The following is a 56983-nucleotide window of genomic DNA, read 5'->3' as shown; positions in this document are numbered from 1 at the left end:
CGCGCAGGAGCAGGGCAACGCTGCACAGGCCGCTTCCTTTGCATCGGAAAAAACTGCGGATGCGTCGGCGGACGGCACGTCTTCTGCCATCGGAGAGGAAAAAGCATCCCGTCCGTAAAGGGAGGAGGCGGTCACGCTTTGCACTGCCTCTTGCCGTGAACCTGTTTTTCAGCCGGGAAAATATCACAAAAGGCCGGAGCCTGGGAAAGGCTCCGGCCTTTTGTGATGAAAGGGTATCCGGCTGGGGGAAGGAGGATTCTTCCGCAATGCTGCCCAGTTTCAGTCGCTGCGGGTGCGTTTTGTTTTCTGCAGAAGTTCCAGAGCCTTGGCAAAGGCTTCTTCCGGCGTTACGCACAGCAGGCACTGGGGATCGTCGCACTCCGTCCGGGAGCAGGGTTGACAGGGCAGGTCTGGCCGCAGCTCCTCATGAAGAGGGGAGGGGTAGCGCCATGCCGTGCCCGAGGCTCCGGGAATGACGAGACTCGGTACGTTCAGCGCCGCCGCCATGTGGCGAGGGGAAGAGCAGTTGCCCACAAGCAGGTCGGCCTCAGCCAGACAGGCGGCGGAAAGGCGTATATCGGGCAGCGGTTCCGGCACAAGCAGCGTTTCGGGGGCAAGGCCCGCATCGAGGCAGAGCTTTTTCAGAGCGGCGATATCGGAGTCCTCTCCCGGGCCGCGCAGCAGCAGAAAACTCATGGAGTCGTCGTGCCGGGCAAGCAGACTCATGAGGGCCGCAAAGCGTTGCGCAGGCCAGCGCTTGGAGGCGCGGCGGTGCGTGGAGTCCACGGCAATGAGGCGTCGGCCTTCCCGGAATCCGCAGGCCTTCAAAAGTTCCCGGGCAGTGCGGCGTTCCTCTTCCTGCAGGAAGATACGAGGGCCTTCTCCCTGCCAGTGTATGCCGAGCGGAGCGAGCAGAGATACCTTGGTTTGCGAGGCATAGCCTTCCTGCGGCTGTACGAGGCAGTTGTAGCGCAGGCGGGAAAACACGGAAGCAGGGAAGGAAAGGCGCACGGGGGCGCGGCTTATGAGGGTCATCATACGGCAGCGCGGAAGCTGCTGCAGGTCGACGACAAGGTCGAAGCCGCACGCGGCCACGTTGCGGTAGAAGGCGAGCTGGCGGAAGAAGCCGCCTTTCTTATCAATGAGGTGAAAGGCGTCGATGAAGGGATTGTACCGCAGCAGCGGTTCGCATTTTTTTTCCGTGAAGAGATGCACTTCCGCTTCCGGGAAGCGCCGTTTCAGAAGTTCGAACACGGGCGAGGCCAGCAGTACGTCGCCTATCTGCCGCTGCTGGCAGACGAGAATGCGTTTCGGACGGAAGGTGGAAAGGTCGTTCATGGAACATCCTCTGCGCCCCTGCGTCGGGGGATGGTGTGTCGATCGCTCAGGGACGGGGGCCTTTTTTCCAGTAGGCGAGAAATTCCTGATTGCCCTTCGGGCCGCGGATGGCAGCAGGGGTGACGCCGAGGCACTGGAGTCCTTCTCCTTCCATGAAGCGCAGCACCCTTTGCACGGCTTCGTCGCGCAGCGCTTCATCGCGCACCACACCCTTCACGGTCTGGCCCGGGCCCACTTCAAACTGCGGCTTGATGAGCCCCACGGCAATGCCGCCTTCCTTCAGCCAGCGCAGGCAGTGGGGCAGCACCATGGTGAGGGAAATGAAGGACACGTCGGCCACGATCATGTCCACCGGTTCGGGGATAAGTTCCGGCGGAGCGGTACGCAGGTTCACGCCTTCGCGGGAAATGACGCGGGAGTCGGCGCGCAGGCGTTCGTGAAGCTGGGCATGGCCCACGTCCACCGCATACACGCGGGAAGCGCCGTACTGAAGCAGGCAGTCGGTGAAGCCGCCGGTGGAAGCGCCCGCATCCAGGCATACGAAACCGGTGACGTCGATATGATACTCTTCCAGCGCGGTGAGCAGCTTGTAGGCTCCTCTGCTTACGAAGCGTTCCACGCCCACAAGCTGAAAGCGCGTGGTGATTTTGTAGGGATGACCGGGCTTCTGCACCGGTTCGGGGTTCCGTTCGGGGTGTTCTTCATCGGGGGCGAGGGTCACTTTGCCCGCCATGATGAGGCGGCGGGCCTGTTCCTTGCTTTCGGCAAGCCCCTGTTCGAAAACGAGCTGATCGGCGCGGGCCTTGGCTATCATGTGTATGCTCCTTTGGACTCTGGTTGTAGCGGCAAGAGGGGGCGCATGGCAAGAAGGAAGTGTTTCCTCCCATCCCCCGGAAGGAGGGCATAAAAAAAGGCCGCCCTTTCCGGCGGCCTTTTTTTATGCTGCGGAGCGGATTATTCGCCTTCTTCTTCGGCGAAGCGGGCCCCGGCTTCGGGGCTGAGATCGCCTTCCCAGCGGGAGACGACGATGGCGCCGGTGGCGTCGCCGAGCACGTTCACGGAGGTGCGGGCCATGTCCATCACACGGTCGATGCCCGCGATGATGGCGATGCCTTCCAGCGGAATGCCCACCTGGGTGAACACGATGGAGCTCATGAGAAGACCGGCGCCGGGCACGCCCACGGTGCCGATGGAGGCGAGCACACCCACGAGGATGACTTCAAACTGCTTGTCGAAGGGCATGGGGATGCCGTACAGCTCGGCCACGAAAATGGCCACCACGCCCATGTACACGGCCGTACCGTCCATGTTGATGGTATTGCCGAGAGGAATGGAGAAGGAGGCCACAGGCTTGGAGGCGCCGAGCTTCTGCACCTGAATGAGGTTGGTGGACAGCGCGGCGGCGCTGGAGCAGGTGGTGAAGGAAATGATCATGGGCGCGGCGAGCATCTGGAAGAACAGAGGAATGCTGAGACCGCAGGCCTTCACCAGAGGAATGTAGCAGAACAGCACATGGCAGAGGCAGGCCAGATACATGACGCCGATGACCTTGAGCAGCGGCAGCAGCACGGCCGCGCCGTGGCTGGCCACGGTGAAGGCGATGAGGCCGAATACGCCGATGGGGGCGTAGATCATGACCATGTTGGTCACCTTGATCATGACCTCGGCGCAGCCTTCGAAGAAGGAAAGGACGGTCTTGCCCTTTTCGCCCACGGCGCTCAGGCCGAAGCCGAAGATCATGGCGAAGAAGATGACCTGCAGCATGTTGCCCTTGCTCATGGAGTCGATGGGGTTCAGGGGCACGATGTTGAGGAACACATCCATCATCTTGGGCGCCTGCACGGCCTGCGCCTTCAGTCCTTCGGTGGAAAGGTTGAGCCCTTCGCCGGGGTTCAGAATGTTGGCGAAGACAAGGCCGATGAACACGGCCACGGCGGTGGTGCAGAAATAGTAGATGAGAGTCTTGGAAGCCAGGCGGCCGAGCTTGCTCAGATCGCCCACGCTGGCAGCGCCCGCTACGATGGTGGTCAGTACCAGAGGCACAACGACCATGCGGATGAGGTTGATGAAGAGCTGGCCGATGGGCTTGAACCAGGCGGTGTCGAACCCCATGGAGGGCGCGGCAAGGCCGGCTGCCACACCGAGGGCCATGCCTATGGCCATCTGTGCAGGCAGGCTGATGCGGGTTTTCATGGAACTCCTCCAGTACGCGAGTCGCCGCAGAATGGCGGCGGGAAAAATGGCAGGGGCGTCCGGTCGCCTGCTGCTCCTGCGGCGTCCGGCCGTGTAAGGGAGTCCTCTCTTTTACAAAATCGGAAAAAGAACAGGACGCCAGACATCTTTTCCATGAAAGATTCCATCTGTCAAGGCGGAGGTGCGGATGCGCCGAAGGGGAAAAATGTAACTCTTTTGTAGAATTACGGGGAAACAGCTTTTTCCGCAGAGGCCCCTTTTGTAAGGCGGAAGGAGGCATTTGCGTTGACGCGCGCTTTAGGGCATAGTCGCTCCGGGTTCGGAAACGCCGGACACGAGCGCAGAGAAAGGAGGAGATTGCGCCTTTGCCCCACGGGGCCGTTGCCGTGCCCGATGCTCTTTTCATTCACCTTTTTCACCGTGTGCTTGAGAACCACGTTAAAAACAAGCTATGAAACAGTATTCCTTTTCTGCGACGTTCATGACCCTCGGCATCGTGTTCTGCACCTGCCTCATTCTTTCCAACCTTCTGGCCGCCAAGATCTTCATGCTGGGTTCCTTCGCTCTGCCTGCGGCCGTCATCATTTTTCCCGTTTCCTACATCATCAACGACTGCATCGCCGAAGTATGGGGCTTCCGCCGGGCGCGCTTCATCATCTGGACAGGCTTTGCCATGAACTTTTTCGTGGCGGCGCTCGGCCAGCTTGCCGTGCTGCTTCCTCCCGCGCCGTTCTGGGACGGAGCCGAACATTTCAATTATCTTTTCGGCCTTGCTCCGCGTATTGCGGGCGCGAGTTTCCTTGCCTTTCTGGCGGGTTCGTTCCTGAATGCCTATGTCATGAGCAGGATGAAGGTCGTCTCCCGCGGGCGTTATTTTTCGGCCCGCGCCATCCTTTCCACGCTGATCGGCGAGGGCGTGGATTCGCTCATCTTCTTCCCCTTCGCCTTTGCGGGCATCATTCCCTTTTCCGACATGATACCCATGATGCTGGCGCAGACTTCGCTGAAGACGCTTTATGAAATTCTCGTTCTGCCCGTGACCATCCGCGTGGTGAACTTCATCAAGCGCACGGAACAGACCGACGTGTACGACGAGGGTATTTCCTACAACATTCTGAAAGTGCGCGAGATGGCCTGATGGGCGGCGCGCTTGTCGTTTTCAGCGGCGGTCAGGATTCCACCACCTGCCTGTTCTGGGCGCGTGAACGTTTTGAACAGGTGCGGGCCGTAAGCTTTTTCTACGGTCAGAGGCACAGGCTGGAACTGGACATGGCCCGGGCCATTGCCGAAGAGGCGAAGGTTCCCTGGGAACTGCAGGATGTGAGCTTCATTTTCCGCATAGGAAAAAGTTCGCTGACGGATACGGAAACCGCCATGGACACGGATGTGCCGGAAGGGGGATTCCCCAATACCTTCGTTCCCGGGCGAAACCTGTTCTTCCTCAGCATCGCCGCCGTCTGTGCAAGGGAACACGGCATGAGGGACATCGTCACCGGCGTTTCCCAGACGGATTTTTCCGGCTATCCCGACTGCCGCGACACGTTCATCCGCTCGTTGAACGTGTCCCTCAATCTGGCCATGGAGGAGCAGTTCGTCATACATACGCCGCTCATGTGGCTCGACAAATCCCAGACCTGGGAACTGGCGGACCGGCTCGGTATTTTCGATCTGGTGCGCCGCCGCACGCTTACCTGCTACAACGGCATCCCCGGCGACGGCTGCGGCGAATGCCCCTCGTGCAGGCTGCGCCGCCGCGGGCTGGAGCGGTATCTTGAACGCAGAAAACGTTCCGGCGAGGGGCGCGTCCCTTCCCCGGAGGGAGAAAACACCCATGCATGACAGAAGTGAAGACAATCTCACGCAGCTCGGTTCCCCCACGCGCTACCGGCAGGACTATGCACCGGAAGTCTTGGAAACCTTTGAGAACAGGCACCCGGAAAACGACTACTGGGTGCGCTTCAACTGCCCGGAGTTCACCAGCCTCTGCCCCATTACCGGGCAGCCGGATTTTGCGGAAATCCGTATCGAATACATTCCCGATGTGAGAATGGTGGAAAGCAAGAGCCTCAAGCTCTACCTTTTCAGTTTCCGCAATCACGGTGATTTTCATGAAGACTGCGTGAACATCATCATGAAGGATCTCATCCGCCTCATGGACCCCAGATATATTGAAGTGACGGGCATATTCACGCCCCGCGGCGGTATTTCCATCTATCCGTACTGCAACTACGGCCGTCCGGGGACGAAATACGAGGAAATGGCGCATTACCGCATGATGCATCACGATATCTGAACAAAAGGGGCTTCAGGGCCCCTTTTTCGCGCCCCGGCGTTTGACAGAAACCGGGCGCGATGAAATAGAGGAGCCGACGGCCCCTCGGGGCGGAGTTGCCGGGTACGGCAACAAGGAGAATTCATGCTGCATCCTTCCCTTTCCCTGAACGAGCTTGAAGCCGCGGACGCTCGCACGGTGCTTTCCGTCGTGCGTTTTACGGAGCGGGAACTCAACGTGCCGCTTCAGGGCGCTCGGCTTCTTGTCGCCCTTTCCGGCGGAGCGGATTCCACGGCTCTTCTGGTCATGTTCTGTGCGCTGCGCGGGCGCTTCCATCTCAGTGTCGCCGCCGCGCATCTTGACCACGGCCTCAGGGCGGAGAGCGGGGAAGAGGCGGAGGCGGCCCGTGCCCTTTGCCGGGAACTGGGAGTTCCTTTTTTCTCCCGGCGGGAAGACGTGGGAGAGATGGCCCGCACATGGCGCTGCGGTGTGGAGGAGGCCGGGCGCAGGGTGCGGTATGCCTTTCTGGAGGAATGCCGCGTACTCTTCGGCGCTGCATGGGTGCTTACGGCGCATCATGTGGGCGATCTGGCCGAAGACATGCTCATGCGCCTTACGCGCGGAGCGGCCTGGCCCGGACTCGGAGGAATGGAGGCCGTGGTGGAGGAAGAAAAGCGGCGCGTGCTCAGGCCGTTGCTCATGCTGGAGAAAAAAGATCTTGCCGGTATGCTGCTTCGTCTCGGCGTGCCGTGGAAGGAAGATGCCTCCAACCAGAGCCGTGCCTGGAAGCGCAACCGTGTGCGGCACGACATGATTCCCCTTTTTCTTGCCGAGAACCCGCAGTTTTATGAAAGCGTACGCCGCGTATGGCGCTGTGCGCAGCGGGACAGACGGGCCTGGAAGGCGAAGGCGGAACGTGTGCTGGAAGAAGCGGAAGGCGGCATCCGCCTTGCGGACGGCGTGCTGAAGACGCTTGATATGGCGGAGAGAATGCGAGCCATGGCCGAGGCGCTCGGCCGCCTGGGCGGGCAGGCAAGGGCGGATACGCTGGAAAGGATGGAGGAGGCATGGAAAAAACGGCTTTTTCCCCGGCGTTTTTCCTTTGCCGGAGGCGTGAAGGCCGAACTTTCCGGTGAGGGGCTGTTTTTTTACCATGCTCCGGGCCGGTGAGTTTTGCGCAGCCTTTTTCCTTCCTTGCAAAGTGTTCACACTCCGGCGGGGGTACTCTGCCGCGCTGCCGCTTCCGCGAGGCGCGTTTCCCGCCCTGTCCCACGGCGTTATGCCGGTTTTCCTTTCGGAGGGGGCCGACGCTTTTTCTGCAGGAAAAGTGCATCCGTCACAGGGCGTTGTGTAACACTATGCAAGAATTAGCCCGGGAAGGCGCGTTTCTGCGGAAACTCTGATAAGAAAAAATATAACTTTTCGATATTCTTCATAAAAAATTCTTACCTAATCTTTCCGAACCCCTTTTTATAGGCCAAAAAGGCTTTTGCCTTAACCTTGCCAGCTGGTGTAGGGTGCTTACTTAGCAGCAGGGAGGGGGCGCAGGCAAAGACGCCGCCTTCCATTTTTCTCGCGAGGAGTTTTGCCATGCCGCTGTATGATTTTGAATGTAAGGCCTGCCGGCACACGTTTGAGGAGCTGGCTTTTGATGACGACGATGTGGTCCGCTGCCCGAAATGCGGCTCCGAAGATACGGCCCGCCTGGTTTCCGCGCCCAGCCCGCTGAAGACGGGGGCTTTCCCCTTCAAGATAGGGCCGAGGCCGGCATGGATGAACGACAAGAGGCTGAACCGCAACAGCCCCTGTCACGGCAACTGTTCCTCATGCGGGAGTTCCACCGGCGGCGGAGCTGAGTAGCCGGGCGGGCCGCGCGCCCGTTTTTACAATGGCGCAATCTGTCTGCCGGCATTAGCATGACAGGCAGGCAACGCCTTCATCCGCCCACATTTTTGATTTTACAAGGAGTTCCTATGAACGGCATCCTTAAAAAAACGGCCCTCGCCGTTACCGGTTTTGTTTTTCTGGCTTCGTCCGCCTCGGCGGCGCCCGTACTCCCCGATTTCGTGCCCCTGGCCAAGAATGCAGGCCCCGCGGTGGTGAACATCAGTACCGAGCGCGAAGTGGAAAGCCCCGTGATGGACATGTTCAATTTCCCCGGCATGGAACGCTTCTTTGAGCAGTTCGGCGGCCCCTTCGGCAATATGCGCCCCGGCCAGCCCGCCCCCAAGCGCAAGAGCAGCGCCCTCGGTTCCGGCTTCATCATTTCCGCCGACGGCTACATCGTCACCAACAACCATGTGGTGGAAGGCGCCGATAAGGTGACCGTGAAGCTCAACGGCGACAAGTCCGCCGGGCTCCCCGCGAAGATCGTGGGTACCGATGAGGAAACCGACCTTGCGCTGCTCAAGGTGGAAAGCTCCGAAAAGCTTCCCGTCCTGAAGTTCGGCGATTCCGACGCCATGGAAGTGGGCGACTGGGTTGTGGCCATCGGCAACCCCTTCGGCCTGAGCAACACCGTGACGGCCGGTATTCTGAGCGCCAAGGGCCGCGATATTCATTCCGGTCCCTTCGACAACTTCCTGCAGACCGATGCCTCCATCAACCCCGGCAACAGCGGCGGCCCGCTCATCAATATGGAAGGTGAGGTCATCGGCATCAATACGGCCATTTCCGCCAACGGTCAGGGCATAGGCTTCGCCATTCCGAGCAACCTTGCCTCCAAGGTCATCAACGATCTGCGCGAAGGCAAGAAGGTAAGCCGCGGCTGGCTCGGTGTGACCATTCAGGATCTTGATGAGAACATGGCCAAGGCTCTGGGCCTCAAGAAGGTCGGCGGCGCGCTCATCGGCTCCGTCCTTCCCGACGAACCCGCCGACAAGGCCGGTCTGCGTGCGGGCGACGTGATCATCCGTGTGGGCGATCGTGATATCGACAGCGCCTCCGCCCTTACCCGCAGCGTGGCGAATCTCAAGCCCGATACCAAGGTCGACGTGGTCGCCCTGCGCGACGGCAAGGAAGTGAAGGTGACGGTGAAGCTCGGCGAACGCGCTTCCCACAGCACGGTTGCCAAGGATTCCGGCCAGAGCGAAGGCACGGAGCTCGGCGTGAGCGTGCAGCCCCTTACCCCCGATGACGCCCGTGCGCTCCAGCTTTCCGGCGATGTGAAGGGCCTTCTCGTGGTGGACGTGAAGAACGGAAGCGCCGCTGCCGAAGGCGGCCTGCGCCCCGGCGACGTGATTCTTTCCGCCAACCTCAAGCCCGTGACCCGCGTGGATGAGCTTTCCTCCATCGTCCGCAAGGAGGGCAAGGAACGCGGAGCCGTCATGCTTCAGATCAACCGTCGCGGCGATTCCTTCTTCGTCACGGTGACGCTGGACAAGAAATAACCACCCATAAAGGCGGAGAATGCTCCGCCTTCCTTCCGAAGCTCCCGGTTTTTTCCTCAGAGAAAGGCCGGGAGCTTTTTCGTGCCTTTCGGCACTGGACGAAATTCCTTTTCTTCTCTATTTTTCCTGAACCTTCGTCTTGGAGGGCGGGGGTGAGCTGTGCCGAGCCATAATCGGTTCCTTTCGTCCTATGGAGTGTTTATGTCTGTTTCACCCTTTAAAAGCACCGGGGCCCGCCTCTTCATGGCGGCGATTCTCGGTTTCCTCGCCGCCATGGGCCCCCTTTGTACGGATCTGTACCTGCCCGCACTGCCCAACATGGCGGCGGAACTTTCCAGCAGCGCTTCGCAGATGCAGCTCAGCATCACCGCCTGCCTGCTGGGGCTTTCCCTCGGGCAGATCGTGCTCGGACCTCTGAGCGATGCCCGGGGCCGCAGACTTCCGCTGCTTTTCTCCCTCGGCGTGTTCATCGCAGCTTCCTTTTTCTGTTCACGCGCCTCAAGCGTGGGGGAACTCGTTGCTCTGAGGTTCCTTCAGGGACTTGCGGGGAGCGGGGGCGTCGTGCTTTCGCGCGCCATAGCCTGCGACCTGTTCCGGGGGACGGAATTGACGAAGTTCTTTTCCCTGCTCATGCTCATCAACGGCGTGGCCCCCATTTTCGGCCCCGTCATCGGCGGGCAGATCATGAACTTTTTTGACTGGCCCGCCATTTTTCTTTTCCTCTCGCTCTGCGGGGCGGCGCAGTTTTCCCTGGTCTTTTTCGGCTGTCGTGAAACTCTGCCCCGGGAAAAGCGCGTACAGGGCGGTATGCTGCAGTCCATCCGGGCCATGTTCCGCCTTTTCGGCAACCGTGTCTTCCTTGCCTACATGCTGATACAGGGCTTCGTCATGGCGGGCTTTTTCGGGTATATTTCCGCCTCGCCCTTCGTGCTGCAGAATCTCTATGGCCTTTCGGCGCAGCAGTATGCCCTGTGCTTCGGCTGCAACGGGTTCGGCATCATGATTTTCGCCCAGATCACGGGGCGGCTCTGCGCCGCCTACGGCGACAGAACGCTGCTTTGTGCGGGGGCCTGCCTTTCCCTCGTCGCTGCCGTGTGCATTGCCGTGGTCGCGGTGCTGCACCTGCCCGTAGCTTTCATGACAGGAGCGCTTTTCGTGTTCGTGTCGTGCATAGGCATTACCACAACCACCAGTTTTTCCCTGGCCATCGCTTCGCAGCAGGGCGGAGCGGGCAGCGCTTCCGGGCTGCTGGGGGTGACGTCCTTCGTCTTCGGGGCGCTTTCCTCCCCGCTGGTGGGACTGGGCGGTTCCAGCAGCGCCGTGCCCATGGCCGTGGTGGCGGTTGTTTCCGGCTTGTGCGTGCTCTTTTTCTTCCGCATGGCGCTGAAAAACGGAAGAAGAGGCTGATGCTGTCATAAGGGGCAATCCGTTCCGGGCATGACCGGACGGCCTTCCCTGTAAATAAAGGAAGCGGGCACGCATCGGCCGTGCCCGCTTCCTTCGTATCATGTTGCCTTACGCTTCGTTTTTTCCGTGCATCACGTGCACGGCGCAGCCCAGTCACGGATCGAAGGCGCGTACCAGTCTTCCGGCATTCACCGGATTCTGGTCGTCGGGAACGGGCAGCCCCACCAGCGCTTCCTCCATGGGGCCGCGCAGCCCCGCATCGTCGCGGGGAGAGGCGTTCCACAAGGTGGCGGGCAGTATCTGGTAGAAACTCAGACGGCCGTTTTCCACTTTGAGGCAGTGCATGAGCGAACCGCGCGGAGCTTCGGTAAGGCTGTATCCTTCCCCGTTCTGCATGTCGGGCAGGGGAACAAGGGGACTGGGCCCCGGCGTGAGGGCATTCAGCCAGCGTTCCATGGCTTCGGCCACGAACCAGGTTTCCTCGGCCCGGGCCAGATGACGCCCCATGATGGAGAAGACGAAGTTTTCTCCGAGATCACGGAAGCGCACGGCGCGTATGCCGAGATACTTCGGGGCCAGTTCCCTTCCCATGGGGGAAAGTTCCCCGTTGTTGATCCACAGCCGCGCATGGGGGCCTACTTCCATGGGCATACCGTTGTAGCGCGCAGCCTTGGAAAAGCTGTAGGCTCCGGGTTTGTCCAGCTCGACGGAGGGGGGCGGCGCGTTGAAGGGACTGCCGCCGGACTGTGCGGAAAACCATGAGTAACGTACGTTTTCCATAACCTTGTCCGGCTCGAAGGCGTATTCCCTGCCGCCGGCCCATACGCCCGCGCGCAGGGCGGGGCTTCCCGCATCGGGCTGGGGGAAAGCCCCCATGCACAACGCCGTGGCCCATCCTTTGCCCGTTTTACCAAGGTCGGCATAGCGTTCCGCAAGCAGGTAGAGCAGGGGGACATAGCGTTTTTCGATGAAGGCACGCACCGTTTTCAGCCGGGAGCGGAAGGCTTCGATGTTTTCCGTGGTGACGGCGGAGGAGGCTCCGCCCGGCACGATACCGTGCACATGGGGCATTCTGCCGCCGAAAACGGCCGCCATTTCATGACACAGGGCGCGGATGTCGAGAGATTCCAGATACTGTTCGAGCATCATGGCCGTGGCCGCTTCGCCGAGGCGAAGGTCCGCTTTTTTCCGGCGGGGGAAAAACGGCGGCTCGTCCGGTCCCTGAAAAAAATCCTGACTGGAAAGCTGATAAAAGCTCAGCAGATGTGATTGAAGGTAGTTTGCGGCCTGCATGAGATTTCTTAAAAGTACGCCTTCGCGCGGGCAGGCGATATGGAAGGCGTCTTCCAGCGCCATGCAGGAAGCGAGGGCGTGGGAAACCGGGCATACGCCGCAGATGCGCTGCACGATCTGCGGGGCGTCCGCAGGCACGCGCCCCATGAGTATGGTTTCAAAGCCGCGGAACATGCCCCCGGTAAGCCATGCGTCGCGCACAAGCCCTCCGTCGATGTCCAGTTTCGCCTTGAGGTGCCCTTCAATACGGGTAATGGGATCGATGGCAAGAGAAACGGCCATGGGTCATCCTTGTGTTTTCCGGCGCTCCGGCCAGAACGGCTGTTCTGCCGGAAGCGGAAGCGTTGCGGCAAAAGCGGAAAGCCCCGGAACCGGGCCTTTCCGCGCTACCAGAGGTTTTTCTGATAGAAGGGCGACTGCCCGTCGGGAAAGTCCGGCTGCACGCAGCCTATGCACAGGGCGTTTTCCACGCACCAGTTCACACGGCCGTTCCAGCGGCGCAGGGGAGAATCGCACCAGGCTCCCGGTCCCCTGCAGCCGATGCCGTAGCGGCAGCCTGCCTTGTCAGCGAGACTTTTGGCCATGCGGCCTTCATCAAACAGATAGAGATAGGGGCATTGTTCATGGGTGCTGTTTCCGTAAAAGGCAAGAGGCCTGCCCCAGGCGTCCAGTCCTGCGGCCATTTCCGCCGCCCCTCCGGCAATCCCTTTTTCCTCTGCGGCAGCCAGAAAAAGAAGCAGCGTTCCCACCATCCAGTCGGGGTGGGGAGGGCAGCCGGGAATATTGATGACGGGCGTCCTGATTCCTTTTTTACTGAAAAAATCGCCCACGCCGGAAGCTCCGGTTATGCAGCCGCGGGCTGCGCTCACGCCGCCGTAGGACGCGCAGCCTCCCACGGCGAGCACGGCGGCCGCGTGCGGGGCCAGCTTTTCCAGCGTGGCGGAAAGGGGGAACTCCTCGTGCCCCGCCTCACCGATGACGCAGTACCGTCCTCCTTCCTTTTCGGATACCGCGCCTTCCACCACCAGCAGATAGCTCCCGGCATGTTCCTCTGCTGTACGCAGCATGAAGTGCATGGCTCCTTCCCCTTCTTCCGCCATGAGCGTGGGGTGAAAATCCATGCGGATGACATGCAGAAGCACGTCGGCAATGGTGGGATGAAGACTGTTCAGGAGCGAAACGGAACAGCCCGTGCAGCCCATGCCCTGCAGCCAGAACACCGGGGGCCTCACGGCGGTCAGCGTTTCGGCAAGCGCCCGGGCAACACCCGGATCGAGAGCGCGCGTTACGCCGTAAAGTGCCGCAGCCCTGAGGGAAGAGCGCAGAAATCCTCGCCGCGAAAGCGGGCGCAACGCGCCCTGTCTGCCCTTGTTCATGTGGCCTCCCGGAAAAGTGAAGGAAATGCAGCTCAAACGTGGCGCAGTCTTCATGATTCGGCCATGATTTTTCGTCGATTTCTTTTGTCGCCGGGGCACGGCTGAGAGCGGCCGGCGCGGCATGATTTTTCTTTTTCTTCTTATTGACAATCATTCTTATTATTGTTATCTCTTTTTTCAGACAAGAGATCAGTGATTTTGAGGAGCGAACATGCCCAAGACAAGGATGACGAACCAGCGCCGGATCATTCTTGAGGAGTTGCGCAAGGTGGACACTCATCCTACCGTTGATGAGCTTTACACCATCGTCAAGGCCCGTATGCCGCACATCAGCCTGGGGACGGTATATCGCAACCTCGATCTTCTGGCTGACATGGGTGAAGTTTTGAAGATTGATTCCGCCGGAAGTATGCGGCGTTTCGACGGAAGAGTGGAACCGCACCGCCATGTGCGCTGCCATGTGTGCGGAAAAGTGGCCGACGTGTTTACCGACGGTACGGATGAACCGGGCATAGGGACGCTTCGTGTCCCCGGATTTCGGATCACCACCGTGCGGGTGGAATACGACGGTATTTGTGAAGAATGTGAGCGTAAGGCCGCCGACATGGCGGACGAGATGCAGGCGGCGAACCAGAGGCGCGCCTGCTGATATCCTCTTTCTCTGCCACCAGGAGTTTTTGCCATGAAATCTTTGAAGGGTACTCAGACCGAAAAGAACCTCCTCACCGCTTTCGCCGGTGAATCCCAGGCCCGCAACCGCTACACCTACTTCGCCTCTCAGGCCAAGAAGGACGGCTATGTGGAAATGCAGAGGGCTTTTGAGGAAATCGCCAACCAGGAAAAGGAACACGCCAAGCGTCTGTTCAAGTTCCTCGAAGGCGGCAATGTGGAAATCACCGCCTGCTTCCCCGCCGGTGTGATCGGGTCCACTCTGGACAACCTGAAGGCCGCCGCTGCCGGTGAAAACGAGGAACATTCCGATATGTATCCCACCTTCGCCAGAATTGCGGATGAAGAAGGCTTCCCCGCCATCGCCGCCGTGATGCGCAACATCGCCGTGGCCGAGCAGCATCACGAACAGCGCTTCCTCGCCTTTGCCGCCGCCATCGAAGCCGGCACCGTGTTCAAGTCCGACAAGCCCCGCGTGTGGCGCTGCCAGAACTGCGGCTATGTGCACGAAGGCCTTGAGGCTCCCGAATCCTGCCCGGCCTGTGCTCATCCCCGCGAATACTTTCAGGCTCTCTAATCCCTCCGGGACAGGCTTCTGAAAACATGCCCCCTTCCGCACCATGCGGGAGGGGGCTTTCCTGTGCCCGCGAGGATGAGCCTTTCCGCCGCACAGATATGGGAGCGCGGAGCTTGAAATTCGTCCGCCCCCACGCGAGGAGCTTCCCGACAGAGCGCGGGTGTATGTCCTGCAAGGGAAGAGCGCCATGTTGCACGCTGCGGAAGGCTCTTGAACTTCGAGAAAGGGAAAGGTATTTTCCCTCTCCGGCATGGCGGGTCGCCCGGGGAAAAGTACGGCGTTTTTCTGCCGCATCCTTTTTCGGACTTCTGCCGTTCATGCGGGAAAAGCTGTTTTCATGCGAAGGGGAATACATGACGGAAGATCTTGCCAGACAGCGTTCGCTGATGTTTCTTTCCCTGCTCTGTTTTGCACTTGCGGACGTGCGCGACGGACTGGGACCTTTTCTCGGCGTGTACTTTCAGCAACGGGGCTGGGCTCCCGATGAAATAGGTTTCGTCATGACGGCCGGAGGTCTGGCGGAACTTTTCTGCAACACGCCTCTCGGCGCGCTGGCCGACCATACCCGTTTTAAACGGGGGCTGATTGCGCTGAGCGTCGTTCTTATCGTTGCAGGGTGCGGCATGGTGTTCTGGTGGGACGGCGCGCTTGTGGCGGGATCTTCCAAAATTCTTCAGAGCGTTGCGGCCGCGGCCATCATGCCCGCGCTTACCGGCATCACCCTCGGCATGGTGGAGGGGGCTTCCTGCCCGCCTCGGCGTCAATGAGGCGTGGAGCCATGGCGGCAATGCGGCAACGGCGGCGCTCAGCGGCTTTGTCGGCTACTTTTTCGGCATTGTCGGCGTGTTTTTCGTCATGGGCGTCATGGGTGCTCTTGCGCTGTTCAGTCTTTCCCGCATCAGCCCTTCCCACATCGACTACAATGCTGCCCGGGGACTGGAAGCCGGCGAGGCGGCGTCAACGTCGCGACATTCGCGCGACATACGGCTGCTTTTCGGCGACAGGGCGCTTCTGGCCGTAGCGCTGACGCTGTTTTTCTTTCATCTCGGCAATGCGGCGCTTCTGCCTCTTCTCGGGCAGTCGGCCGTGGCCCGTTTCGAGGTGAACGGCGCGGCCTATACGGCGGGTACCGTCATTCTGGCGCAGGCCACCATGATAGCGGTTGCCCTCTGGGGGGCCCGCGTGGCACGGAAAAAAGGGTACGGCTGGCTTTTCCTCATGGCGCTTCTGGCGCTGCCGTTGCGCGGAGCCATCGCAGGATTGTGGGCGAGTCCCTGGAACATTCTTCCCGTCCAGGTGCTGGACGGCGTGGGGGCCGGGCTTCTCGGCGTGGCCACGCCGGGCATTGTGGCCCGACTTCTTCAGGGCAGCGGGCACATCAACATGGGCCTCGGTCTGGTGTTGACCATTCAGGGGGCAGGGGCTTCGTTCAGCAATACCTACGGCGGGCTTTTCGCACACCATGCAAGCTACAGCGCGGCCTTTCTGGCGCTGGCTGCCGCCCCCTGCGTGGGACTCGTCATCTTTCTTGCCGCCATACGCGCCCTTCCCGTGTTGGCGGGCACGCTGAGGCCGGTGGAGGAGAGAGCGGCCTGACCGCCCCATCTCCACGCGGGGAGCTCAGTAATACCATTCCGCCGCCGTGGGAGATGCTTCCTCGTCCATCTGTTCGACCTTGAAACTTACGGGGCGGATCCCGTCGTTGCAGCTGACGATGGCCGTTTTTTCTGGACTTACCCAGGTTCCGTCGTCATCAAAAATGCGGGGAGCGCCGCAGGAAAGGGCAAAGACGTAATGTTCTATGGCTTTCCAAGCTTCTCCGCAGAATCCTTTGGGTTCGCGGAAGGTGGTGATGAACCGCTGCCCCGGCCGGAAGCGGGGGCAGGGGCCTATGTCTTTCTTGCAGAATCGTTCGATCAGCTCCTTGTGGCAGGCGCATTTCAGTACCGTAATACATACTTTTTTCATGAGGTGATCCTTCGAGGCCAGAAGCCGTGAAGGCTTCCACCGGCGTTTCATACATAGAAGGCAGGGCCTTTCGTACCCTGCCTTACGCAGGTGCGGCCCTGCTCTGCGGAAAGGGCCGCGTTTGTTTTTCACACCTTACTCGCCCCATGACACCTTATGCAGCGCAAAGGCCTTTTTCTTCATATCGTCGGAAAGCAGGTCGTAAGCGACCTTGCTCTTCTCTATCCAGCGCTGCTTTTCTTCTTTGGAAGGAACGGTGAGCTTGCAGCCGTGCTGTTGCGTCATCTCGTCCATGGCCTTTCTGCAGTAGTCGACGTACATTTTCGAGCTCGCGTCGTACCAGAGCTTGATGCCTTCTTCCACAATGGCGCGGTCTTCTGGGGAGAGCTTCTTGAGAAAACGGGTACTTGCCACGAGAATGTAGCATACGGGAATATGGTCGGAGGCAAAGAAATACGGGCCGACTTCATAGAACTTGTGGGAATAGATGCTGGGAATGTCGCAATCCATGCCCTTGACCACGCCCTGCTGCATGCCGGTGAGCATTTCCGAACCGGCCATGGGGGTGGCCGCCATGCCTAGGGATGTGATGGCGTTGATGTGCGATTTGCTGGGCGTGGTGCGTAGGCTCAGGACTCATTACTTGCCAAAAGGATAAGAAGTTCTTATTGTCGGCATAGGGAGGATGCCATGAAGGAACTTTTTTATCTTTCTCATGAACAGATTGCTCGTATCAAACGCTACTTTCCACGTTCCCATGGCATTCCGAGAGTCGATGACAGACGTGTCATCAGCGGCATTATCTATGTCATCAAGCACGGCCTGCAATGGAAAGATGCTCCGCGCGAGTATGGACCATACAAAACTCTCTACAATCGTTTTATCCGCTGGAGCCGATTGGGTGTCTTTAACAGGATTTTNAAGGAACTTTTTTATCTTTCTCATGAACAGATTGCTCGTATCAAACGCTACTTTCCACGTTCCCATGGCATTCCGAGAGTCGATGACAGACGTGTCATCAGCGGCATTATCTATGTCATCAAGCACGGCCTGCAATGGAAAGATGCTCCGCGCGAGTATGGACCATACAAAACTCTCTACAATCGTTTTATCCGCTGGAGCCGATTGGGTGTCTTTAACAGGATTTTTGCGGAGCTTGTTGAGCAAAACGGCTCCACAACACGCTTGATGATTGATGCCACACATCTCAAGGCACACAGGACAGCAGCAAGTTTGCTGAAAAAAGGGGCCTTTCCCGATGTATCGGACGCACAAAAGGCGGCCTGAATTCAAAACTCCACGCTGTCTGCAATGCCTTCGGTCAACCGTTGGCCTTCCATCTGTCCGGCGGTCAGGTGAGCGACTACAAAGGCGCTGCTGTCCTGCTTGATACTCTGCCGCAGGCCAGGGAGCTTCTGGCGGATAGAGGCTATGATGCCGACTGGTTTCGTCATGCCTTGTCCCGTAAAGGAATCACGCCGTGTATTCCTGGCAGACACAGCCGGAAAACTCCGGTGGGCTATGACAAGGAGGTTTACAAGCAGCGGCACAAGATAGAAATCATGTTTGGCCGACTCAAGGATTGGCGCAGAATAGCCATGCGTTATGACCGTTGTGCACACACGTTCTTTTCGGCCATTTGTCTCGCTGCCATTGTCATCTTTTATATTTAATGAGTCCTGAACCTAGGGTGGAACCCAGAATGGACAGCTTTTCAAAACCGGGCAGCGGAGGCCGTACACGAAAATCAATGATCATATTTCTGCTCCTAAGAAGTGAGGTGAGCGCGCGATTTCACCGATGCCTTCGTTATAGAAGCAGATTCGTGAAAAAAAATACGCACAAGGTTATTTTTGTGATTTTCTCCGGGAATTTTTTCTGCCGCTGCGCAGTGAGTCAGGGAAGGAATTTAGGGCATCGAGGCTCAGAATAGGAGTTTTCCTTCAGCAACAAGCTGCAATTTTTGCAAATCTATGACGGTACATCTCTTTTTCGTGAATCCGTCGATAATGCCCATGTCCACAAAATTCTGTATTTCTCGGTTCAGACTCGATTTGTGAATGTTCAGCATAAGCCCCAGCTCAAGCTGCGTGACGTGCGGTGAAAAGCTGTTGCCGTTCATGACCTGCACATAAATAAGCAGGAAATTGGCTATCTTCATAGCCACGGTTTTTTTGGCCGCAATATCGGCGATCATGTCGAGCGCGGACGTTTTTACGGACATCTGCCAAAGTGCGTTATGATATTGCTCCGGGTAACGCTTCTGAAAGTCGGGGTCGATGAGGAGGTTGCCGTCGAACTGATAGATTTCTACATCGCTCAGGCAGCGGTGGAGCGGAAAGGAATTGCAGAATCCTGCAAAGATATAGGCTTCATGAAAAAGGCAGCCTTCGCCTATGAAGAGCTTTATATACTCTTCCGCATTGGGAAGAAGTCCGATGGTGGCGGTTGTTCCATGGCGTATGTAGGCGAAGCTGTTGGGATTTTCTTCAGAAAAAAAGAAGGAGGAACCTTTCTTGTAGTTGATTTTTCTGATGGCCAAGGGCAGTAGTTTTTCCCAGCATCGGGAAAGTTCCTTGACTTGTCCCGGCAGGGTGGGAACAATGGCTTGACGGAAAATATACATGGCAGACCTCATCAGCGTGCAGATGAAGAGCTGGGAAAGGACATATTTTCCGAAGTGATCCCGGCTCTGCCCTGAACGGCATGCACCTCCATGGCGGCGCAGACGTGCAGCCCAAAGGCGAGAGAAGTATATAAGCCTTGATGATGGGTGGCAATGGGCATCCTTCCTTCCGCATTGCGCTTCGCCCTCCCTCCTCGGGGGGAGCAGAGCATACGGGGGGATCAGCCTTTTCCGCGTCGCAAAAGACCGGGCGCTTTCTATGCCTTGCTTCCTGCGGGGAAGGCAATGTCGCATGCGGCGGGATATCCGGCCATGTCTTTTGCGGCAAGTACGGCCCGGTTCACGGCCTTTCCCATGACCAGGGCGGCCAGCGTGCCCACGGCGTCCTGGTTGGCACGGAGTGTTCCCGTAGAAAGGGCGTAGATGCTGTCTCCATCGGCGGAGGTATGCAGCGGGCGTATGGTGCGGGCAAGACCGTTGTGCGCCATGGAAGCGATTTTCTTCAGTTTGTTTTTGTCAAAACAGGCGTTGGTCACCACCGCGCCGATGGTGGTGTTGCCGGTAAAGAGGTTGTCGGCACGCTCTTCCGTGCTGCAAAACAGCACTTTTTCGCTGTCGGCAAAGCCGGACCTGTCGGGCAGAAGCATCCCCGCCGTTCTTTTGCCGCTGTCGATATCGAAAACGTCGCCCAGAGCGTTGACCGCGACAACGGCCCCCACCATGATGTTGCCTGCGCGCACGGCATAGCAGCCGAGGCCCGATTTCATCATGGTTTCCACGCCGCCGAGTTTGCCCACGGTGCAGCCCGTGCCCGCCCCCACATTGCCGCATTCGGCGCTGTTGCGGGCGGTATCGAGACAGGCCGCATACCCCATGTCCGCATCGGGCCGGGCGCAGGCATCGCCGATTTCCAGATCGTACAGGCAGGAGGCGCATACCAGCGGAACGCGGGCGAAACCGGTATCGAATCCCCGGCCGTGTTCTTCCAGATAGCGCATGACGCCTTCCGCCGCGCGTAGTCCGAAGGCGCTTCCGCCGCTCAAAAGCAGCGCGTGTATGCGTTCGCAGGAGGCCGTGGGGGAGAGCAGTTCCGTTTCCCGGGAAGCGGGGCCGCCTCCCCGGACATCCACCGCGGCGGCCATATCGGTATCGGCCAGAAGTACGGTGCAGCCGGTGATGCCTTCGTTGTCCTGGGCATGGCCCGTACGCAGGCCCGGAATTTCGTTGAAGGGAATTTCGGTAAGAATCTCATTCATGGCGGAACGCTCCTCCGGAGGGAATGTAGCAGCCTGTGCACAGCGTTGCAAGAAAGAGGAAAAACGCCTGTGGCAGATTTTTGGCGTTGCCGTACCTGCCAAGTACGACGAGGCGCCGCAGAAAGCATACTTCCGGCCGAGCAGAAATCTGGTTCTTTCACGATGCGGCTGGGCAAGGGAAGCGCTTTCCGTCTTTGCTTGCGTATGGTTCCGGCCGTCTTTCCGCGTATGACCGGGAAGGACAGCACGGAACGGAGCGCCTTCGTTTCCCCGCTTACGTCGCAGGATGGGGCGCTCAGCGTTGCCGGGCGTTCCAGTACGCGGCCACGACCTGCGCCATGCGTTCATGCCCGCTTTTATTAAGATGGATGCCGTCGAAGGAAAGATGCTCCGCATCGATGACGGGTCGGAAGTCGATGAAGTCCGTGCCGTCTGTGCGGCATTGCCGTACAAGGGCGTCCGCGAATTCGGCATAGCCGGCGCGCACGAAGTCCATATCTACGGGGCCTTCGCACCAGGCTTCCGATACCGTGTCGGAAATCTGCATGGGAATGCCCACAACGGGGCGTATGCCCATGCCGGAAGCCCGGCTGCATATGCTGCGGATGTCCGCCAGAGGCACGGTCACGTCCATGCCCATGAAGAGGTTGTTCAGCCCGCCCATGACGAAAAGCTCATCGCCGCCGAGTTCCTGCTCCGCCATTTCTCCGGTGGTCGCTCCGTTGACGCCCCTGTTGATGAAGGTGTGCCCCGTACGCTGCGAGGCCAGGGCGCACCAGGTTTCCGCCCTCCGTATGCCGTAACCGTAGGTAAGACTGTCGCCTATGCAGAGAATGTTCATGATGGGAACCGCTGTTACAGATGAGGATACCTGAAGGGGCTGAAACTCTGTGAGTCTGTTTTGCCTCGCTTCCGCCTGAAGGCTTGAGCGGACAATTCTTTGCGTCATGTGTTGCAGCGTAAACGGTTGCTGAAAAAATACCAGTAAAAAATGACGGCGGCGGAATGCAGGTGCTCTTTTTTTAGCGAAGCAATGGAAATACAGCTTGTTGGAACTTCTGCTTGCGCAAGGAGGGGAAAGGATGAGCGTCTTTTTCTCGTATCCCTCGCGTGCCAGCAGTTTAAAAGTCATGGCGGATTCCATGGCCCGGAGTTCCGTTCCCGCGCTGTGCCTTTCTCTGTTCGTCGGAGGCTGTGCTCTGGCGAGAAGCGCCCGGGCATGGTCTCCGGTCTGCGGGTGTTTTACAGGGAACCACCAGGGTACACACCGAGGGCAAGGGTTTTCTGGTTTCCGGCAAAGCGACAGGGGAGCCGCCGGTATTTCCGTGCCTTGCGGCGTCCGCCCCCTACCGTCCTCTCCTTTGTCCACTTCCTCTTCCTGCCGGGCGCGACCGTACAGCACTTTGACCTTGGCATCTGTCAACGGCATGGGAACTTCCTGTTGGTATCTCGACGCTCCAGGCCTCAGGCGCTGGAACAGATACTAACAGAAGTACCAACAAAAAACGGCGTCGTCCACGCATTAACGCAGATAACGCCGTTTCATGACGGATAACCGAAAATAAAGTCCACACAGCGCACAGGCATGTGCTTAAACTTTTCTTTGTAATATTATCTCATATCTATAGATAAAAAGAAAACAACAGGTGATTATATTTTTTATATTTTAGATAATTCTTCTTCATAATAGTTTGATCTTGTAATGTGAAAGTAGTCGATGTTTGTTTTTATCCTTGTAAAAAGACCGCCGTCTGATGATAAAGTGTCGTCCAATGATTTTTTAATGTCATTTTTTAAATCATTTTTTAGTTCGTTGTGTAATTTTTCATCAACGATACAAGATACTAACGCATCTACTCCAAATGAAAGTATCGTTGTAATAAAATTAGTTTTTAAAACTTTACTTAACGCTGCTCCTGCAGCAGTACCTGCACCAATACTAATTACTTGATTGATGATGGAGTTATCTATTGTTTCGCTGGAAATTAAAAGAATATTTGCTCGAATAGAATTTTCAAGATCCTCTTTAATTTTTCTATCAAATCCTTCTACATTTATACCTTTAGCTTTCATGTAATTCATACATTCAATGTTTGTAGTGTATAGATCTGAAACAAGTATTTGAACGCGATCATCTATGATGCTTGAAATTTGATTATTGAAATGCTTGTCCCAGATATCGGCTATAAATTGATCTTTATTGTTATTGCCAATATGTAATAAATCTTTGGCTGCATTGTAAATTGATTTTAATCCAGTAAGATCATCAATAAAATTATCTATATTTTGATCAATAGCAATATAAAGTTCTTCTTGTGTTGTATTCTTAAATTTTTGAAAATTGGCATTATCTATATCATCAAAAGTTTTAGTAGGGTGTGTTTTCCATGGTAAAAATACGCATACACACGCAATTATAACTAATGAAATAATGAGATATATTGTATTTTTTGAGGATGTATTTTTTTCTTTATATGACTTATCCTCTTCTTGACGGGACGTGTTATTCATTTGGAACTTCCTTGCAAATAATATAGTTGTTATCTAGATATCCGCATATCCAATATCCTGAATTATATATTTCCAAGGCTTTGTTGAAAAAACGATTTTCCCAGTTTTTAAAAAGAAGACGTTCTAAGGCTGCACCAGCGCATGGTAAATCACTTATAAATGTAAAATCATCTATATCAAGATATTTTGCCAATTTCTTTGCTTGCAATGATCGTGAATAAGCAATATCGGCAAAGTTTTTCGCCTGAATAAAAATATTTTCCCATTCTTTTTCTCTATTTTGTGCAAGAATCATTGTTCTTTCCTCTTCCCAAATATTTATAGAAGTATTAAGATATGAATTTTCACAGTATAATGTTTTTGCTTCTTGTAAGCTTACTTTTTTATATGTTAAATTTTTGGGTGTTGTGAACAAATATAAATTATTAATTCCGGTCCATTCGATGTCATTTCCAGGCATTTGGAGCTCCATTGGTACGATAGAGAGATTGTCCACTTTCTATTTCAGTACGAAATTTAGATATTATCTTAAGGACACGTTTCCTGGTTTCAGCTTCGGAAAGATTTTCAGGAATACTGTCCAGCTCTCGTCTGACAGCTTGGGAGTAGTCGGAGTGGTATCCTCTGTGAACGGGAAGTTTAGGGTCCATACCAGGTCGACCTGGCAACGCTATGCCATTGACGGCATCATCCATATCGAAACCGATTTTATTTAATACTGGATGTGTTTTACACTCCACTGGAATGATGTGATGAGCCTGATAGCCTTGTGGTACGTTTTTTAAATTTTTGGCTAATATTCGTGAGTCGCCGCCGATTGTTTTTTTTGAGATTTTTTTTATCGCCGGTTTTGTTATTTTGTCGGATTCTTTTGTAAGTTGTTTTGCAACAGGCTTGAAAAATCCCATAAAGGCAAAGGCCGGAGCGTGATTCAAGAAAGAGAGTGCAATGATTATAGCTATAAGTATGGAAAGATAACTTTTTAATTTTATGTTATGTGTAAAAAACATAGCGGCAGCTCCGTATGTTGTGGATTGGCAGAAGAATCACTTGGTAAGGATAGGAGCTAAAATAAGTGAAGCCCTATAAGGCTTTAAGTGCCTTATAGGGCTTTCTGAGACTTTATTGTGGCGGAGAGAGAGGGATTTGAACCCTCGATACAGGTTTATGCCCGTATACTCGCTTAGCAGGCGAGCTCCTTCGGCCGACTCGGACATCTCTCCGCACAAGACGGCGCACTTGTGATACGCAACGGGTCTTAGCTATACTAAGCGCCGTCGCTTGTCAAGTCCTGAATACAGGGATTTTTTATCATCAGTGCATATAAAGGGTGCTCATGTCGATGATGCCGTGGACGCCGTCGGCATAAAAGGCGGTACGCAGGCCGAAAATGCTGACGAAGGCCACGACGGCCTGTACGAGCAGGGTGATGCGGCCCATATGCGAGAGGCCGAGAACCACGCCGCTGAAAATGACGCCCATCCAGTAAAGCTGCGTCTGCATCCAGATGATGGCGGACTTGCGCATGAAGGGATCTTCCCAGGCCATGCAGGGCGCGATGGCGGTAATGATCAGCATGATCCACAGGCAGATGCGCAGGGGCATGTAGAAGCGGCCGTAGCGCACGGCGGCATCGTCGGGTTCTCCCATCTGCTTGAGCTGGGAGAATACGGCGCCGAGAATAATGGTGCAGAGCGGGAAGAGCACCAGCGGGAAGATGCCGGAAAGGCTGGCGACGCTGCCGGGAATGGCGGCCACGGCTTCGGCCATGACGCAGAATGCCCCTGCAGGCCAGGCGACGAGACCGCAGGGCGCGCATTTGCGGGAAGCGCCTGCGGAGGCGAGGGCCAGAATCAGGCAGCAGACCTGTGCGGCCAGCATGGCCCCGGAGTCAAGGCCGTTGAAGGCGATCAGGCTTGCGACCAGCGCAAGGACGGAAGCTGCGGCGGAAACCTGCCATCCCCGGGAAGAGGGGGCGGCGTCGCGGCGATCCTTCCACCAGGAAAAGAAGGCCAGTCCTGCGCCGAGCTGGGAAAATACGGTGAAGAAAACAAGCGGCCAGTTGGTAATCATGACATCCCCCGAAAAGTATTAAATACGGTATGGCGAAAAGGTGAAACGCCGGAAGGCGTGGCCCTGATAAAAATGATTTTTGCACGCCGCGTCAAGCCATGGATGAGCGGAGCGTATGAGAGAATCGTATTTTGATGAAAAATGTACCGGGAAATCGCCGTTGCAGAAGGACGAGGACAGAGGGAGGAGTTGAAACATCGTCCGTTCAGGGGGTGGAGCCTTTTTTATGTTCAGGGGATGATGAACGTATCTTTCTGTTTTTTAAAAAGGTGTACTTTTATCTGTGAACAGTATTTTTTCTCTTTATCTTTTGACATCTTGAACATAAATGATTCGTACCGTCACGTATGGTGCGGAGATTCCGTGTTTTTCATACATGAGAATGAGGGTGTGGGCGGAATATCCGGGAAAATATGAGGACGACGTTGAAGGAAAGGAACAGAAGATGAGGATGCTCCGCTGTTTCTCTCTGTACCGGAAAAGGCGAGGGCGGGCCGTCTGTTCGGAATTTGGCACTTGCAGCGCCGTATGCGTGCGGAACACGGTTGACGGCGGGCAGAAAAAATGCCGGCCGGATACGCGGCCGGCGTGATGGAATATTATATGGAAGGGGGAGAGGCGGGGCCGCACGGGCTCCGGAGCCCGTGCGGGGAAAACAGTTAGGCCGCGTCGGCCCGGGGGACGGGGAGGCGCTGCATGAAGCCGATGATCTGCCCGGAAAGGATGACGGTGAGCAGGGAATAGCCTATGCGTTCCAGCGGAATATAGGTGAGGGAAAGGGCGAGTACGATAAGGTCGCTCATAAGATAGGGCCAGCGTATGTTCCAGCCCGTCAAATGGGATATGCTCATGGCAAGGGCGTCGTCTCCGCCCGGAGCGCCGCTGGCACGGACGCACAGCCCCACGCCCACCCCTACGAACAGCGCGCCCAGAACGGCGGCCGTCAGAGGCATGGCGGCCAGATGCGGCCAGAGGTGGGGAAAACGCTCAAAGAGAGCGTAGAACAGCGAAAAGCCGCCGCCCGCCACGAGAGAATAAAGGACGAAGTCCCTTCCCATGAGCTTCCAGCCGAGAAGGTAGCAGAGGGCGTTCATGATGAGGCCGGACCAGGCGGGAGAAATGTGGAACCAGTGCTGAAGCAGGAGCGTGGCTCCCAAAATGCCGCCTTCCGTCACGCCGGAAAGGGAATGTATCTGATAAAGGCCGAAGGACAGAATGGCGCTGCCTGCAAGATTCATGAGGCACAGCCGGGGAGAAAGAGAGAAAGACACGGAAATACTCCTGTGGCCGAAAAAGGAATGCGGCTGAACGCCGCCGGAGGAAAAAGCGGGGGACAGGATGATTTCGGCAGGGAACCGGACGGGAGGAACGACCGCTTTCTGCGCCGCGCGGAACGGAGGCATGAAAGGCGGCTCCGTACCGGAAAGGCGCAACGCCGTCCGTGCGCCGGACATGAGAAAAGAGAGGCGCTTCTGTCAGGCTCCGTGCCGGAAGCGTCTTTTTAAAGATGGCTGCGCCAGTGGCGTTCCGCCATACCTGCAAAGGAAAGGCGGAAAAAAGCATTCTGATGAATGTTCATACCGGCAATATAAAGCGGGCCGCCGGTAAAAGCAAGGGGAGGCGCATTCTGCCGGACTTTGGACGGAAACGGGGGGAAACTCTCATGCTCTGCGCCTTGCGTGCGGGGCATCTTGCTGGTATCACAGTCACATTGTTCCGGTTCCCCATGGATGGGGAGCTTTTTTCGTATATTCCGTACATCATGCATGTCTGTTGATCATGGATAAAGAATCGCTGTTCCGTCATATGGAAGAAAGGGCGGGGCTTTCCGTCAGTCGCGCCGGTTCGGCAACGCTGGCCCGTCTTGCCGTGGATGCGGTGCGCGCCGGGCGTCACGCGGCGGTGGCCGTGCGGAGTCGTGACGCGCTTGCCGTCATGCGCGGACTGACCACGCTTTTTACGCCGGAGCTTTCCGTAGGACGCGTCCATACTGCGGGACAGGATGCCGCAGGTGTGGAAACGCCGCTCTGGGAACGCCCGTGGGTCTTTCTGCCTCCCTTCGGGCCGAGAACGCTCAGCCGGGAAGGCTGGGCCGAACGCATGAGCGTGCTGTACGCCCTGCGTACCGGTACGGCGAAAGGCGTGGTCTTCACGCTGGACAACATGATTCCGCTGCTTCCGCCCCTGGATTTTCTGGACACGAGGGCCATGACCGTGCGCCTCGGGGAAGACATGGCCCCCGAGCTTCTCATGCAGCAGCTTACGGAATGGGGATATCAGCGCGTGCCCATGGTGGCCCATGCCGGCGACATGGCACGGCGCGGCGATATCCTTGACGTTCTGCCCCCGGGCTATGAAAAGCCCCTGCGGCTGGAATTTTTCGGCGATACCGTGGACGAAATGCGCGTGTTCGACTTTGCCACCCAGCGTTCCGTAGGACGGCTTGACGAAGTGACGTTTCTGCCCGTCACGCCCTTCGGCTTCGGCGATGCCTGGAAGAAGAAGGTACGCGCCCACTGGAAGACTCGCGTCGGCAGCAGGAGCATGAGCGAAGCGTCGCGCCTCTCTCTGGAACATGCACTGGAGCAGGATGACATGCGCCTTCTTCCGGGCGGAGTGTATGCCGCGCCGAGCGCGCTCGACGACTGGTTCGCGCCGGATACCGTGTGCTTTCTGCCCGGCCGCCATGAGCTTCGGGAAGAGCTGGAGGAGGCGGAAGGCCGGTGGCGCGAGTATATCCGCGTGCAGTCGGAGGAAACGAGCCTTGTGCAGCCCGCCCATCTTGCCCTGCGCGATGCGGACGGGGCCGGCAAGGCCTTTGAGAGCAGGGCCCGCCTTTACAGCGAACCGCTGACCATGGGCACGGAGCGGGACGGCGTCGACCTTCTGGAGCGGACGTTCCATGGTTTTGCCGACCTCTTTCCCGGGCAGGCGGAACAGGACAGACCGTGGCAGCAGCTTTCCGCCGGACTGAAGCGCTGGATGGCCTCCCACCGTCAGGTTGTGCTGGCCTTCGCTTCGGAGCGGGGGCGGCGCAAGTTTCTGAAGCTGGCCGAGCAGGACGGCATTCTTCCCTCTCTGCGCTACGATCCCGAGGGGCGCGGGCTGTATGCCGTGGTGGCTCCGTACCGGCAGGGGGCGGAACTTGTCTGGGACGAGGCTCTGGTGCTCGGCGAAGAGCTGCTCCAGCCGCGGGCGGAAAGTTCCCGCCGCGTGGCTTCCGGGGCATTCCGCGGTCTGGACAGGTACGACGATCTGCGTGTGGGCGACCTTCTGGTGCACAGAGATTACGGCGTGGGGCGTTTCGGCGGCCTGCACCGCATGAGTCCCGGCGGAAGCGGCGTGGACAACGACTATCTGCTTCTGGAATACGCCGACGGCGCACGTCTTTATCTGCCGGTGGACAGGCTTTCGGTGGTGCAGAAGTTCAAGGCCGACGGGCCGCCGCCCGCACTGGACCGTCTGGGCGGCAGTTCCTGGACAAGCAGCCGGGAAAAGGCGCGCAAGGCCGTGGAAAAGGTGGCGGCCGACCTCATGCAGATGTATGCATGGCGCAAGGTGGCCAAGGGCTTTTCCTATTCTTCGGTGGGAGAGATGTACCACGAATTCGAGGCCACCTTCGGCTTTGAGGAAACGCCCGATCAGGCCCGCGCCATACAGGAAGTGTTTCAGGACATGGACAAGCCCGTGCCCATGGACCGCCTCATCTGCGGCGATGTGGGCTTCGGCAAGACGGAAGTGGCGCTGCGCGCCGCCTTCCGTGCGGCCTGCGACGGACGGCAGGTGGCGCTTCTGTGTCCCACCACGGTGCTTGCCGAGCAGCACTACCAGACCTTCCGTTCGCGCATGGCGGGCTTTCCCGTCAACGTGGGGCTGCTCAGCCGCTTCGTACCGAAGGCAAGGCAGACGGAAACGCTGAAGGCCGCCGCGCGGGGACAGATTGATATTCTCATAGGCACGCATCGCCTGCTTTCCAAGGATGTGGAGCTGCCCAACCTCGGTCTGCTCATTCTTGACGAGGAACAGCGTTTCGGGGTGCGCCATAAGGAAAAGCTGAAGGAACTGCGCAGAAATGTGGACGCGCTTACCCTGACGGCCACGCCCATTCCGCGCACGCTTCAGCTTTCCATGTCGGGCATACGCGAGCTTTCCGTGCTGGAAACGGCTCCTGCCGAGCGCAAGCCCGTGGCCACGGCCCTCATCGACAGGGACAGAGGCGCGCTCAGAGAAGTCATGGAACGCGAGCTTGCCCGGCAGGGGCAGGTGTTTTTCGTGCACAACAGGGTGCAGACCCTTCCCATGACGGCCGCCATGGTGAAGGAACTCGTGCCCGGCGCGCGCGTGGGCATGGCTCACGGGCAGATGGCGGAAAAGGAACTCGAGGACACCATGCACAAGTTCTGGCATGGGGAACTGGATGTTCTGGTATGCACGGCCATTGTGGAATCGGGACTGGATTTTCCCCGGGCCAACACGCTTATCGTGGATCAGGCGCAGATGTTCGGTCTGGGACAGCTTTATCAGCTCCGGGGAAGAGTGGGGCGTTCCGACAGGCAGGCCTATGCGGTGTTCGTGGTGTCGGACGTGGAGCATCTGCCCTCGCTGGCCCGGGAGCGGCTGCGCATCATTCTGGAAATGGACTATCTCGGCGCGGGCTTTCAGGTGGCCATGGAGGATCTGCGCCTGCGCGGTGCGGGCAACATTCTCGGCGAAGCGCAGTCCGGCCACATGGCACGCGTGGGGCTGGACCTGTACCTGGAAATGCTGGAAGACGCCGTGGCCCGCCTCAAGGGCGAGGAGGAGCTGCTGCGTACGGAAACGGAGATCAACCTCGGCCTGCCCGCCCATATTCCCGACACCTATATCGAAGACGCCCACGAACGCCTGAAGTATTACAAGATGCTTTCCTCCGCCACGGACGGCGCGGCGCGGGAAAACGTGGAAATGGAAATACGCGACCGCTTCGGGCCCTTCCCCGAGCCTCTGGAAACCTTCCTTTCCGTGCTGGCCTTCAAGGCCCGCGTGAACGAACTCGGCGTGGCCCGGGCGGATCTGTGGGCCGACCGCGTGCGCGTCACCTGGGCCGAAGGGCAGAGGAGCGTGCGGCCCGAGGCCATCGTGCGGCTTGTCATGGAGCACAGGGACCGCATCAGGCTCCAGCCTCCGGCCACTCTGGAACTTTCGTTGAAGGAAGGGCTTTCTCCGGCGGAAAGGCTGGACGAGGCCCGCGCCCTTCTGAGCGGTCTTCTGGAGGAACGCAACGGCGCCCCTGCTCCCGATGCCGGGGCGGAGAATCCTGCGGGGAAAACAGGACGCGGGCACGTTGCCAGTGTGAAAAAAACAGGCTATAAACGGACAGCATAACGATTATCAGGAGTGTGCTCTCTTGCGTACCCTTTTCATATCTCTGGCCTGCGCGGCCTCTCTTTTGTCCGTGCAGCCCGTCATGGCGGCTCCGGTCGCCCGTATCGTCGCCGTGGTCAACGGCGACATGATCACCGCCCGTGAACTGGACAAGGCCCTTCAGATAGAACTTGCCGGTCAGAAGCTCGACCCGTCAAAGAACCCTCAGCTGACGGGTGAAGTGCGTAAGGCCGTGCTCGACAGAATGATCAACGACAAGATCATTCTTCAGGAAGCGGACAAGGAAAAAATCACGGTTTCCGACGAGGAAGTGGACGCGGCCCTTGACCAGATCGTCAAGGACAGCAGACTGGAACGCGACGTGTTCCTCAGGCAGATGGCCAAGGAGGGACTGTCGGAAAAGGACTTCCGCGACAGACTGTATGTTCAGCTCGTGTCCCAGCGCCTCATGGCGCGCAATGTGGTGAGCAAGGTCGTCGTCACGGAGGATGAGATCAACGACTATTACCGGAAGAACATGGCGGGATTCGCCAGCGGCCGCGCCCGCGTGGGGATGCTCGTTTACCCTGCGGATGCGGATGCGGAAAAATGGGCCCGCGACATAGCCTCCGGCAAGGTGACCTTCCAGCAGGCCGCGCGCAGCGTGTCCATCGGCCCCAACGCCGAAGGCGGGGGCGACCTCGGCTTCATGGCGCTTTCCGACATGGCTCCGGGGATGCTCGACCAGATTTCGCGCATGAAGAAGGGCGATGTTTCCCCGCTGCTCAATATGAACGCCACCAAGGTACAGATAGCTCTGCTTGATTTCGAGGAATCGGAGACCGCGGCTCAGAGCGATGCCGTGCCCGACTCCAACACCGCCGGGCGCATTGAACAGATACTGCGCCAGCCCCGTCTGCAGGAACGCTTCGAGCAGTATACGGCGCAGCTTCGTGACAAGGCGCTCATCGACATCCGCAACTGAGGCGCTTATGACTCTGGCAGAACTGGGAGCGAAGCTCCGTGAGGCCCGCGAGGGCCGTGATATGGCAGTGGCCGACGTGGCCGACAGGCTCAAGATACCGACGCGCATACTTCAGGGCATAGAAGAAGGTTCCGACCGTGTGCCCCGTACCGTGTATGTGCACCACTTCATAAAGGAATATGCGATACTCGTGGGCTTTTCCGCCGACGAGGTGACGGAATGGCTCAGGAACCTGGAAGGTTTTGAGAATATTTCCCGCCCCGTGATAGCGGAAAATACCACCTACACCTCGGTGAAGCCCAGTATGCTGCCCGTGATTCTCGGCGGGGTGCTCAAGGCCGTGCTTGTGCTGGCGCTGGCCTGCGGGGCGTATATGGCCTATCTGCACTTTTTTGCCGGGAGGGATTACGAGAGTCCTTCCGTGATGAGCGGCGAACAGTCCTCTTCCGAGGCACCCGTTCCCACCTGGGGCAATGCTGCGCCCTCGACGGCGCCGCTGCCCGCTCCCGCAATGCTGCGCCCTCGACGGCGCCGCTGCCCGCTCCCGCGCAGCCCGTTCCGCAGTCTGCGCCCGAGCCCGCCGCGGAGCAGAGCGCTCCCGCGCAGCCCGCTTCCGCCGGAGCGGTCGAGCAGCCGGCGCAGGCGACGCCCGTCGCTTCGGCACAGACGGAACAGACGCCCGTCCCTGCGGCTGAGGCCTCCGTGCAGCAGGAACCGGCGGCGGAAGAGCCCGTGGCCCTGCCCGAGGGGCTGCATCAGGTGGAAGTCATCGCCGACAACGGGGATTGCTGGATGGGCTTTGAGCCGGACGGCAAGAAGCAGCAGCGCACCCTGCGCAGGGGCGATACCTTTTCCATGACCTTCCGGGATTCTCTGGTCATACGCCTCGGCAACGCCAAGGGCGTGCGCGTGGTGTACGACGGAAAGGAGCTGGATCGTTCCACTTCGCCGCGTGTGGTGACCATGAGCTTTCCTCCGGCGCAGTAGGCCGCGGGGCTTTCTTGCTCCGCAGGCGGGGGAGGGGAACGCCTCCCTTGCGGGGCGTTTTTCTGTACGCCGCTTTCTGCAGACGGAGGCGGTGCGCCGCATGAGGGGAAGCGTGTTTTTCTGCCCGGGAGCGGGCGACCGCCCCCTGATTCCTTTTTTATCCATGAGAGCGGTTTAATGCATCATTAAACCGCTCTGCGCGTTGTGGGGAGCAGGGCCTTTGTATGCAGTGGACGGATGATGCCCTGGTGCTTCGCGTCGGAAAATTCCGGGAGGCGGATCTCTGGGTCCGCCTTCTTGCGCGGGAAAGAGGGCTTGTGACGGCCTTTGCCTTCGGCGGAAGCCGCAGCCGCAGGCGCTTCACGGGGTGCCTCGACGTGTTCAACCGCATCCGGGCAAGCGCCGCGTATTCGCGCGACGGGCGTTTTCTCAACCTGCAGGAGGCGACGCTTCTTGCCGGGCCGGAGCGGCTGCGCCGCGACTGGCGGAGGCAGGGCATGGCGGCCAACTGCGTGCGTTTTCTGGAGGCCATGGGCGTGCCGCCGGACAACGCGGGGGCAAGCTACGCGCTCATGCACGGGATGCTTGAGCTGCTGGAAAACGAAGAGTCCGTGCCTGCCGTGATGCCGGTACTTTTCCGGTTCCGGCTTGCCGCGGAGCAGGGCTATGCCCCGGAACTCGGAATCTGCGCGCGCTGCGGGAAGCCCCTGAGCGGGGAGAAGGAAGCTCATTTTCTGGTGAGTGAGGGCGCCGCGTGCTGCCCTTCCTGCCGCCGCTCCGGCGACATGAGCCTTTCCCTCGGGCAGGAAGCTCTTGACGTACTGGGGAAAGTGAAGGAATACTCACCGCAGTCATGGGGCAGGCTGAACCCTTCGCCGGAAGGCGCAAGGCAGGCCGCGCGCCTGATCGACGCTTTTGTGCGATACCATCTCGGTCTCGAATGGGCCAACGGCCGGTTCAAGGCCATGTAGCGGCGCGGCCGGGCAGGCGTTTTTCCGCAGGCCTGCGCGCGGCGGCAAGCAAGGCCAATGGCTCCATTGGCGAATTTCAGGAGTGATACATGAATTTTCAGGATGTTATTCTGACATTGCAGGCGTACTGGGCCAAACAGGGCTGCGCCGTGGTGCAGCCTGTGGACCTGGAATGCGGGGCGGGCACCTTCAACCCCTCCACCTTCCTGCGCGTTATCGGCCCCGAGCCCTGGAAGGCCGCCTATGTGGAACCCTCGCGCCGCCCCACCGACGGCCGTTACGGCGACAACCCCAACCGCCTCCAGCACTATTTTCAGTTCCAGGTCATCATGAAGCCTGCTCCGGCCGATCCGCAGCAGCTTTACCTCGACAGCCTGAAGGCTCTCGGCATCGACCCGGCCAGGCACGACATACGCTTCGTGGAAGACGACTGGGAATCTCCCACCCTCGGCGCGTGGGGTCTCGGCTGGGAAGTGTGGCTCAACGGCATGGAAGTCTCGCAGTTCACCTACTTCCAGCAGGTGGGCGGTATCGACCTTTCCCCGGCCAGCGTGGAACTCACCTACGGCCTGGAACGCCTGACCATGTATCTTCAGGGCGTGGAATCGGTGTACGACATCAAGTGGAACGATTCCATCACCTACGGCGACGTGTACCATCAGAACGAATATGAGCAGTCCTGCTACAACTTCGATCAGAGCGACGCCGCCATGCTGCTCCAGCACTTCAACGACTACGAGAAGGAATGCCTGCGCCTCATCGACGCCAGGCTCCCTCTGCCTGCCTATGACTACTGCCTGAAGTGCTCCCATACGTTCAACCTGCTGGATGCCCGCGGAGCCATTTCCATCACGGAACGCGCCGGCTACATCGCCCGCGTGCGTACGCTTGCTTCCGGCGTGGCCCATCTTTATGCCGCCCAGCGCGAAGCCATGGGTTATCCCATGCTGAAGAAGGGGTAAACCATGAGTCATTTTGTTCTTGAAATCGGTGTGGAAGAACTGCCCGCACGTTTTCTCGCCTCCCTTGAGCGCGATCTGCACGACCGCTTCGCCGCTCTTTTCGCGGAGCACGGCCTGAGCTTCGACGAACTCACCGTGGACACCACGCCCCGCCGTGCGGTGCTGCACGCTCGCGGTCTGCTTTCCTCCACCCCCGTGCGCGAGGAAGTGGCCCTCGGTCCTTCGCTGAAGGCCGCCTATGATGCGGAAGGCAACCCCACCAAGGCAGCCATGGGCTTTGCCCGCGGCCAGGGCGTGGACGTGGCCGATCTTTTCCGTCAGGAAACGCCCAAGGGCGTATATGTGGCCGCACGCAAGACCGTGGGCGGTGTTTCCGCCGCCTCCATCATTGCCGAAGCCGCGCCTTCCATCATTGCTTCCCTTCCCTTCCCCAAGCGTATGCACTGGGGCGAGAGCCATTTCCTCTTCGCCCGTCCGCTTCGCTGGGTGGTGGCTCTCATGGATGCGGACGTGGTGTCCTTCCGCGTGGCGGATGTGGACTCCGGCCGTATGACCACCGGTCACCGCGTGCACGGCAAGGGCCCCTTTGAAGTGGCCTGTGCCGACGACTTCGACGCGGTTCTTGCCGAAAAGTGCGGCGTGGTCGTTTCCGGCGCAGCACGCCGCAAGACCATTGTGGACGGCGGCAATGCGCTTGCCGCTTCCGTGAACGGCCGCATCCTGTGGAAGGACGGCCTGCTGGACGAAGTACAGGGCCTGAGCGAACACCCCGTGCCCATTCTGGGGGATTTCGATCCTTCCTTCCTGGAGCTGCCCTCCATCGTGCTGCTTACCAGCATGGAGACGCATCAGAAGAGCTTCGGCGTGGAAGGCGCGGACGGTACGCTGCTGCCGCACTTCCTTACCGTGTCCAACGTGGATTCCCTTGAGCCTGAACTCGTGAAGAAGGGCTGGGAACGCGTGCTGCGCGCCCGCCTTGAGGACGCCCGTTTCTATTGGAACACCGACATGAAGGCTTCCTTCGACATCTGGAAGGAAAAGCTCGACCACGTCATCTTCCTCGGGCCGCTGGGTTCCATGGGCGACAAGTGCCGCCGCCTTTCCGAACTGTGCCGCTGGCTGGCCGCGCACCCCGGCGTGACCCGGGCATGTTCCGTGAATCCCGAATCCGCCGCCGTGGCAGGCCGCTGCGCCAAGGCCGACCTTGTTTCCCAGATGGTGGGCGAATTCGATACCCTTCAGGGCATCATGGGCGGCATTTACGGCCATAAGATGGGCCTTGACGGCACCGCCGCCGACGCCATAGCCGAACAGTATCTGCCCGCCGGCCCGGATACCCCCGTCCCCGCCACCGACCTCGGCGCGCTGCTTTCCATGGCCGACAAGGCGGATACGCTGGTGGGCTGCTTCGGTCTGGGGAACATTCCCACGGGCGCGGCCGACCCCTTTGCCCTGCGCCGCTGCGCTCTCGGCATTGCCCGCATCCTCATGGAAAAGGGCTATCGCGTTCCTGCGGCGGAACTTTTCGCCAAGGCTCAGTCCCTGTATGCCGAAGGCATCCGCTGGAAGCTGGAAAAGGCTGAAGCCCTTGCGAAGCTCAACGAGTTCTTCGCCGGTCGCGTGAAGAACCTCTTCCTTACCCAGGGCAACGACACGCTTCTGGTGGAAGCGGTGATGAACGCGGGCTGCGACGACGTGTGGGCCGCTTCCCGTCGCCTTGCCGCGCTTGTGGCGGAAAGCGGAAAGCCCGGCTTTGCCGACAATGCGCAGACCTTCAAGCGTGTGGCCAACATCCTGCGCAAGCAGGGTGCGGGCGCTCCCTGCTCCTTCAGCCGTGAGCTTCTTGCGGAAGAGCCGGAAAAGGCCCTTGCCGACGCGCTCGATGCCATGACCGCCCGCTTTGACGCCCTTTGGGCCGAAGACCGTTTCGATGAGCTTCTGGCGCTCATGGACGGCGTGCGTCCTACGGTGGACGCCTTCTTCAACGGCGTCATGGTCATGGCGGAAGAGGAAAAGGTCCGCGCCAACCGTCTGGGTCTGCTTCAGGTGCTGCTTTCCCGCATGGGCAGGCTCGCCGACTTCTCGGCACTGCAGATGTAGCATGTCTGAAACGCCGCCTTTCTCCCCGGAGAGGGGCGGCATGAGAAATCCGTTTCAGGGAGGAGCGCGAGCTCCTCTTGACAGAATGCGCTAAGGCGCATAAGAATAACCGTTCCGGCAATAACGGGCGTCTCCTTTGTGCCGCCCGACAATGTATCGCATCACACCCCGACAAGGGGCCATCATTCTGGAGGATTCCCGTGGCTAATCATGCTTCCGCCATCAAGCGCCAAAAGCAGAGTGTCAAGCGCAATGCCCGCAACCGCGCCGCCCGTACCCGCATCAAGAACGTGGTGAAGGCCGTGCGCGCCGCTATTCAGAAGAACGACAAGGTCGCCGCTGAAGAAGCCCTGAAGACCGCTACTTCCACCGTGTCCAAGATCGCCGGCAAGGGCGTGATCCACTGGAAGAACGCTGCCCGCAAGGTTTCCCGCCTGACCAAGGCCGTCAACGCTCTGGACGCCTAATTTTTCGTTTCTCAGGAAACATCGGAAGGGAGAAAGCGCAAGCTTCCTCCCTTTTGGTGTTTAACTGTTCCGGGAAACAGCGGATGGTTTCTCCGCAGAAAATGTGACCACGGTCATGTTTTTTGTCCGGGAAAATCCTTACCATGGCAGAAGCCGGGCGGCCCCGCAGCATAAGGATGCCGAGGAAACGCCGGGCATGGTTTTGCCTCGGTCCGTGCACCGGGGCCGCCCTTCGCATGTTCCGGCAGGGGCGGGAAAGGGACGGCCGGGCGTTTTTCCGTTTGTTGTTGCAGGAGAGACCATGGTGGAATGCGGCGCAGAGGCCCGAGACATGCGGGAGAGACTGGGAGCGTGTTTTCCCGAGCTGAACGCGCAGGAGGTGGAAAGACTCGCCTCCGCGACGCGGCTTTCCTCCTATGCAAAAGGGGAATGGATATACGTTGAGGGCGGCGGTGCGACGGTGACCTGCTGGTTGCTTTCCGGGCATGTGGAACTTTTGAAAGGCTCCATGTCGGGAAAAAATACCGTTCTGCACGTCGTGCGGCCGGAGCATTTTCTCGATCTGTACGGCGTGTTCGGCGGCGGGGTCGCCTTTCTTTCCGCACGCGCGCTTTCACCGTGCGCGGTGCTCAGTATGGAAAACAGGGTTCTTCGTACGATTCTTGCGGAAAACATGGGGCTTGCCCAGCGCGTGATGCGGGCTCTTGCCGTGCGTCAGCGCATGTTCATCAACAAGATTGCGGTATCGCAGGGAAAAATTTCGGTTCGCCGCCGGGTGGCGGGATGGCTGCTGCATAAGGCGCGCGTGGAAAGGAGTACGGTTCTGGAAGATGTCGTCACGCGGGAGGTGCTGGCCGGACTTCTCGGCCTTTCGCGCGAGAGTCTGAGCAGGCAGCTCAGCCGTTTTGCGCAGGAGGGAATGATACGGCTGGAACGCAGAACCATAGTGCTGACCGATGAAGAGGCGCTGCGTCGTTGTCTGATGGAGGAATGATGCGCGCCTGTATCGTGTATTCCTCCCGCACGGGAAACACCCGTCTTGTGGGCGAGCATCTGGCCGAAAGTCTGCGTCTGCCGCTTTTTTCCGTGGAAGAAGCGCCTCTTTCCGGGTACGACACCTATATTCTCGGATTCTGGACCTGGCGGGGAGGTCCTGATGCGGCCATGGCGGCGTTCATGAACAGGCTGCCGGGCAGGAACGTGTTTTTTTTCGGCACCATGGTGGCGGAACCGGATTCCCTCCACGCCGCCCGCTGTGCGGAGCGTACCCGCAAGCTTCTGGAAAAGGGGCGTTGCCGCGTGCTCGGGTATTTTTTCTGTCAGGGCAGGCTGGATGAGAGGCAGCTGGAAAAAAGCGCCCATCCGCGTACGCCCGAACGCATGGCCCGCATACGGCGGGCCGCCCTGCACCCGGACATGCAGGATTTCCGGCGTGCGGAACAATGCGTGCGTGAGACATGCTTTCCGACACGGAAGCCGTTGTCGGGCGGAGAAAACAGTCTTTCTTCTTTTCCGCGGGGCCTGCGGGACGGAAAGGCATGACGGCACGGAAGCGCTCCTGTCTTTTCAGACCGGGGGAACGTGCCTCCGCGCAGGGTGAGGACGGAAACCTGCCGGGATGCGGGGGCCGCCGCTGCCCTTTGGGGAAGAATGCGGAAAGGGAAAGGCACCCCGGGGAGACGCGGGCACGGGTTTGGAAATGAGCTGTGCGCGGCCATGACCTGAGAGACAGGGATTCTCCCGCCTGTCGGCGGAGGGACGGAGAGGCCTCAGCCCCCGTGCAGGCCCGGCGCTCTGAGAGAGCGCGCCGCTTCGGCCGTAAAAAGTGCGCTTTCGTTTTTCGGTCTGCCCGGAGGACTTCGGCAACCTTTCGCTGACGGAAAAGGAGGGCTGTGCGGCCCCTGCGGAGGAGGAATCTTCCTCTTGAAAAAATCCCCTGTTCAGGCACAATGCGCCTTGCGCGGAAGCGGCCCCGAAGGGAGTCCTTCCGCTTTTTCCCTTACAGCGAGCCGCATCATGTCCGAACAGCTTTTTCAGCTTCATTCCTCTTTTGCGCCCACAGGCGACCAGCCCGCCGCCATCGACGAACTGGTGGCGAATCTCAACGCCGGCATACGCGATCAGGTGCTTCTGGGCGTCACGGGGTCGGGCAAGACCTTCACCATGGCCAATGTCATAGCCCGCACGGGACGTCCGGCGCTCATCCTTGCCCACAACAAGACGCTGGCCGCCCAGCTCTACGGAGAATTCCGCGCGCTCTTTCCCAAAAACGCGGTGGAATACTTCGTTTCCTATTACGATTACTATCAGCCCGAAGCCTACGTTCCTTCCTCCGATACCTATATAGAGAAGGACTCGGCCATCAACGACAATATCGACAAGCTGCGTCATGCGGCCACGCACGCGCTGCTCACAAGGCGCGACGTGATCATCGTGGCCTCGGTGTCGTGCATCTACGGCCTGGGTTCGCCGGAATACTACGCACGCCTCATCATTCCCGTGGAAGAAGGGCAGTCCGTTTCCATGGAAAGCATCATCGGCAGGCTGGTGGACATACAGTACACGCGCAACGACTACGACTTTCACCGCGGCACCTTCCGTGTGCGCGGCGACGTTCTGGAAATCATTCCGGCCTACGAAGACGAAAAGGCCCTGCATATCGAATTTTTCGGCGACGAGATAGACGCCATACGCGAAATAGACCCGCTTACCGGCGAGGTGCTGGGCCGCATCGCCAAAACCGTCATCTATCCCGCCAGTCACTACGTTTCCGACCGCGACAACCTCACGCGCGCCATGGGGGACATACGCGAGGAGCTGCGGGAACGCCTTGCGCTCTTCCAGCAGGAAGGAAAGCTTCTGGAGGCCCAGAGGCTGGAGCAGCGCACGCAGCTCGACCTTGAGATGATGGAAGAGCTCGGCTACTGCAACGGCATAGAAAACTATTCCCGTCATCTCGACGGCCGCGCTCCCGGTCAGCCCCCCTCCACGCTGCTGGACTATTTCCCCGACGATTTTCTGCTGTTCGTGGACGAGTCGCACATGAGCATTCCGCAGGTGGGGGCCATGTTCAAGGGCGACCGTTCCCGCAAGAACACGCTGGTGGATTACGGTTTCCGCCTGCCTTCCGCGCTGGACAACCGCCCGTTGCAGTTTGCCGAGTTCGAGCAGCGCATAGGGCAGAGCATCTTCGTTTCCGCCACGCCCGGCCGCTGGGAACTGGACAGAAGCGCGGGCCTTGTGGTGGAGCAGGTGATACGGCCTACGGGCCTTCTGGACCCGCCTGTGGAAATCCGCCCCGTGAAGGGGCAGATGGACGATCTTCTCGGCGAATGCAAGGCGCGCGCCGCCCGGGGCGAAAGAGTGCTCGTGACCACGCTTACCAAGCGCATGGCCGAGGATCTCACCGAATACTTCAACGAAATGGGGGTGTCCTCGCGATACCTGCATTCGGATATCGACACGCTGGAGCGTATCGCCATCATCAGGGCGCTGCGTGCGAAGGAATTCGACGTGCTTGTCGGCATCAATCTGCTGCGCGAGGGGCTCGATATTCCCGAAGTGTCTCTTGTCGCCATTCTGGATGCGGACAAGGAGGGCTTTCTGCGTTCCACGGGCGCGCTTATCCAGACCTTCGGCCGCGCTGCGCGCAATGCCGGGGGCCGCGTCATTCTCTACGCCGACAGGGTGACGGCCTCCATGCAGGCCGCCATGGACGAAACGGAACGCCGCCGCAACAAGCAGACGGCCTACAATGAGGAGCACGGCATCGTGCCGCGCACCGTCATCAAGGCGCTGGAAAATCCGCTGGACAATCTGTACGGCAGGGAAGAGGATGGCGCGGCAACGAAGAAGGGCCGGGGCGGCGACAAATCCCGCGGAAAGAGTTCCGGCCGCAAAAAGGCGGAAGTGCAAGAGGCTTCGCCCTGTTCTCCGGCGGATATTGCAAAGCTCATCGAAGAGCTGGAAAAGGCCATGCGCGCCGCAGCGAAGGAACTGGAGTTCGAGCGCGCGGCGGAGCTGCGCGACCGCGTGCGCGCTCTGCGCGAGCGGCTTTATGTGAGCGGAGAGAAGGAAGAGGACGTTTCATCGTAACTTTTCTGCATGACGGAAGGCCTGCCTTTGCCGTGTGCCCGGGCGGCACGCGGAAAAGACGGAACCCTTCCCTAGGAAATATGCGGTAAAACCGCCCCGGCGCGCCGTCTTCAGTGACGGCGGTGCGGTTTTCTGCGCAGAAGGCGCGCAGGCTGAGCCTGCGCGGTAAAAAGAGCACCGGAAAAGGTGCGGAGCATATCATTCCATGGCAGATCACAAAAAGAACTTTCTGGACGGAATGCGCGACGGCATACCCATTGCGCTGGGCTACTTCGCCGTATCCTTCACACTGGGCATAGCCTGCCGCAACATCGGTCTTTCCGCGCTGCACGCCACGGTGATGAGCTTCACCAATCTTACCTCGGCCGGCGAGTTCGCCGCCCTCGGCATCATGGCAGCCGGAGCCTCGTACTGGGAGATGGCTCTTTCCCAGCTTGTCATCAACCTGCGTTACATGCTCATGTCGTGTTCGCTTTCGCAGAAGATGGCGCCGGATACGCCCATGTATCACCGCCTTCTGGTGGGCTACGGCGTGACGGACGAAATCTTCGGCATTTCCGTGAACGTGCCCGGCAGGCTCGACCCGTTCTATGCCTACGGGGCCATCTGCATCGCCTCTCCGGCCTGGGCCCTCGGCACCTTTCTCGGCGTGGTGCTCGGCAACGTGCTGCCCGCCCGCATCGTAGTGGCGCTCAGCGTGGCGCTGTACGGCATGTTCATTGCCATCATCGTGCCCCCGGCCCGCAAGGACCGCCTGCTGGCAGCGCTGATCGTCGTTTCCATGGTCCTGAGCTGGATATTCGCCCGGGTACCTCTGTTCGACGGGATTTCCGGCGGCATGAAGATCATCATTCTCACGGTGCTTGTTTCCGGTGTGGCCGCCGTGCTCTTCCCCGTGGACAAGGGCTTTGCCGGTGGAGAAAGGAAAGAGGAAGGAGGGAGCGAACATGCGTGACGCGTACGTTTATATCGCGGTAATGGCCGTGGTGACCTACCTCATCCGTGTGCTGCCGCTTACCCTCATACGGCGGGAAATACACAACGTCACCGTGCGTTCCTTCCTTTACTACATTCCCTACGTCACCTTGTCGGTCATGACCTTTCCTGCCATACTGGATGCGACGGGCAGTCAGATTTCCGGTTTTGCGGGACTCGCGGCGGCCGTGGTGCTTGCCTGGTTCGGGGCGAGCCTGTTCAGCGTGGCCGTGGCGGCCTGCGTGCTGGTGTTCGTCATCGAGCTTTTCATCTGCTGAAAAGGCGCCGGCACAGGGCCATGCCCCTGGATGAGCGCCTGAGGGGGGCGCCATGCGGGAAGTGGCATTTCATGTCATCCGTCGGGAAACGTGGGAAAGAAGCGGCTATTTCGACTACTATTTTCATACGCTCAGGTGCCGCTACAACATCGGAGCAGACCTCGATATCGGCGCGCTTCAGCGTTTCCGCAGGGAAAGGGGACTGAAGTTTTTCCCCGTCATGCTGTACATCGTCATGCGCGCGGTGAACAGGCACAGGGAATTTCGCATGGCCTTCAATGAGAGGAAGGAACTGGGATACTGGGATGAAGTGTGGCCCTGCTACACCCTGTTTCACCCGGAAAACGAGACTTTCACCGATGTCTGGAGCGAGTATTCCGAGGATTTTTCCCTCTTCTATGCCGCGGTTGCGGAAGACATGGAGCGCTACCGCCATGTAACGGGCCGCCTCAAGGCGAAGGACGGGCAGCCGCCCCACATCTGTCCCGTATCCAGCGTGCCGTGGCTTACCTTCACCCATTTCGCGCAGGATACCTATGCGGAAAGCGACTTTCTTTCCCCTCTCGTCAAGTTCGGCAAGTACGCCGAAAGAGGGGGAACATGCATCATTCCGGTATCGGTTTCCGTGCATCATGCCGTTGCCGACGGCTTCCATACCTGCCGTCTCATCAACGACATGCAGGATATGGCTTCCTTCCCGGAACGGTATCTGAGCTGAACGAAGAGTTTTTTCCGGCGGACCGCCGCCTTTTGAGAAAGAGTCGCCCCGGGAGCGTGCGCTTCCGGGGCGTTGTCGTATCCTGCGGGGAGAAGGACGGCCTGCGAGTCCATTCATACGGCGTTGCTGGGCAAGGCTACTTCCGCGGCGGGAGAAGGGGCCGTCTGTCGGCGTCGGCAAGGCCTTTGAGCAGGCAGTTGTTGTTCCTGTCGCAGCGCAGCACGGCAAAGGCCGCGTCGGCGTACACCCGGGCAAGGCCCTGCTCGAAGTAGTAGCGGTGCGGCAGACGAAGCCTTGTGAAGCCGTGGGAGGGGGCATCCACGAGTACGGCAGGTGCGGGAACTCCCGTGCAGTCGCCCTGCTTTACGGCGTCCGGTATGGGGCGGGCAATACCCAGCTCGTCCACGGCAAGGGGCATACAGAGCGGTCCTTCCACCGGGGAATATCTTTCGATGTCGTAGGTCAGGTCCATGTAGTCGCCTATCATGAAGGCGCGCGGGTCCCGGGGGCGGAAGGAAAGGAGAATTTCGTCTCCTGTCTGCAGCAGCTTTTTCCTGTCCACTATGGCCGTGCAGGCAACGGCGGTCATGAGAGAGGCGATGAGCGCAAACGGCAGGCCGTGCCGCAGAAGGGACGGGAGCGGCGGGGACTCCGGCTTTTCGGGCGTCTCCGGCCGGGGACGGCGTTCCATCTGCATCCCCAGGAAGAGCAGGCAGAGTCCTGGAATGCCTGCGGCCATGGTCATGCTCAGAAAATGCGTTCCGGTTTCCAGCGCCGCCATGGCCATGGTTTCCAGCGGGAAGTAGTGGTCGATGGCGTAGTAGAAGAGCACGAGACTTGCGGCAAGAATGACGATGCCCATGCCTGTGAGCACCTTGTCGAAGGCGGGAGCGTCCTTGTTTTCGGCCGAGTCATGGTTCGGGGCGTTCGTGACGCCTGCAAAGATGAGGTTCAGCGCGAACAGACTTTCCAGCGGACTGAAGAACCAGACGGGCAGAAGCGCCGCGATGCCGGCCGCGAGTTTTCCGGGCCGGGGCAGGGCGGCGGAGAACGGCGGAAGAAGCTGCCTGAGAAGAAGAAAGGCAAGGTTCAGCGCCGCAATGGTGATGAGGATTCTTTCCGTCGTCTCTTCAAAAGCAGGAGAGGGCATGGAAAGAGGGAGGGCGGGAAGAACGCTGAGGCAGGCAAGCGCCGCCGGACGCAGCATTCCCCGGGGAAAACGGCCGAAGGCCGCGGCAACGAGGGGCAGGAAGAGAAGAAAAGCAAGAAGAAGGTACAGGGGAACGCCTGCGGACACCGACTGAGGCAGGAGGACGAGACTGGTGACGAGCGCCCAGAACATGGCGAAGAAGCGCGGTATGGGGCTGTTCATCAGCAGATAGATGAACAGGGACGCCGCCCATACCGAAGCCATGATGACGGGAAAGGCATAGTCGAACAGCGACAGGTGGAAGCACAGCGAACCGCCCGAAACGAGTGCGGAGGAGAGAACGGAACGAAAAACGTGCGTTCCGCGCCTGCGCCAGAGCACGATGCCGCATATCATACACGCAAGTCCTGCCGAGTGCAGCGCAACGGCATTGTCCAGAAAGGTAAGGGTGATGAGCGCGATGAAGGAGACTGCGGCAAAAAATCCGCCCAGGATGGACGGGACCAGGGAAAACAGGCCGGGGGAAAGCGGTCTGCGGGAGTTTTTTTGCCGAAGGCGGGGCAGGGCGAGGGCCAGAAGAGAGGCGAAGAAGATGTTGGCCGCGGTAAAGAGGAAGGCCAGAGCGGCAGAGGAGAGATGGTCGAAGCCTCGCAGAATGAGCGCGTTCAAAAGCACGACGAGGGCGAGCGCCGCTTCGCACAGGGCTGGGGCATGGCGGAAGCGCAGGGCGGCGGCAAGCACGATCGCAAGTGCCGCAGGGCCTGCCGCCGCTTCCGGCAGGCCGGTCTTGATGTCGGGATAAAAGAGGATGAGCTGAACACACAGGGCCGTTGCCGATGCCGCAAGCAGCGTGAGCGGCAGGGCAAGCCAGGCATTCAGTCCGCAGGGCGAGCGACGGCGCAGAGGCGGGAAGAGAGCGAGAGCGCAGCTTCCTGCGGCGGTGATGAGCGGCGGCAGAAGGGAGAGCTCCCGGAAGGAGGTGGGAAGCAGAGGGAAAGGCCGCACACAGGAAGCGATGAAGAGCAGCGTGACCAGAAGATTCCACAAGGAAGCGTTTCCGCGCAGGAGAAAGAGCGGCAGAACGCAGGCCGCCCACACGAGGCACAGCTCCCACGCCGTGGCTCCGCTCTGGAAAATCTGTCCGAAAGTGACCCAGAAGATGCCGGTGGACAGCGCCGAGCCCAGGAGGGCAAGGGCTGCTGCGCTCCTGCGGTTTTTGCGCTCGGCAAGAAAGGAAAGCGCAAGGCACAGGGCCGAAGCGCCTCCGGTGAGGAGGAACCTGGCGGCCTCCGGCAGCCCGTACCAGTTCCAGGCAAAGAAGTAGACGGCGGCGGCGAAGACGAGGGCGAAGCCTGCGGTAAAAACGGTCATGCCGGGCAGGCGCGCAGACGAGGGAAGCGGCGGCAGAAAAGACATGGAAGCTCCGATGAGGCGCGTCGCCGCCGGAACGGATGCGGAACGCCGGACGCGGGAAGACGTTCGGAGCATCCCCGGAGCGGACGCGGCGTTTCAGAAAAAGGGAGAACAGGCGTCATCCGCGGGGAAAAGGCATAGAAAATTGAAACACGGTACGGCCGGGGTTTCAAGTAAAAAAGCGTCGGAAGCCCGTATCCCCGGAGGAGAAGGCAGACACGGGGAAACGGTCTTCCGCTGCGCGGACTTCGGGGCAGACGCGCGGCATGAGCATGTCCGCAGAAAGACGGTTCTATCATGGAAGGGGCTTTTCCTTTTCGTTACCCTGCGAAAAAAAAGGAGAAAGTCATGCAGGCAAAGGAATGGGTGGAAAAGCTGGCCGAAAAGGCGGACATTCGCATCAACGGCGACAGGCCGTGGGATATTCAGGTACTCAACGAAGGTTTCTATGCACGCCTTCTGAAGCAGGGAACGCTGGGACTCGGCGAGTCCTACATGGACGGGTGGTGGGAATGCGAGGCCATGGATGCGATGTTCTGCCGGGCCATACGCGCGCATCTGGAAAGGCCGCTCGGCCATACATATCCCGCCTGGGCGACGAAGGCGTTTCATACCTTGTTCAATCTCCAGAGCCGTGCCCGGTCCTTCATGGTGGCGCGGGCGCATTACGATACCGATCCGGCGCTCTTTCGTGCCATGCTCGGTCCCACCATGCAGTACAGCTGCGCCTGCTGGCAGGATGTGAAGGCCACGGGGCCGGAGACTCTCGACGAGGCGCAGCGGGCCAAAATGGAGATGATATGCCGCAAGCTTTCGCTGGAGCCGGGCATGACGGTGCTCGACATAGGCTGCGGCTGGGGAACGCTGGCCCTGCATATGGCGCAGGAACACGGCGTGCGGGTGACGGGCGTGACCGTTTCCCGCGGGCAGCTTGCCTTTGCCCAGGATGCGGCGGCCTCTTCCGGCGCGGATGTGGAATATCGCCTCATGGATTACCGCAGCCTGCGCGGCACATGGGACAGGGTGGTTTCCGTGGGCATGTTCGAACATGTGGGAAGGCGCAATTACGGCATATTCATGGACACGGTAAGAAACTCGCTGAAGGCCGGCGGGCTTTTTCTGCTGCACAGCATAGGCTGCAACGGCGCTCTCGGTGCGGGAGCGGGGGCCGACCCGTGGCTGACGCGCTACATCTTCCCCAACGGCATACTGCCTTCTCCCTCAACGCTGGTGAACGCTCTGGAGCACGACTTCGTCATGGAGGACTGGCAGAACTTCGGCGTGGATTACGACCGGACGCTCATGGCGTGGCATGACAATGTTGAGCGCGGCTTCCGTGACGGGGCTTTTTCCTGTACGGAACGGATACGCCGCATGTACCGGTACTATCTTCTTTCCTGCGCCGGGGCGTTCCGTGCCCGGAGCATACAGCTCTGGCAGCTTGTGCTCAGTCCCGAAGGGCTGCCCGACGGGTACTGCCGCAAGGTACGGGGCTAGTTTTCCCTGCGCGGTCAGGCCTTCCGCGTTCTGAAAAAGGGGCGTTCCGGCCGCGGCGTACGCGGCACGCGCCAGGTTCTGCGAAGATATGCTCTGCGGCTTTCCGGGGGATTAAACGCCGTTCCCCGCACGGGAATGATTCCGGTGCGGGGAACGGCGTTTTTTCCTGCGGCGCACGCCGCCGGAAAACGGTACCGGGCTGAAGGGGATTCAGGCCTTGAGCCACTTCAGCCAGAGCTGACGGCTGCGCGGGCCGTCGCCTTCAAAAAGCCATACGGCCTGCCATGTGCCGAGGCACATGCTGCCTTCCTCCACAATGAGCTGCAGGGAGGAACCGAAAAGGCTGGCCTTGATGTGGGCGTCGGCGTTGCCTTCGCTGTGGCGGAAATGGTCGTCCTGCGGGATGCGCGTGTGGAAAAAGCGCGTGATGTCGCCCGCCACGTCGGGGTCGAAGCCTTCATTCACGGTGAGTCCGCAGGTGGTGTGCGGGCAGAAGACCACAAGAACGCCGTCTTCCCAGCCGTGTTCGGCAACGGCCTTGCGGAGAAGGGGGGTGACGTCGATCATTTCCTCCCGGGAACGGGTGCATACGGAAAGCTTTTCCATGGTCAGGCCTTTTTGCGGCAGTCGGAGCAGACGCCGTAAAGCACCATGTGGTGCGAGGTGGGAATGAAGCCGTGCACGCGGCAGACCTTTTCCTGAAGTTCTTCAATGGCGTCGTTGATGAATTCTATTTTTCTGCCGCATTTTTCACAGACCAGATGGTCGTGATGATGCATTCCCAGGGGTTCGTAGCGCACCATGCCTTCCTCGAAGTTCACGGCCGAGGCTATGCCCGCCTCGCAGAGCAGCTTGAGGGTGCGGTACACCGTAACCTGCCCGACGGTGTTGTCCCTGCTGCGGACCAGCAGAAAAAGCTCTTCCATGGACACATGGTCGTCGGCGTTGAGAAAGGCCTCCAGAATCTTCAGCCTCTGAGGCGTGACGCGAAGGCCTTTCTGCTTGAGATATTCGGAAAATTTATGCTCCACTTCCGCAAAATTTTTTTCCATAGAAGATTCCTCTGAGGGTATAGAGTTTCCCAGAGATACTCATTTAATCCGTTCCGGTCAATGGACCGGAGCGTCCGGCCCTGCCGGCAGGCAGAAACTGCAGAGATCTAGCGCAGGCCGTTCCAGGCTCGGTCGTCCAGCACGCGCAGCCATACCGCGTCGGGCGCGAACATGACGGAACCGTGCGCGTCGGAAAGCCAGAGCGCCCCCCAGTCCTTGCCGGGAGCAAAGGTGAGGGTGCAGCCGTTGGCGAAATGCAGGCGAAGCTGTTCCCGTTCCTGCCCGTCGTCCCAGGTGCGGGTGCTGGATACGTCCGCCAGCGGCTGCCCGATGACGGAGGAGAACACGGCGCTCAGATCGCGCGGATACACGGCGTCGGCTTCGAGCACCTTGTCGGGCAGGCGGCCGTCCATCATGCGCAGGCTGCCCCGCCGTGGAAACCGAGTTCCACGCGCACGGCGCCGAAATCGAGGGCAAAGGGCTCGTCGCCGGAAACGTACACCTCGCGCCAGCCCTGCACATGGGGATTTCTTTCGCCTATGGCGTACAGACGGTTCAGGGAACGGATGCGCCGGAGCGGCGCGCCGATGAGGTGCGCGGAGGCAAAGGCACGACGCAGTTCGTCACTTCCGCCGGGGGCGAAGGGGGCTTCGGCCGCGGCGGTGGGAGAGGGCGCTTCACCGTCGTTTCCGGCGGCAGGCAGTTCTTCCTCTTCCCCGGGGAAACCGCTTTCTCCGGCGTCGGCCGGGAGGTCCCTCCCGGATTCTTCTTCCTCCGTTTCGGGCAGGGAACGCAGGTTCTCTTCCGGGGCGGGAGCGGAGGGCATGTCCGCGTCGAGACGGGGTTCTTCCTTTATGCAGGGCGTGTCCGTCCTGTTTTCCTCATGGCCGGGTTCTTCCTGCGGCAGGGGCGCCTCGGCATGTTTTTCGCGCATGGCCGAGGGCGCGGTGAGGCGCGGAGTGAAGGGCAGGCCGCCTTCCCTCAGCGATTGCAGCAGAAAAAGCCGTACGGCCGTGGGCAGATCCAGCCCCAGTTCGTGAAAGAGCGCGTCGGCCTTTGCGGCCAGTTCCGGGTCAAGGTTCAGTATATCGGGCATGAAGGGCCTCGCTTTCAGGTTGTCGGAGGTCATTATTGCCCCGGAGCCGGTTGAAATCAAGCACTTGCCGCACTTTTGCGCTTTGCGTATGGTGGGAAGGCCTGTCCGCCCGTATCGGGCGGCGGGAGAAGCCGAAAAGGCCTGACGAGGTACCGTATGAAACTGGCCGTGGTGGGGTCTCGCGATTTTCAGGATTACGCATGGCTGGAGCACTGCCTGCTGCGCGTGTTCCGCGTGGAGGAGCTTGAAGCCGTCATTTCCGGCGGCGCGCGCGGGGCGGACGGCCTTGCGGCACGCTTTGCCGCGGCCCATCAGCTTCCCCTCGTCGTGATTCCCGCAGACTGGAAGCGCTACGGCAGAAAGGCGGGCCCCATACGCAACACGGAAATCGTGGCGCGGGCCGATGCCGTTGCCGCCTTCTGGGACGGCAAATCCCCGGGCACGCGGGATACCATCACCAAGGCGCGCAATGCAGGGCTGCGCGTGGAGGTGTTCTTCTGCGGCAGGGGAAGCGCCGAGGGCGGCGTCATGCCCCTTCTCTGACGGGTATTTCCTCCGCGAGAATATCGAAGAAGGGATGGCGGCTCCAGTCCCGCCGGTTGCCCACCACATAAAGCAGGGAACGTGCGCGGGTGAGGGCCACGTTCAGGATGTTGGGCGTGCGCGAGGCCCACTGCCTGCTGCCCCATCCGGCCTGGCCCGGAGCGGAACCGAGCACAAGGAACACGATGTCGGCCTCCTTGCCCTGAAAGGTATGTATGGTGCCGCAGCGTACCTTTTCTTCGGGAAATCCCATGCTTCTGAGCAGCAGGCGGCAGTGCCGCGCCACCGTGCGGAAAGGCGAAATGACGAAGACTCCGGCCTCGCGCGGGCCGTTTTTTCCTTCCGCCTCCGGCCATTGCCGCTGAAGCGCAAGCAGCAGTTTTCTCAGGCAGGCGAGTTCTTCGGGCACAAGCTGCGTATCGGCCATGCTGCCTTCCACATGGAACCAGCAGCTTCCGTCCAAGGGAGATTCCAGAGCAGGGGCGCTTCGCCCGGCCTGCACCATCTGCCCGCCGTAGGCGATGCGGTTGGAAATGCCGAACATGGGTTCGGCGCAGCGGTGATGCGCGCGCAGAGGATAGCCCGTCCACATGGGGCGGCCCGTATTGTCCACCCATGTCCCCAGAAGGGATGCCCTGTCGGCCAGGGTCTGCACGGAAGAGCCTTCCGGCGACCAGCGTTCAAGGTGCAGACCGTTTTGTTCCTGCCGGGCGCGGAGCGTGGCCAGAAGCGCTGCCGGTTGCGGCACCACGGGTTCTATCTGCTGAGGATCGCCGATGACGGCGGCCTTTTCCGCCCGCCACAGCGCGCCGGCGGCGCTTTGCGGCGTCGCCTGCCCGGCTTCGTCCAGAATCACCCAGTCCAGCGAAGCCTGCCCCATACCCGAGAAAAGGCGGCTGAACGAGGCCAGTGTGGAGGAAACCACGGGTACCATGAAGAAGAGACAGTTCCAGAGCTCTTTGGCCGCGCCGGTCTCCACGGGAGCGCCGCGCAGGTAGCGGGCGACGGCGTTCACGTTGGCCAGGCTTTCCCTCGCGCAGGCCTTGATGGTCCATTCATGCAGACGCAGCGCCTGCAGAAAGAGGCGGGAACGAAGCCTTTCCAGCGTTTCGTCGTTCCACACGCTTTTGAGCTGCCACTTCGGGTCGCGCCAGAACTCCCGGCAGGGAAAGCGGAGCGTTCCGGTACGGCTCCGGCTTTTCGTCATTTCCTCCTGCGCCTTGCGCGCAAGTTCCTCCAGCGCTTCCAGCCGCGAGGCAAGTTCCCGTGCCGCCGTATCCTCCTCGCGGGAACAGGCGCGCAGGATGCGGCTTTCCTCCATGAGCGCCATGAAGCTGCCGAGCAGGGGAGAGGACGGCTCTTCTTCCGCAGGCGCGTTTTCCGCAAGTTTTTCCAGAAAGTTCCTGCGCCGTTCAAGTTCCGCAAAGGTGGCGAGAAAATTTTTTTTCGCCTTCTGCCAGGCTTCGCGTGCCTGCTGTTTGCCTTCATAGCTGCGGAACGGTTCCAGAACATCCTTCATGCCCGGGAACATGATGTTCTTTTCCGTATCCCGGAAGCCCCATACGAAGGCGCGGGCGAACTGCTCGCAGTTCCATGCCGAACCGAGCACCGCGGCGACAAGGCCCCATGCGGGAGCGGGGAGCTGATCGTCGTTTGTCGGAGCAATGGCCGCGTTCACGGCTGCGGCCACCTCGGAAAAGTACCCCGCTTCGGGAAAGTCCGCGCGGGAAAGAGCGTCTTCCGAAGGCAGAAAGCGCGTGATGTTTTCCACGGCGGCGTTGTTGCAGCCGGTGACCGCCATGCAGGTGCCGTGCATGAGCGAGGCGCGGGGCGGGTATATTTCTCCTGAAGAGGAGAAGGCTTCGAAGGGCTGGTTCAGCCTTGCAAGCCGCAGGGCGCGTTGTACCACAAGTTCCGCCGCTATTTCGCATACAAGGCGCGTCTTGCCCGTGCCGGGAGGTCCGTTCACCGCCGTGAGCTGGCCGTTCAGAATTTCCGTGAGCGCCCCGAGCTGCTCGGGCAGCAGGTGCTGCGGGACGGGGAAGGGCCAGCGTCCCATGGGGAGGCGTTCCATCGACATGGCCTTTTCCCGTGCCTGCGCGGCCTCCTCGCCCGAAGCGAGCACGTCGCAGCGGGGCCTGTCTTCCGCTCCTTCCAGATATCGGGCGAAAACGCCGCGGAACCCCTGGCCGGAGATGCCGAGCAGGTGATCGAGGTCGGAAAGATAGAAGGAGTTGAGCAGGTCGTTCTGCACGTCGTCCATGCGGCGGCCCCTGGGATCGGGCCGGAAATATACGGAACGCACCACGATGTGCTCTTCCTCTCCTTCCGTGTTCATCATGGAGAAAAGGCGCCGTATCTCCTCGTGTATCCGGGGGCCGCGGAAGGCTTCTTCCTGCGCGCCGCTTCGGCGGTCGAAGTCGGACTGCATCTTCAGCATGTCTTCCTGAAGTCGGTCGAGGCTTTTGCCCGCAATGCTGCGGGCAAGGGCGGGCACGAAGGAGGCGGGCATGAAGCTTTCCGGCACGGGAAAGCCCGTGCCGTCCAGAACGACGGCGGCAAGGCATCCTTCCCCCGTGCCGGGTTCTTCGGCCCTTTCGGGGCGGCAGCCCGTTTTTTCCAGAATAAGGTCGGAAATACGGTGGCGGGGCAGCACGCCGAGGTACACGATATGCCATGCGGCGCAGAATCCGGCGGGCAGGGGGCGCAGCCAGGGCAGCTCTCCGCCTTCCGCACCGGAAAAGGGAGCGGGGGAAAGCGTGGTTTTTTCTTCCGCGTCGCGCACGGCGCTCCATGCGGGGAGCGAGGCCGATACGGTTTCCCAGCGCCGGGCCTGCGTGACGGGAGGGCGGCAGGAGCGGGGCACTTCCGGGATGAGGAAGGCTTCCGCGTCGCGCCAGAAACGGAGTATGGCCGCGTTCCGGCGGCGCAGGGCATCCTGCCGGGCCTTTTCCCCGGCGTCGGCGGCGCGTTCCGCACGAAGAAGCACTTCATCGTTTTGTTCAGGCTCCTTTTCGTGCATCATGGCCAGCGCGCGGGAAACCAGGTCTCCCCCTGCTGGGGCGTTCTGCCGCGGCAGAGGGGCGGCTTTGCGGGGCGTTCCCGGCCGGGCGGAAGGCTCTGCCTTGCGCGCGTTTTTTTTCTGCAGCGCGGAAGGTTCCGGGCATTCGCCCGTATCGGCCATGGCCAGAAAGGAGGCGGCGAGTCTGCGTACGCCGTGATGGGGAAAGCGCACCACCACCTTGCCGTCCTCGGCCTGAAGCACCTCCCCCTGTCCCCACTGGGGCACGGAAGGATTGATGACCTTGTCGCCGACGTTGAATTTCATGCCTTGCCCCTCTCCAGAGCTTTTTTTGTCTTTTTTGTGGGAATGGCGGAAAGGGGATCTTCCGGCCAGGGATGCCTGGGATAGCGGCCCCTCATTTCGGCGCGCACGGAGGCATAGGCTCCGCGCCAGAATCCGGCGAGGTCGCGCGTGACCTGAAGGGGGCGTCCCGCCGGAGAAAGCAGATGCACGGTAAGCGGGCAGCGGCCTCCGCATACGGCGGGACTCTGCTGCTGGCCGAACATTTCCTGAAGCTTGACGGCAAGCACGGGCCCGGATTCGGGCAGATAGTCGATGCGGACCACGGAGCCGGAAGGTACCTCGATATGCGTGGGGGCTTCGCGCTCAAGCCTTCTTGCCGAAGCATGGTCGAGCATGGCGTGCAGAGCCCTGTCCAGCGGAATGCCGGAAAACTGGGAACGCCGGGTTATGCCCGCAAGCCAGCCGCTGAGCCAGGATGCTCCGGGGTGCAGTTCCATGTCGGCCATGAGAGCCGCATCGCTCACGTCGGGCCAGGCGTCGCCTTCCATGCGGCGCAGAAGCATGACCCTTGCCTGCCACTGGCGCAGCTCTTCCGTCCACGGCAGGCAGGTGGGACCGAGACGCAGGAGGGCCTTTTCCACGCATTCCAGCACTTTGTCCTCGGGGAAATCCTTCCCCTTCAGGGGAGTTTCCGTAAGAACGAGGCTTCCCAGAAGAGTGCGCCTTGCGGCCAGAACGGCCTGCGTTTTCTCATCCCACAATACGGTGTCTTCTTCCTTCAGAAGGTGCCCGTGCAGGAGTTCCAGCGTTTCGCGCGGGAGGGGCGCGGCAAGATGGATGCGGCCCGTGCCCTGAGCCCCGCCGTCCATGGCGGCAACGGCGAGAAAAGGCGCGTCGGCCAGCGTGTCTTCCGGCGGAAGTTCCGCCCCCCGGCCCGAGGCGAGGCGGAAGACGCCGCGTTCCCGGCGCATGGCCATGCGTTCGGGCCATGCCAGGGAAAGCATGGCTCCCGCGCTTTCCTCATCGGCAAGAACATCGTTGAGAGAAAGGGTTCCCTTGCCTCCGGCAAGGGCGAAGAGCTGTTCCGCACTCCGGCGCAGGCGGCCGTTTCGGCGAAGTTCCGCAAGGCGCGGGCGTATGTCGCAGCCCGGGCCGGAGCTGCGTTCCTCCACAAGAGCGGCCAGCGCTGCGGCCAGAGGAAGATGTTCGCCCGCAAGAAGCGCCATATGCGCAAGGCGGGGATGCAGCGGCAGGCGGACAAGTTCCCTGCCGTGCGGGGAAAGGCGGGGCCTGCCGTCTTTCCAGACGAGAGCCTCCAGCATGTCCAGCGTATGAAGCGCCCGGGAAACCGATGCTTCGGAAGGCATGGTGAGAAGCGGCAGATCCTGCGGCATGGCCCCCCAGGCGAGAAGGTCGAGCAGAAAGGGGGTAAGATCCGCATCCAGAATTTCCGGCCGCCTCATGGGCAGGAGGCTTTCTCCTTCATGCCAGAGACGCAGACAGACGCCGGGCTCCACGCGGCCTGCACGGCCTGCGCGCTGATCGGCGGCATCCTGCGTGACGCGGTATGTGACAAGGGCGCTCATGCCCGTAGAGGGAGAAAAGCGCGCCGTGCGGGCAAGGCCCGAATCCACCACGACGCGTACCCCTTCAATGGTGAGACTCGTTTCCGCAATGGATGTGGCGAGCACCACCTTGCGCCTGCCCGGCGCCGCGGGAGCAATGGCCCTGTCCTGCTCGGCGGCGGAAAGGTCGCCGTAGAGGGGGTGAAGCGAAACGTCCGGGGGGAGGGAGTTCAGCATTTCCGCCGTGCGGCGGATTTCTCCCTGTCCGGGCAGAAAAACGAGGACGGAACCCTTCTCCTCCGCAAGAACCCTGCGCACGGCGGAGGCGGTATGGGCAAGCAGCGCTTCGCGGCCGGAAAAGGAACCGGCGGGGCCGGTCCCCGCAGGGCAGGGCAGGTAGCGTATGTCCACGGGCCAGAGCCTGCCCTCGGCCTGAACCACGGGGCAGGGATCAAGCCTTGCGGAAAGCTCCCCGCCATCCAGCGTGGCGGACATGACCAGAATCTTCAGATCGGGTCTGAGTGCTTCCTGAGCTTCCAGGCAGAGGGCAAGACCCGTGTCGGCCTGAAGGGAACGCTCATGAAATTCATCGAAAATGACGCAGGACGCGCCGGAAAGTTCCGGGTCGGCGGTGAGGCGGCGGGTAAGGATGCCCTCGGTGATGACCTCCACCCGGGTGGAGCGGCCCACGCGGCTTTCCAGCCGGACGCGGTAGCCTACATGCGCGCCTGTTTCCTCCCCCAGAAGCGAGGCCATGTACCGGGCCGAGGAGCGTGCCGCAATACGGCGGGGGTCCAGCATGAGAATGGTGCCTTCCATGTGCTCCATGAGAAAGAGCGGCACGCGCGTGGTTTTGCCGGAGCCGGGTGGGGCGGTGAGCAGGGCGCGGCCGTGGGTGTTCAGGGCCTCCAGCAGGCCGGGAAGGGCGGATTCGACGGGCATGTTCATGAATGTGTTCCTGCGCCGTTGCGGCGGAATGCGCGCTGAGAGAACGAAGAGCGCGTCTGCTCCGAAGGAGCGTGTATGATATCGTGGACGACGGGGGAGAATGTAGCGGGAAGCGGGGAAAAAGAAAAGGCGCGGCCGTGGGGCCGCGCCTTTTATCGAACGGTATGCTCAGGCCGATCAGGCTTCGCGCTTCTTGGTGAGCACGGGGAGCGCTTCACGCACGAGGAAGACGGCGAGAATGAACAGGATGGCGGCAAGGCCGGCCTGCAGGTAGGCGGCGAAGAGGTCGCCCTGACCGGAGGCGATGACAAGGAGCTTGTCCTTGAAGGTAAGGGCCAGAGAGGTGAGCGTCACGAGGATCATGAACACCATGGGGAAGATGAACATCCTGTGATTGCGGGCTGCGTTCTTGAGCCAGGCGGCCACGGCCAGCAGGGCGAGACCGGCGAGGAGCTGGTTGGAAGCACCGAACAGCGGCCACACCTTGGACCAGCCGCCCATGCCGAAGGCGATGCCCACGATGACGGTGAAGCCGGTGGCGAAGTACTTGTTGCAGAGCACCTTGCGGAAGTCGGTGACGTTTTCGGGGGTTTCGCCGGGGTTCAGCCAGAATTCGGCGAACATGTAGCGGGCGAGGCGGGTGGCGGTGTCGAGGGAGGTCAGGCAGAAGGCGGACACGGACAGAATGAGCAGGCCGTAGGCGGTCTTCTGGGCCTCGGGGCTGGAGAAGCCCACCACGGCCAGCATTTCGGAGATGCCGCGCGCAAAGACGGCGGTAGGGGGCATCTTGAAGGCGTCCGCTCCGGCCTGAGAGTAGATGTAGCCGATGGTGATGAGCGAAATGATGGCCAGGACGCATTCCACGAGCATGGCGCCGTAACCGATGATCTTGGCGTTCTTTTCGCTGTTGAGCTGCTTGGAGGTCGTGCCGGAGGAGATGAGGGAGTGGAAGCCCGAGATGGCGCCGCAGGCGATGGTGACGAACAGCACGGGGAAGAGGTACTGGCCGTTCACTTCAAAGCCGACGAAGGCGGGCAGGCTCAGCGTGGGGTTGGCGGCGAACACGCCCACCACGGCCGCGATGATCATGGCATAGAGCAGGAAGGAGCTCAGGTAGTCGCGCGGCTGGAGCAGAATCCACACCGGGGTGACGGAGGCCACGAGAATGTAGACGCCGATGATGAACATCCAGGTGGTGCCGGAAAGATAGATGGGGCACTTGAGGCCTATGACGATGCAGGCCACGAGCACGATGATGCCCACCACGGTGCACACGGAAAGGGGCAGGTTCTTGCGGTACACGCAGAAGCCGAATACCACGGCCATGAGGATGAACAGCATGGAAATGGTGGCGGTGGAACCGTTGGCCTCGATGAGGGCGCCGTTGGGGCCGAAGCCGTTGAAGGTGCCCGCCACGATGGAGGCGAAGGCCGCGATGACGAGCAGCAGGGCGAGGTAGGCGAACACGATGAACAGGCGCTTGGCGCGCACGCCGATGTTCTGGGAAATGACTTCGCCGATGGATTCGCCCTTGTGGCGGATGGAGGCGAAGAGCGCGCCGTAGTCATGCACGGCGCCGAAGA

At 60.0% G+C, this 56983-nt stretch carries 51 protein-coding genes, 1 tRNA gene and 2 pseudogenes (2 of these 54 running past the window's edge); 30 read left to right on the top strand and 24 right to left on the bottom strand.

The features are described 5' to 3' along the window. Window positions 1-118 carry the 3' portion of a hypothetical protein gene (locus tag CZ345_RS01070; RefSeq protein ID WP_077071350.1) on the top strand. The gene continues 2057 nt to the left of window position 1, outside the view, so only the last 118 of its 2175 coding nucleotides appear in the window; its start codon lies off the left edge, out of view; its stop codon occupies window positions 116-118. A gap of 161 nt (window positions 119-279) precedes the next feature. Here CZ345_RS01070 and CZ345_RS01065 read toward each other — a convergent pair whose 3' ends face one another. From CZ345_RS01065 to CZ345_RS01055, 3 genes are all read right to left on the bottom strand, one after another. Then, on the bottom strand, window positions 280-1338 hold the full coding sequence (locus CZ345_RS01065; RefSeq protein ID WP_077071349.1) for a glycosyltransferase family 9 protein: 1059 nt from the start codon (window positions 1336-1338) through the stop codon (window positions 280-282). 46 nt (window positions 1339-1384) lie between these two features. Beyond that, complete coding sequence (locus tag CZ345_RS01060; protein ID WP_077071348.1) at window positions 1385-2152, bottom strand: TlyA family RNA methyltransferase; 768 nt, start codon at window positions 2150-2152, stop codon at window positions 1385-1387. A gap of 140 nt (window positions 2153-2292) precedes the next feature. Continuing rightward, a complete protein-coding gene (locus CZ345_RS01055; protein WP_077071347.1) occupies window positions 2293-3531 on the bottom strand; it encodes a dicarboxylate/amino acid:cation symporter in 1239 nt (412 codons plus the stop codon). A 451-nt stretch (window positions 3532-3982) separates the two neighbouring features. On the opposite strand from CZ345_RS01055, the gene CZ345_RS01050 reads away from it, so the two are divergent. From CZ345_RS01050 to CZ345_RS01020, 7 genes are all read left to right on the top strand, one after another. Next, window positions 3983-4669, top strand: coding sequence for a queuosine precursor transporter (locus CZ345_RS01050; RefSeq protein WP_077071346.1), 687 nt, complete (start codon window positions 3983-3985; stop codon window positions 4667-4669). Next, window positions 4669-5370, top strand: coding sequence for a 7-cyano-7-deazaguanine synthase QueC (gene queC, locus CZ345_RS01045; RefSeq protein WP_077071345.1), 702 nt, complete (start codon window positions 4669-4671; stop codon window positions 5368-5370). The genes CZ345_RS01050 and queC overlap by 1 nt, the downstream gene beginning before the upstream one ends. Beyond that, window positions 5363-5824 carry a preQ(1) synthase gene (gene queF / locus CZ345_RS01040; protein WP_077071344.1) on the top strand — a complete coding sequence of 154 codons (462 nt, stop codon included), beginning with the start codon at window positions 5363-5365 and terminating at the stop codon, window positions 5822-5824. Before queC ends, queF begins: the two co-directional genes overlap by 8 nt. Window positions 5825-5947: 123 nt before the next feature. After that, window positions 5948-6973, top strand: coding sequence for a tRNA lysidine(34) synthetase TilS (tilS, locus tag CZ345_RS01035; protein WP_077071343.1), 1026 nt, complete (start codon window positions 5948-5950; stop codon window positions 6971-6973). A gap of 420 nt (window positions 6974-7393) precedes the next feature. Further along, the gene (locus CZ345_RS01030) at window positions 7394-7663 is read left to right on the top strand and encodes an FmdB family zinc ribbon protein (RefSeq protein ID WP_077071342.1); all 270 of its coding nucleotides are present in this window, start codon (window positions 7394-7396) and stop codon (window positions 7661-7663) included. A gap of 113 nt (window positions 7664-7776) precedes the next feature. After that, complete coding sequence (locus CZ345_RS01025) at window positions 7777-9192, top strand: DegQ family serine endoprotease (RefSeq protein WP_077071341.1); 1416 nt, start codon at window positions 7777-7779, stop codon at window positions 9190-9192. 201 nt (window positions 9193-9393) lie between these two features. Beyond that, window positions 9394-10599 (top strand): multidrug effflux MFS transporter, encoded by a 1206-nt coding sequence (locus CZ345_RS01020; RefSeq protein WP_077071340.1) that lies wholly within the window; start codon window positions 9394-9396, stop codon window positions 10597-10599. A gap of 153 nt (window positions 10600-10752) precedes the next feature. Here the strand turns inward: CZ345_RS01020 and CZ345_RS01015 are convergent, their stop codons facing one another. Together CZ345_RS01015 and CZ345_RS01010 are read right to left on the bottom strand one after the other, a co-directional pair. Beyond that, on the bottom strand, window positions 10753-12174 hold the full coding sequence (locus CZ345_RS01015; RefSeq protein ID WP_077071339.1) for a nickel-dependent hydrogenase large subunit: 1422 nt from the start codon (window positions 12172-12174) through the stop codon (window positions 10753-10755). Window positions 12175-12278: 104 nt separating this feature from the next. Then, window positions 12279-13268 carry a hydrogenase small subunit gene (locus tag CZ345_RS01010; RefSeq protein ID WP_077071338.1) on the bottom strand — a complete coding sequence of 330 codons (990 nt, stop codon included), beginning with the start codon at window positions 13266-13268 and terminating at the stop codon, window positions 12279-12281. A gap of 211 nt (window positions 13269-13479) precedes the next feature. On the opposite strand from CZ345_RS01010, the gene CZ345_RS01005 reads away from it, so the two are divergent. The 4 genes from CZ345_RS01005 to CZ345_RS17255 all read left to right on the top strand — a co-directional run bounded on the left by CZ345_RS01005 (window position 13480) and on the right by CZ345_RS17255 (window position 16110). After that, entirely contained in the window at window positions 13480-13917 is a 438-nt protein-coding gene (locus CZ345_RS01005) for a Fur family transcriptional regulator (RefSeq protein WP_077071337.1), read from the top strand. Window positions 13918-13950: 33 nt separating this feature from the next. Next, a complete protein-coding gene (gene rbr / locus CZ345_RS01000) occupies window positions 13951-14514 on the top strand; it encodes a rubrerythrin (RefSeq protein ID WP_077071336.1) in 564 nt (187 codons plus the stop codon). Between the two features lie 353 nt (window positions 14515-14867). Further along, window positions 14868-15281 (top strand): MFS transporter, encoded by a 414-nt coding sequence (locus tag CZ345_RS17260; RefSeq protein WP_239446570.1) that lies wholly within the window; start codon window positions 14868-14870, stop codon window positions 15279-15281. Window positions 15282-15357: 76 nt separating this feature from the next. Further along, a complete protein-coding gene (locus CZ345_RS17255) occupies window positions 15358-16110 on the top strand; it encodes an MFS transporter (RefSeq protein WP_239446569.1) in 753 nt (250 codons plus the stop codon). Window positions 16111-16134: 24 nt separating this feature from the next. Here the strand turns inward: CZ345_RS17255 and CZ345_RS00990 are convergent, their stop codons facing one another. Continuing rightward, on the bottom strand, window positions 16135-16482 hold the full coding sequence (locus CZ345_RS00990; protein ID WP_077071335.1) for a TIGR04076 family protein: 348 nt from the start codon (window positions 16480-16482) through the stop codon (window positions 16135-16137). Window positions 16483-16617: 135 nt separating this feature from the next. Beyond that, the gene (locus CZ345_RS00985; protein WP_083717043.1) at window positions 16618-17115 is read right to left on the bottom strand and encodes a TRAP transporter substrate-binding protein; all 498 of its coding nucleotides are present in this window, start codon (window positions 17113-17115) and stop codon (window positions 16618-16620) included. Window positions 17116-17172: 57 nt separating this feature from the next. Here CZ345_RS00985 and CZ345_RS17150 point away from each other — a divergent pair. Beyond that, window positions 17173-17412, top strand: a pseudogene (locus CZ345_RS17150) (transposase); the annotation flags it as partial. After that, window positions 17398-18155, top strand: a protein-coding gene (locus CZ345_RS16080) for an IS5 family transposase (RefSeq protein WP_239446577.1) whose coding sequence is annotated in 2 segments (ribosomal slippage) — window positions 17398-17734 and window positions 17734-18155 — 759 coding nt in all. Because the reading frame shifts where the segments join, the coding sequence is not laid out codon by codon here. The pseudogene CZ345_RS17150 and the gene CZ345_RS16080, both read left to right, overlap by 15 nt. A 251-nt stretch (window positions 18156-18406) precedes the next feature. On the opposite strand, the gene CZ345_RS16075 is transcribed toward CZ345_RS16080, so the two are convergent. From CZ345_RS16075 to CZ345_RS00930, 9 genes are all read right to left on the bottom strand, one after another. Continuing rightward, window positions 18407-19108, bottom strand: a complete 702-nt coding sequence (locus CZ345_RS16075; RefSeq protein WP_162274902.1) for a Crp/Fnr family transcriptional regulator — start codon at window positions 19106-19108, stop codon at window positions 18407-18409. 257 nt (window positions 19109-19365) lie between these two features. Then, window positions 19366-20364, bottom strand: coding sequence for a P1 family peptidase (locus tag CZ345_RS00965; RefSeq protein ID WP_077071331.1), 999 nt, complete (start codon window positions 20362-20364; stop codon window positions 19366-19368). Between the two features lie 295 nt (window positions 20365-20659). Next, a complete protein-coding gene (locus CZ345_RS16970) occupies window positions 20660-21205 on the bottom strand; it encodes a GDSL-type esterase/lipase family protein (RefSeq protein WP_077071330.1) in 546 nt (181 codons plus the stop codon). An 818-nt stretch (window positions 21206-22023) separates the two neighbouring features. Then, the gene (locus CZ345_RS00955) at window positions 22024-22875 is read right to left on the bottom strand and encodes a hypothetical protein (RefSeq protein WP_077071329.1); all 852 of its coding nucleotides are present in this window, start codon (window positions 22873-22875) and stop codon (window positions 22024-22026) included. Beyond that, window positions 22868-23335 carry a hypothetical protein gene (locus tag CZ345_RS16435; protein ID WP_144277196.1) on the bottom strand — a complete coding sequence of 156 codons (468 nt, stop codon included), beginning with the start codon at window positions 23333-23335 and terminating at the stop codon, window positions 22868-22870. Before CZ345_RS16435 ends, CZ345_RS00955 begins: the two co-directional genes overlap by 8 nt. Continuing rightward, a complete protein-coding gene (locus tag CZ345_RS00950) occupies window positions 23322-23885 on the bottom strand; it encodes an AHH domain-containing protein (protein WP_077071328.1) in 564 nt (187 codons plus the stop codon). Before CZ345_RS00950 ends, CZ345_RS16435 begins: the two co-directional genes overlap by 14 nt. 118 nt (window positions 23886-24003) lie before the next feature. After that, a tRNA-Ser gene (locus CZ345_RS00945) sits at window positions 24004-24098 on the bottom strand. A 91-nt stretch (window positions 24099-24189) separates the two neighbouring features. After that, window positions 24190-24948: a hypothetical protein gene (locus CZ345_RS00940; protein WP_077071327.1), complete on the bottom strand. Its 759-nt coding sequence runs from the start codon at window positions 24946-24948 to the stop codon at window positions 24190-24192. Between the two features lie 659 nt (window positions 24949-25607). Then, window positions 25608-26219 carry a YitT family protein gene (locus CZ345_RS00930; protein WP_204224188.1) on the bottom strand — a complete coding sequence of 204 codons (612 nt, stop codon included), beginning with the start codon at window positions 26217-26219 and terminating at the stop codon, window positions 25608-25610. Window positions 26220-26727: 508 nt separating this feature from the next. Between CZ345_RS00930 and mfd the strand changes: the two genes are divergently transcribed. The 14 genes and pseudogenes from mfd (at window position 26728) to CZ345_RS00855 (ending at window position 42829) form a co-directional block, all read left to right on the top strand. After that, window positions 26728-30312: a transcription-repair coupling factor gene (gene mfd, locus CZ345_RS00920; protein WP_083717052.1), complete on the top strand. Its 3585-nt coding sequence runs from the start codon at window positions 26728-26730 to the stop codon at window positions 30310-30312. Between the two features lie 22 nt (window positions 30313-30334). Further along, complete coding sequence (locus tag CZ345_RS00915; protein WP_083717040.1) at window positions 30335-31276, top strand: peptidylprolyl isomerase; 942 nt, start codon at window positions 30335-30337, stop codon at window positions 31274-31276. A gap of 7 nt (window positions 31277-31283) precedes the next feature. Further along, window positions 31284-31478: pseudogene (locus CZ345_RS17630) on the top strand (helix-turn-helix domain-containing protein); the annotation flags it as partial. 500 nt (window positions 31479-31978) lie between these two features. Next, complete coding sequence (locus CZ345_RS00905) at window positions 31979-32263, top strand: DUF4115 domain-containing protein (RefSeq protein WP_239446568.1); 285 nt, start codon at window positions 31979-31981, stop codon at window positions 32261-32263. 224 nt (window positions 32264-32487) lie between these two features. Next, window positions 32488-33234, top strand: coding sequence for a DNA repair protein RecO (gene recO / locus CZ345_RS00900; protein WP_077071321.1), 747 nt, complete (start codon window positions 32488-32490; stop codon window positions 33232-33234). A gap of 89 nt (window positions 33235-33323) precedes the next feature. Continuing rightward, on the top strand, window positions 33324-34196 hold the full coding sequence (glyQ, locus tag CZ345_RS00895; RefSeq protein ID WP_077071320.1) for a glycine--tRNA ligase subunit alpha: 873 nt from the start codon (window positions 33324-33326) through the stop codon (window positions 34194-34196). A gap of 3 nt (window positions 34197-34199) precedes the next feature. Further along, window positions 34200-36296: a glycine--tRNA ligase subunit beta gene (gene glyS / locus CZ345_RS00890; protein ID WP_077071319.1), complete on the top strand. Its 2097-nt coding sequence runs from the start codon at window positions 34200-34202 to the stop codon at window positions 36294-36296. Window positions 36297-36496: 200 nt separating this feature from the next. Then, on the top strand, window positions 36497-36763 hold the full coding sequence (gene rpsT / locus CZ345_RS00885) for a 30S ribosomal protein S20 (protein WP_077071318.1): 267 nt from the start codon (window positions 36497-36499) through the stop codon (window positions 36761-36763). Between the two features lie 301 nt (window positions 36764-37064). Beyond that, entirely contained in the window at window positions 37065-37757 is a 693-nt protein-coding gene (locus tag CZ345_RS00880; protein ID WP_077071317.1) for a Crp/Fnr family transcriptional regulator, read from the top strand. After that, window positions 37754-38305, top strand: coding sequence for a flavodoxin family protein (locus tag CZ345_RS00875; RefSeq protein WP_239446567.1), 552 nt, complete (start codon window positions 37754-37756; stop codon window positions 38303-38305). The genes CZ345_RS00880 and CZ345_RS00875 overlap by 4 nt, the downstream gene beginning before the upstream one ends. A gap of 474 nt (window positions 38306-38779) precedes the next feature. Continuing rightward, window positions 38780-40858 carry an excinuclease ABC subunit UvrB gene (gene uvrB / locus CZ345_RS00870; protein ID WP_077071315.1) on the top strand — a complete coding sequence of 693 codons (2079 nt, stop codon included), beginning with the start codon at window positions 38780-38782 and terminating at the stop codon, window positions 40856-40858. Between the two features lie 205 nt (window positions 40859-41063). Next, a complete protein-coding gene (locus CZ345_RS00865; protein ID WP_077071314.1) occupies window positions 41064-41813 on the top strand; it encodes an AzlC family ABC transporter permease in 750 nt (249 codons plus the stop codon). Then, on the top strand, window positions 41806-42111 hold the full coding sequence (locus CZ345_RS00860; RefSeq protein ID WP_077071313.1) for an AzlD domain-containing protein: 306 nt from the start codon (window positions 41806-41808) through the stop codon (window positions 42109-42111). The genes CZ345_RS00865 and CZ345_RS00860 overlap by 8 nt, the downstream gene beginning before the upstream one ends. A 52-nt stretch (window positions 42112-42163) precedes the next feature. Next, entirely contained in the window at window positions 42164-42829 is a 666-nt protein-coding gene (locus CZ345_RS00855) for a CatA-like O-acetyltransferase (RefSeq protein ID WP_077071312.1), read from the top strand. A gap of 136 nt (window positions 42830-42965) precedes the next feature. Here the strand turns inward: CZ345_RS00855 and CZ345_RS00850 are convergent, their stop codons facing one another. After that, a complete protein-coding gene (locus CZ345_RS00850) occupies window positions 42966-45395 on the bottom strand; it encodes a GDYXXLXY domain-containing protein (protein WP_077071311.1) in 2430 nt (809 codons plus the stop codon). A gap of 345 nt (window positions 45396-45740) precedes the next feature. On the opposite strand from CZ345_RS00850, the gene cfa reads away from it, so the two are divergent. Next, window positions 45741-46889, top strand: a complete 1149-nt coding sequence (gene cfa, locus CZ345_RS00845; RefSeq protein WP_077071310.1) for a cyclopropane fatty acyl phospholipid synthase — start codon at window positions 45741-45743, stop codon at window positions 46887-46889. Between the two features lie 210 nt (window positions 46890-47099). On the opposite strand, the gene CZ345_RS00840 is transcribed toward cfa, so the two are convergent. The 4 genes from CZ345_RS00840 to CZ345_RS16430 form a co-directional block, all read right to left on the bottom strand. Next, complete coding sequence (locus CZ345_RS00840; protein WP_077071309.1) at window positions 47100-47495, bottom strand: secondary thiamine-phosphate synthase enzyme YjbQ; 396 nt, start codon at window positions 47493-47495, stop codon at window positions 47100-47102. Between the two features lie 2 nt (window positions 47496-47497). Further along, window positions 47498-47941, bottom strand: a complete 444-nt coding sequence (locus CZ345_RS00835) for a Fur family transcriptional regulator (RefSeq protein WP_077071308.1) — start codon at window positions 47939-47941, stop codon at window positions 47498-47500. Between the two features lie 107 nt (window positions 47942-48048). Next, window positions 48049-48357, bottom strand: coding sequence for a hypothetical protein (locus tag CZ345_RS00830; RefSeq protein ID WP_077071307.1), 309 nt, complete (start codon window positions 48355-48357; stop codon window positions 48049-48051). Next, the gene (locus tag CZ345_RS16430) at window positions 48354-49037 is read right to left on the bottom strand and encodes a type II toxin-antitoxin system RelB/DinJ family antitoxin (protein WP_144277193.1); all 684 of its coding nucleotides are present in this window, start codon (window positions 49035-49037) and stop codon (window positions 48354-48356) included. The genes CZ345_RS00830 and CZ345_RS16430 overlap by 4 nt, the downstream gene beginning before the upstream one ends. A 156-nt stretch (window positions 49038-49193) precedes the next feature. Between CZ345_RS16430 and CZ345_RS00820 the strand changes: the two genes are divergently transcribed. Next, window positions 49194-49580, top strand: a complete 387-nt coding sequence (locus tag CZ345_RS00820) for a DUF2493 domain-containing protein (RefSeq protein ID WP_077071305.1) — start codon at window positions 49194-49196, stop codon at window positions 49578-49580. On the opposite strand, the gene CZ345_RS00815 is transcribed toward CZ345_RS00820, so the two are convergent. The 3 genes from CZ345_RS00815 to CZ345_RS00805 all read right to left on the bottom strand — a co-directional run. Beyond that, window positions 49564-52908, bottom strand: coding sequence for a DUF3553 domain-containing protein (locus tag CZ345_RS00815; RefSeq protein WP_077071304.1), 3345 nt, complete (start codon window positions 52906-52908; stop codon window positions 49564-49566). The two genes, CZ345_RS00820 and CZ345_RS00815, sit on opposite strands and share 17 nt — an antisense overlap. Further along, entirely contained in the window at window positions 52905-55400 is a 2496-nt protein-coding gene (hrpB, locus tag CZ345_RS00810) for an ATP-dependent helicase HrpB (RefSeq protein WP_144277192.1), read from the bottom strand. Before hrpB ends, CZ345_RS00815 begins: the two co-directional genes overlap by 4 nt. A gap of 177 nt (window positions 55401-55577) precedes the next feature. Continuing rightward, on the bottom strand, window positions 55578-56983 hold the 3' portion of the coding sequence (locus CZ345_RS00805; protein WP_077071302.1) for a carbon starvation CstA family protein. Its footprint extends 280 nt past the window's final position; only the last 1406 of its 1686 coding nucleotides appear in the window; its start codon lies off the right edge, out of view; the stop codon is at window positions 55578-55580.

It is taken from the genome of Mailhella massiliensis (assembly GCF_900155525.1).
GTDB lineage: Bacteria > Desulfobacterota > Desulfovibrionia > Desulfovibrionales > Desulfovibrionaceae > Mailhella > Mailhella massiliensis.
The sequence above is the reverse complement of the archived record's forward strand: the minus strand, read 5'-3'. Positions and strand labels throughout refer to the sequence as shown.

Excerpts from the sequence above, each read along its gene's own strand:
- CZ345_RS01065 (WP_077071349.1), bottom strand. The coding sequence starts at position 1,338 with ATGAACGACCTTTCCACCTTCCGTCCGAAACGCATTCTCGTCTGCCAG.
- CZ345_RS01060 (WP_077071348.1), bottom strand. The coding sequence starts at position 2,152 with ATGATAGCCAAGGCCCGCGCCGATCAGCTCGTTTTCGAACAGGGGCTT.
- CZ345_RS01055 (WP_077071347.1), bottom strand. The coding sequence starts at position 3,531 with ATGAAAACCCGCATCAGCCTGCCTGCACAGATGGCCATAGGCATGGCC.
- CZ345_RS01050 (WP_077071346.1), top strand. The coding sequence starts at position 3,983 with ATGAAACAGTATTCCTTTTCTGCGACGTTCATGACCCTCGGCATCGTG.
- queC (WP_077071345.1), top strand. The coding sequence starts at position 4,669 with ATGGGCGGCGCGCTTGTCGTTTTCAGCGGCGGTCAGGATTCCACCACC.
- queF (WP_077071344.1), top strand. The coding sequence starts at position 5,363 with ATGCATGACAGAAGTGAAGACAATCTCACGCAGCTCGGTTCCCCCACG.
- tilS (WP_077071343.1), top strand. The coding sequence starts at position 5,948 with ATGCTGCATCCTTCCCTTTCCCTGAACGAGCTTGAAGCCGCGGACGCT.
- CZ345_RS01030 (WP_077071342.1), top strand. The coding sequence starts at position 7,394 with ATGCCGCTGTATGATTTTGAATGTAAGGCCTGCCGGCACACGTTTGAG.
- CZ345_RS01025 (WP_077071341.1), top strand. The coding sequence starts at position 7,777 with ATGAACGGCATCCTTAAAAAAACGGCCCTCGCCGTTACCGGTTTTGTT.
- CZ345_RS01020 (WP_077071340.1), top strand. The coding sequence starts at position 9,394 with ATGTCTGTTTCACCCTTTAAAAGCACCGGGGCCCGCCTCTTCATGGCG.
- CZ345_RS01015 (WP_077071339.1), bottom strand. The coding sequence starts at position 12,174 with ATGGCCGTTTCTCTTGCCATCGATCCCATTACCCGTATTGAAGGGCAC.
- CZ345_RS01010 (WP_077071338.1), bottom strand. The coding sequence starts at position 13,268 with ATGAACAAGGGCAGACAGGGCGCGTTGCGCCCGCTTTCGCGGCGAGGA.
- CZ345_RS01005 (WP_077071337.1), top strand. The coding sequence starts at position 13,480 with ATGCCCAAGACAAGGATGACGAACCAGCGCCGGATCATTCTTGAGGAG.
- rbr (WP_077071336.1), top strand. The coding sequence starts at position 13,951 with ATGAAATCTTTGAAGGGTACTCAGACCGAAAAGAACCTCCTCACCGCT.
- CZ345_RS17260 (WP_239446570.1), top strand. The coding sequence starts at position 14,868 with ATGACGGAAGATCTTGCCAGACAGCGTTCGCTGATGTTTCTTTCCCTG.
- CZ345_RS00990 (WP_077071335.1), bottom strand. The coding sequence starts at position 16,482 with ATGAAAAAAGTATGTATTACGGTACTGAAATGCGCCTGCCACAAGGAG.
- CZ345_RS16075 (WP_162274902.1), bottom strand. The coding sequence starts at position 19,108 with ATGTATATTTTCCGTCAAGCCATTGTTCCCACCCTGCCGGGACAAGTC.
- CZ345_RS00965 (WP_077071331.1), bottom strand. The coding sequence starts at position 20,364 with ATGAATGAGATTCTTACCGAAATTCCCTTCAACGAAATTCCGGGCCTG.
- CZ345_RS16970 (WP_077071330.1), bottom strand. The coding sequence starts at position 21,205 with ATGAACATTCTCTGCATAGGCGACAGTCTTACCTACGGTTACGGCATA.
- CZ345_RS00955 (WP_077071329.1), bottom strand. The coding sequence starts at position 22,875 with ATGAATAACACGTCCCGTCAAGAAGAGGATAAGTCATATAAAGAAAAA.
- CZ345_RS16435 (WP_144277196.1), bottom strand. The coding sequence starts at position 23,335 with ATGCCTGGAAATGACATCGAATGGACCGGAATTAATAATTTATATTTG.
- CZ345_RS00950 (WP_077071328.1), bottom strand. The coding sequence starts at position 23,885 with ATGTTTTTTACACATAACATAAAATTAAAAAGTTATCTTTCCATACTT.
- CZ345_RS00940 (WP_077071327.1), bottom strand. The coding sequence starts at position 24,948 with ATGATTACCAACTGGCCGCTTGTTTTCTTCACCGTATTTTCCCAGCTC.
- mfd (WP_083717052.1), top strand. The coding sequence starts at position 26,728 with ATGGATAAAGAATCGCTGTTCCGTCATATGGAAGAAAGGGCGGGGCTT.
- recO (WP_077071321.1), top strand. The coding sequence starts at position 32,488 with ATGCAGTGGACGGATGATGCCCTGGTGCTTCGCGTCGGAAAATTCCGG.
- glyQ (WP_077071320.1), top strand. The coding sequence starts at position 33,324 with ATGAATTTTCAGGATGTTATTCTGACATTGCAGGCGTACTGGGCCAAA.
- glyS (WP_077071319.1), top strand. The coding sequence starts at position 34,200 with ATGAGTCATTTTGTTCTTGAAATCGGTGTGGAAGAACTGCCCGCACGT.
- CZ345_RS00880 (WP_077071317.1), top strand. The coding sequence starts at position 37,065 with ATGGTGGAATGCGGCGCAGAGGCCCGAGACATGCGGGAGAGACTGGGA.
- CZ345_RS00875 (WP_239446567.1), top strand. The coding sequence starts at position 37,754 with ATGATGCGCGCCTGTATCGTGTATTCCTCCCGCACGGGAAACACCCGT.
- uvrB (WP_077071315.1), top strand. The coding sequence starts at position 38,780 with ATGTCCGAACAGCTTTTTCAGCTTCATTCCTCTTTTGCGCCCACAGGC.
- CZ345_RS00865 (WP_077071314.1), top strand. The coding sequence starts at position 41,064 with ATGGCAGATCACAAAAAGAACTTTCTGGACGGAATGCGCGACGGCATA.
- CZ345_RS00860 (WP_077071313.1), top strand. The coding sequence starts at position 41,806 with ATGCGTGACGCGTACGTTTATATCGCGGTAATGGCCGTGGTGACCTAC.
- CZ345_RS00855 (WP_077071312.1), top strand. The coding sequence starts at position 42,164 with ATGCGGGAAGTGGCATTTCATGTCATCCGTCGGGAAACGTGGGAAAGA.
- CZ345_RS00850 (WP_077071311.1), bottom strand. The coding sequence starts at position 45,395 with ATGTCTTTTCTGCCGCCGCTTCCCTCGTCTGCGCGCCTGCCCGGCATG.
- cfa (WP_077071310.1), top strand. The coding sequence starts at position 45,741 with ATGCAGGCAAAGGAATGGGTGGAAAAGCTGGCCGAAAAGGCGGACATT.
- CZ345_RS00840 (WP_077071309.1), bottom strand. The coding sequence starts at position 47,495 with ATGGAAAAGCTTTCCGTATGCACCCGTTCCCGGGAGGAAATGATCGAC.
- CZ345_RS00835 (WP_077071308.1), bottom strand. The coding sequence starts at position 47,941 with ATGGAAAAAAATTTTGCGGAAGTGGAGCATAAATTTTCCGAATATCTC.
- CZ345_RS00830 (WP_077071307.1), bottom strand. The coding sequence starts at position 48,357 with ATGATGGACGGCCGCCTGCCCGACAAGGTGCTCGAAGCCGACGCCGTG.
- CZ345_RS16430 (WP_144277193.1), bottom strand. The coding sequence starts at position 49,037 with ATGCCCGATATACTGAACCTTGACCCGGAACTGGCCGCAAAGGCCGAC.
- CZ345_RS00820 (WP_077071305.1), top strand. The coding sequence starts at position 49,194 with ATGAAACTGGCCGTGGTGGGGTCTCGCGATTTTCAGGATTACGCATGG.
- CZ345_RS00815 (WP_077071304.1), bottom strand. The coding sequence starts at position 52,908 with ATGAAATTCAACGTCGGCGACAAGGTCATCAATCCTTCCGTGCCCCAG.
- hrpB (WP_144277192.1), bottom strand. The coding sequence starts at position 55,400 with ATGAACATGCCCGTCGAATCCGCCCTTCCCGGCCTGCTGGAGGCCCTG.